The 57019-nt window shown below is 70.2% G+C and carries 56 protein-coding genes and 1 pseudogene (2 of these 57 running past the window's edge); 25 read left to right on the top strand and 32 right to left on the bottom strand.

The features are described from left to right. The 3 genes from arfB to AB0K11_RS18750 form a co-directional block, all read left to right on the top strand. Positions 1–227 carry the 3' portion of an alternative ribosome rescue aminoacyl-tRNA hydrolase ArfB gene (gene arfB, locus AB0K11_RS18760; RefSeq protein WP_364979816.1) on the top strand. It extends 205 nt beyond the left edge of the window, so the window shows 227 of its 432 coding nt (coding positions 206–432); its start codon lies beyond the left edge, outside the window; its stop codon occupies positions 225–227. Between the two features lie 52 nt (positions 228–279). After that, a complete protein-coding gene (locus tag AB0K11_RS18755) occupies positions 280–1209 on the top strand; it encodes a hypothetical protein (protein ID WP_364979813.1) in 930 nt (309 codons plus the stop codon). Between the two features lie 77 nt (positions 1210–1286). Continuing rightward, entirely contained in the window at positions 1287–1562 is a 276-nt protein-coding gene (locus tag AB0K11_RS18750; RefSeq protein ID WP_364980484.1) for a hypothetical protein, read from the top strand. Between the two features lie 3 nt (positions 1563–1565). On the opposite strand, the gene AB0K11_RS18745 is transcribed toward AB0K11_RS18750, so the two are convergent. Then, positions 1566–2510 (bottom strand): heme o synthase, encoded by a 945-nt coding sequence (locus AB0K11_RS18745; RefSeq protein WP_364979810.1) that lies wholly within the window; start codon positions 2508–2510, stop codon positions 1566–1568. A gap of 206 nt (positions 2511–2716) precedes the next feature. Between AB0K11_RS18745 and tkt the strand changes: the two genes are divergently transcribed. From tkt to AB0K11_RS18695, 10 genes are all read left to right on the top strand, one after another. Continuing rightward, positions 2717–4807 carry a transketolase gene (tkt, locus tag AB0K11_RS18740; protein ID WP_364979807.1) on the top strand — a complete coding sequence of 697 codons (2091 nt, stop codon included), beginning with the start codon at positions 2717–2719 and terminating at the stop codon, positions 4805–4807. 23 nt (positions 4808–4830) lie between these two features. Next, on the top strand, positions 4831–5949 hold the full coding sequence (tal, locus tag AB0K11_RS18735; protein ID WP_364979804.1) for a transaldolase: 1119 nt from the start codon (positions 4831–4833) through the stop codon (positions 5947–5949). An 11-nt stretch (positions 5950–5960) separates the two neighbouring features. After that, positions 5961–7508, top strand: coding sequence for a glucose-6-phosphate dehydrogenase (zwf, locus tag AB0K11_RS18730; RefSeq protein WP_364979801.1), 1548 nt, complete (start codon positions 5961–5963; stop codon positions 7506–7508). A 2-nt stretch (positions 7509–7510) separates the two neighbouring features. Then, the gene (gene opcA / locus AB0K11_RS18725) at positions 7511–8422 is read left to right on the top strand and encodes a glucose-6-phosphate dehydrogenase assembly protein OpcA (RefSeq protein WP_364979798.1); all 912 of its coding nucleotides are present in this window, start codon (positions 7511–7513) and stop codon (positions 8420–8422) included. Then, positions 8419–9150, top strand: a complete 732-nt coding sequence (pgl, locus tag AB0K11_RS18720) for a 6-phosphogluconolactonase (protein WP_364979795.1) — start codon at positions 8419–8421, stop codon at positions 9148–9150. Before opcA ends, pgl begins: the two co-directional genes overlap by 4 nt. 176 nt (positions 9151–9326) lie before the next feature. After that, positions 9327–9701 (top strand): ATPase, encoded by a 375-nt coding sequence (locus AB0K11_RS18715; protein WP_364979792.1) that lies wholly within the window; start codon positions 9327–9329, stop codon positions 9699–9701. Between the two features lie 13 nt (positions 9702–9714). Continuing rightward, positions 9715–11025, top strand: coding sequence for a cytochrome (locus AB0K11_RS18710; protein ID WP_364979789.1), 1311 nt, complete (start codon positions 9715–9717; stop codon positions 11023–11025). Beyond that, positions 11022–11639: a nitrile hydratase subunit alpha gene (gene nthA / locus AB0K11_RS18705; protein ID WP_364979786.1), complete on the top strand. Its 618-nt coding sequence runs from the start codon at positions 11022–11024 to the stop codon at positions 11637–11639. The genes AB0K11_RS18710 and nthA overlap by 4 nt, the downstream gene beginning before the upstream one ends. After that, positions 11639–12289: a nitrile hydratase subunit beta gene (gene nthB, locus AB0K11_RS18700; RefSeq protein WP_364979783.1), complete on the top strand. Its 651-nt coding sequence runs from the start codon at positions 11639–11641 to the stop codon at positions 12287–12289. Before nthA ends, nthB begins: the two co-directional genes overlap by 1 nt. Position 12290: 1 nt before the next feature. Then, positions 12291–12620, top strand: coding sequence for a nitrile hydratase accessory protein (locus AB0K11_RS18695; RefSeq protein WP_364979780.1), 330 nt, complete (start codon positions 12291–12293; stop codon positions 12618–12620). 27 nt (positions 12621–12647) lie between these two features. On the opposite strand, the gene ppc is transcribed toward AB0K11_RS18695, so the two are convergent. Beyond that, complete coding sequence (ppc, locus tag AB0K11_RS18690) at positions 12648–15452, bottom strand: phosphoenolpyruvate carboxylase (RefSeq protein WP_364979778.1); 2805 nt, start codon at positions 15450–15452, stop codon at positions 12648–12650. A gap of 225 nt (positions 15453–15677) precedes the next feature. Here ppc and AB0K11_RS18685 point away from each other — a divergent pair, with 225 nt between their 5' ends. Next, on the top strand, positions 15678–16010 hold the full coding sequence (locus tag AB0K11_RS18685) for a hypothetical protein (RefSeq protein WP_364979775.1): 333 nt from the start codon (positions 15678–15680) through the stop codon (positions 16008–16010). Here AB0K11_RS18685 and secG read toward each other — a convergent pair whose 3' ends face one another. The 5 genes from secG to AB0K11_RS18660 all read right to left on the bottom strand — a co-directional run bounded on the left by secG (position 16011) and on the right by AB0K11_RS18660 (position 20119). Further along, a complete protein-coding gene (secG, locus tag AB0K11_RS18680; RefSeq protein ID WP_264013812.1) occupies positions 16011–16244 on the bottom strand; it encodes a preprotein translocase subunit SecG in 234 nt (77 codons plus the stop codon). It abuts the gene before it with no gap. 45 nt (positions 16245–16289) lie between these two features. After that, positions 16290–17075, bottom strand: coding sequence for a triose-phosphate isomerase (gene tpiA, locus AB0K11_RS18675; protein ID WP_364979771.1), 786 nt, complete (start codon positions 17073–17075; stop codon positions 16290–16292). After that, the gene (locus AB0K11_RS18670; protein WP_364979768.1) at positions 17072–18292 is read right to left on the bottom strand and encodes a phosphoglycerate kinase; all 1221 of its coding nucleotides are present in this window, start codon (positions 18290–18292) and stop codon (positions 17072–17074) included. Before AB0K11_RS18670 ends, tpiA begins: the two co-directional genes overlap by 4 nt. 5 nt (positions 18293–18297) lie before the next feature. Further along, positions 18298–19317: a type I glyceraldehyde-3-phosphate dehydrogenase gene (gap, locus tag AB0K11_RS18665; protein ID WP_364979765.1), complete on the bottom strand. Its 1020-nt coding sequence runs from the start codon at positions 19315–19317 to the stop codon at positions 18298–18300. A 79-nt stretch (positions 19318–19396) separates the two neighbouring features. Further along, positions 19397–20119: an ABC transporter substrate-binding protein gene (locus AB0K11_RS18660; protein WP_364979762.1), complete on the bottom strand. Its 723-nt coding sequence runs from the start codon at positions 20117–20119 to the stop codon at positions 19397–19399. A 92-nt stretch (positions 20120–20211) separates the two neighbouring features. On the opposite strand from AB0K11_RS18660, the pseudogene AB0K11_RS18655 reads away from it, so the two are divergent. Beyond that, positions 20212–21850, top strand: a pseudogene (locus AB0K11_RS18655) (DUF222 domain-containing protein). Positions 21851–21873: 23 nt separating this feature from the next. On the opposite strand, the gene AB0K11_RS18650 reads toward AB0K11_RS18655, so the two are convergent. The 5 genes from AB0K11_RS18650 to uvrC all read right to left on the bottom strand — a co-directional run bounded on the left by AB0K11_RS18650 (position 21874) and on the right by uvrC (position 29524). After that, a complete protein-coding gene (locus tag AB0K11_RS18650; RefSeq protein ID WP_364979759.1) occupies positions 21874–24507 on the bottom strand; it encodes an adenylate/guanylate cyclase domain-containing protein in 2634 nt (877 codons plus the stop codon). Positions 24508–24568: 61 nt separating this feature from the next. Beyond that, the gene (gene whiA / locus AB0K11_RS18645) at positions 24569–25546 is read right to left on the bottom strand and encodes a DNA-binding protein WhiA (RefSeq protein ID WP_264013881.1); all 978 of its coding nucleotides are present in this window, start codon (positions 25544–25546) and stop codon (positions 24569–24571) included. Further along, positions 25543–26568, bottom strand: a complete 1026-nt coding sequence (gene yvcK, locus AB0K11_RS18640; RefSeq protein WP_364979756.1) for a uridine diphosphate-N-acetylglucosamine-binding protein YvcK — start codon at positions 26566–26568, stop codon at positions 25543–25545. Before yvcK ends, whiA begins: the two co-directional genes overlap by 4 nt. Further along, entirely contained in the window at positions 26565–27479 is a 915-nt protein-coding gene (gene rapZ / locus AB0K11_RS18635) for an RNase adapter RapZ (protein WP_364979753.1), read from the bottom strand. The genes yvcK and rapZ overlap by 4 nt, the downstream gene beginning before the upstream one ends. A gap of 11 nt (positions 27480–27490) precedes the next feature. After that, the gene (gene uvrC / locus AB0K11_RS18630) at positions 27491–29524 is read right to left on the bottom strand and encodes an excinuclease ABC subunit UvrC (protein ID WP_364979750.1); all 2034 of its coding nucleotides are present in this window, start codon (positions 29522–29524) and stop codon (positions 27491–27493) included. Between the two features lie 56 nt (positions 29525–29580). Here uvrC and AB0K11_RS18625 point away from each other — a divergent pair, with 56 nt between their 5' ends. Further along, entirely contained in the window at positions 29581–31539 is a 1959-nt protein-coding gene (locus tag AB0K11_RS18625) for a gamma-glutamyltransferase family protein (protein WP_364980481.1), read from the top strand. Between the two features lie 31 nt (positions 31540–31570). Further along, on the top strand, positions 31571–32041 hold the full coding sequence (locus AB0K11_RS18620; RefSeq protein WP_364979747.1) for a GNAT family N-acetyltransferase: 471 nt from the start codon (positions 31571–31573) through the stop codon (positions 32039–32041). On the opposite strand, the gene AB0K11_RS18615 is transcribed toward AB0K11_RS18620, so the two are convergent. The 4 genes from AB0K11_RS18615 to AB0K11_RS18600 all read right to left on the bottom strand — a co-directional run bounded on the left by AB0K11_RS18615 (position 32028) and on the right by AB0K11_RS18600 (position 35005). Continuing rightward, positions 32028–32495, bottom strand: coding sequence for a PH domain-containing protein (locus AB0K11_RS18615; RefSeq protein ID WP_364979744.1), 468 nt, complete (start codon positions 32493–32495; stop codon positions 32028–32030). The genes AB0K11_RS18620 and AB0K11_RS18615 overlap by 14 nt on opposite strands. Further along, the gene (gene ribH / locus AB0K11_RS18610; protein WP_364979741.1) at positions 32492–32974 is read right to left on the bottom strand and encodes a 6,7-dimethyl-8-ribityllumazine synthase; all 483 of its coding nucleotides are present in this window, start codon (positions 32972–32974) and stop codon (positions 32492–32494) included. The genes AB0K11_RS18615 and ribH overlap by 4 nt, the downstream gene beginning before the upstream one ends. Then, on the bottom strand, positions 32971–34305 hold the full coding sequence (locus AB0K11_RS18605) for a bifunctional 3,4-dihydroxy-2-butanone-4-phosphate synthase/GTP cyclohydrolase II (RefSeq protein ID WP_364979738.1): 1335 nt from the start codon (positions 34303–34305) through the stop codon (positions 32971–32973). The genes ribH and AB0K11_RS18605 overlap by 4 nt, the downstream gene beginning before the upstream one ends. 100 nt (positions 34306–34405) lie before the next feature. Continuing rightward, positions 34406–35005, bottom strand: coding sequence for a riboflavin synthase (locus AB0K11_RS18600; RefSeq protein WP_364979735.1), 600 nt, complete (start codon positions 35003–35005; stop codon positions 34406–34408). Between the two features lie 87 nt (positions 35006–35092). On the opposite strand from AB0K11_RS18600, the gene AB0K11_RS18595 reads away from it, so the two are divergent. Continuing rightward, the gene (locus tag AB0K11_RS18595) at positions 35093–35806 is read left to right on the top strand and encodes an LppX_LprAFG lipoprotein (protein WP_364979732.1); all 714 of its coding nucleotides are present in this window, start codon (positions 35093–35095) and stop codon (positions 35804–35806) included. Next, entirely contained in the window at positions 35806–37458 is a 1653-nt protein-coding gene (locus AB0K11_RS18590) for an MFS transporter (protein WP_364979729.1), read from the top strand. The genes AB0K11_RS18595 and AB0K11_RS18590 overlap by 1 nt, the downstream gene beginning before the upstream one ends. Before the next feature lies 1 nt (position 37459). Here the strand turns inward: AB0K11_RS18590 and AB0K11_RS18585 are convergent, their stop codons facing one another. The 9 genes from AB0K11_RS18585 to AB0K11_RS18545 form a co-directional block, all read right to left on the bottom strand. Continuing rightward, positions 37460–37612 carry a hypothetical protein gene (locus AB0K11_RS18585; protein WP_364979727.1) on the bottom strand — a complete coding sequence of 51 codons (153 nt, stop codon included), beginning with the start codon at positions 37610–37612 and terminating at the stop codon, positions 37460–37462. Between the two features lie 151 nt (positions 37613–37763). After that, positions 37764–38765, bottom strand: a complete 1002-nt coding sequence (gene ribD / locus AB0K11_RS18580) for a bifunctional diaminohydroxyphosphoribosylaminopyrimidine deaminase/5-amino-6-(5-phosphoribosylamino)uracil reductase RibD (RefSeq protein WP_364979724.1) — start codon at positions 38763–38765, stop codon at positions 37764–37766. Beyond that, positions 38762–39442, bottom strand: coding sequence for a ribulose-phosphate 3-epimerase (gene rpe, locus AB0K11_RS18575; protein ID WP_364979721.1), 681 nt, complete (start codon positions 39440–39442; stop codon positions 38762–38764). The genes ribD and rpe overlap by 4 nt, the downstream gene beginning before the upstream one ends. Positions 39443–39447: 5 nt before the next feature. Next, a complete protein-coding gene (locus AB0K11_RS18570) occupies positions 39448–40833 on the bottom strand; it encodes an rRNA small subunit methyltransferase B (RefSeq protein WP_364979718.1) in 1386 nt (461 codons plus the stop codon). After that, the gene (fmt, locus tag AB0K11_RS18565) at positions 40830–41762 is read right to left on the bottom strand and encodes a methionyl-tRNA formyltransferase (protein ID WP_364979715.1); all 933 of its coding nucleotides are present in this window, start codon (positions 41760–41762) and stop codon (positions 40830–40832) included. The genes AB0K11_RS18570 and fmt overlap by 4 nt, the downstream gene beginning before the upstream one ends. Before the next feature lie 25 nt (positions 41763–41787). Further along, positions 41788–42324 carry a LemA family protein gene (locus tag AB0K11_RS18560; protein WP_364979712.1) on the bottom strand — a complete coding sequence of 179 codons (537 nt, stop codon included), beginning with the start codon at positions 42322–42324 and terminating at the stop codon, positions 41788–41790. Next, entirely contained in the window at positions 42318–44129 is a 1812-nt protein-coding gene (locus AB0K11_RS18555; RefSeq protein WP_364979709.1) for a DUF2207 domain-containing protein, read from the bottom strand. Before AB0K11_RS18555 ends, AB0K11_RS18560 begins: the two co-directional genes overlap by 7 nt. Positions 44130–44166: 37 nt before the next feature. Continuing rightward, a complete protein-coding gene (locus AB0K11_RS18550; RefSeq protein ID WP_364980478.1) occupies positions 44167–46113 on the bottom strand; it encodes a primosomal protein N' in 1947 nt (648 codons plus the stop codon). Between the two features lie 54 nt (positions 46114–46167). Then, on the bottom strand, positions 46168–46890 hold the full coding sequence (locus AB0K11_RS18545; protein WP_364979706.1) for a lysoplasmalogenase: 723 nt from the start codon (positions 46888–46890) through the stop codon (positions 46168–46170). On the opposite strand from AB0K11_RS18545, the gene AB0K11_RS18540 reads away from it, so the two are divergent. Genes AB0K11_RS18540 through AB0K11_RS18525 form a run of 4 tightly spaced genes read left to right on the top strand, consistent with a single transcriptional unit; the run spans position 46889 to position 50684 of the window. Next, entirely contained in the window at positions 46889–47848 is a 960-nt protein-coding gene (locus AB0K11_RS18540) for an alpha/beta hydrolase (RefSeq protein ID WP_364980475.1), read from the top strand. The two genes, AB0K11_RS18545 and AB0K11_RS18540, sit on opposite strands and share 2 nt — an antisense overlap. Then, complete coding sequence (locus AB0K11_RS18535) at positions 47845–48801, top strand: alpha/beta hydrolase (protein ID WP_364979703.1); 957 nt, start codon at positions 47845–47847, stop codon at positions 48799–48801. The genes AB0K11_RS18540 and AB0K11_RS18535 overlap by 4 nt, the downstream gene beginning before the upstream one ends. Beyond that, entirely contained in the window at positions 48798–49166 is a 369-nt protein-coding gene (locus AB0K11_RS18530; RefSeq protein WP_364979700.1) for a hypothetical protein, read from the top strand. Before AB0K11_RS18535 ends, AB0K11_RS18530 begins: the two co-directional genes overlap by 4 nt. Positions 49167–49205: 39 nt before the next feature. Next, on the top strand, positions 49206–50684 hold the full coding sequence (locus tag AB0K11_RS18525; protein ID WP_364980472.1) for an NAD(P)/FAD-dependent oxidoreductase: 1479 nt from the start codon (positions 49206–49208) through the stop codon (positions 50682–50684). A 6-nt stretch (positions 50685–50690) separates the two neighbouring features. Here the strand turns inward: AB0K11_RS18525 and metK are convergent, their stop codons facing one another. The 5 genes from metK to mihF form a co-directional block, all read right to left on the bottom strand. Further along, on the bottom strand, positions 50691–51899 hold the full coding sequence (gene metK, locus AB0K11_RS18520) for a methionine adenosyltransferase (protein WP_364979697.1): 1209 nt from the start codon (positions 51897–51899) through the stop codon (positions 50691–50693). 132 nt (positions 51900–52031) lie between these two features. Then, complete coding sequence (coaBC, locus tag AB0K11_RS18515; protein ID WP_364979694.1) at positions 52032–53288, bottom strand: bifunctional phosphopantothenoylcysteine decarboxylase/phosphopantothenate--cysteine ligase CoaBC; 1257 nt, start codon at positions 53286–53288, stop codon at positions 52032–52034. A gap of 44 nt (positions 53289–53332) precedes the next feature. Then, on the bottom strand, positions 53333–53629 hold the full coding sequence (gene rpoZ / locus AB0K11_RS18510) for a DNA-directed RNA polymerase subunit omega (RefSeq protein ID WP_264016214.1): 297 nt from the start codon (positions 53627–53629) through the stop codon (positions 53333–53335). A 121-nt stretch (positions 53630–53750) separates the two neighbouring features. Then, the gene (gene gmk, locus AB0K11_RS18505) at positions 53751–54326 is read right to left on the bottom strand and encodes a guanylate kinase (RefSeq protein ID WP_364979691.1); all 576 of its coding nucleotides are present in this window, start codon (positions 54324–54326) and stop codon (positions 53751–53753) included. A gap of 8 nt (positions 54327–54334) precedes the next feature. Further along, complete coding sequence (gene mihF, locus AB0K11_RS18500) at positions 54335–54652, bottom strand: integration host factor, actinobacterial type (RefSeq protein ID WP_264016205.1); 318 nt, start codon at positions 54650–54652, stop codon at positions 54335–54337. A gap of 509 nt (positions 54653–55161) precedes the next feature. On the opposite strand from mihF, the gene AB0K11_RS18495 reads away from it, so the two are divergent. After that, the gene (locus tag AB0K11_RS18495) at positions 55162–55560 is read left to right on the top strand and encodes a hypothetical protein (protein WP_364979687.1); all 399 of its coding nucleotides are present in this window, start codon (positions 55162–55164) and stop codon (positions 55558–55560) included. A 151-nt stretch (positions 55561–55711) separates the two neighbouring features. After that, a complete protein-coding gene (locus AB0K11_RS18490; protein ID WP_364979684.1) occupies positions 55712–56035 on the top strand; it encodes a hypothetical protein in 324 nt (107 codons plus the stop codon). Between the two features lie 71 nt (positions 56036–56106). Here AB0K11_RS18490 and pyrF read toward each other — a convergent pair whose 3' ends face one another. Further along, entirely contained in the window at positions 56107–56919 is an 813-nt protein-coding gene (pyrF, locus tag AB0K11_RS18485; RefSeq protein ID WP_364979681.1) for an orotidine-5'-phosphate decarboxylase, read from the bottom strand. Between the two features lie 2 nt (positions 56920–56921). Next, positions 56922–57019, bottom strand: partial view of a carbamoyl-phosphate synthase large subunit gene (gene carB, locus AB0K11_RS18480; protein WP_364979678.1) — the 3' portion only. It continues 3247 nt past the right edge of the window; 98 of the gene's 3345 nt are visible here — the last part of the coding sequence; the start codon falls outside the window, past its right edge — the gene reads right to left on this strand; the stop codon is at positions 56922–56924.

Here is a 57019-nt window from a genome sequence, read left to right as displayed (position 1 = left end):
CCGCGGGCGTGCTCACGGTGACGGCCAGCGAGCATCGCGCGCAGCTGCAGAACCGCGCCGCGGCACGCGAACGGATGGCCCGCCTCCTGCGCGAAGCCTGCGCCGCTCCCCCGCCGGCACGCAGGCCGACCCGGCCCACCCGGGGGTCGAAGGAACGCCGCATCGCGGAGAAGAAACGGCGGGGGTCGATCAAGCAGGGCCGGCGCGGAGGCTGGGACCAGAACTAGTCGCCGGATTCTGGTGCGTCGCGGACCACTCGGGCGGCCATAGGCTTTCCGTGTGCGTTTTCGCCGGATCACCACCACCCTGATCGCCGGTGCGCTGGCGGTCGGCGTGGCGGGGTGCACCGGCGCCCCGGACCGCGAGGACGAGGCACGAGACATCCGCGACCGGGTGGCCGCGATGCCCGGCGTCACCGATGCCGACCTCACCTACGACAACGGCGTCCTCGCGGGCACCCGGTTCGAACTGCGTGTCGACATGGACTCGGCGACCGAGGAACAGATCGGCGCCGTCGCCGACGAGATCGACCGTGCACGCGGCGACGACTTCGCCGACTTCGACCAGCGCGCCGAGATCAACGTCGCCCGGTGGACGACGATCGCCGGCGGCAGCCGCCTGCCCGACGACGCCGGCCGGATCGCCGCACAGCTGCGCCGGCTCAGGGCGGACGTCCATGCCGAGAGCATCGACTACTTCGCCGCTGCCGAGGGACCGTCGGTGCAGGTCTTCGGCGCGACGGCGACCGGCCGGGTGGTCGACACCATTCTGCGGCTGTTCACCGACCCGCCGCCGGACACCATCGAGGTGGCCTCCGAGCCCGCATCCGGCGACCCGGCCTGGGCTGTCCGCAGCAGGCTGTCGATCGCCGACAAGCAGCGCATCGACGATCAACTCGCGGCGCTGGCACCGGCGCAGGCCGGGTACGTCACGGTGCGCGAGGGGCGCGTCGTGGCGCTGACGATGAGCGTGACCAGCCCGGCAGCCGCCCACCGGGAGATCGCCCATGCGGTCGGCGTGATCGGCGCGCGGCCCGGACAACCGGTCGACCTCAACTGGGCCGCGGCGGGGCCCACGGTCACCAAGGGGCCGAGATGGGCCGGTTCCGCGGAGATCGGCGGGTGTGATCACGGCAGTCAGATGGGCGAACTCCTCCCCGACGCCACGGCGCTGCAGCAGCGCATCCGCGACGAGTTCGGCAGCTGCTGAGGCCACCTGTGTTCACGCCGACGCCGCAAGCCCGAACCTCGATCGCGCTGCGCCTGACCGGCGGCACGCTCGCCGCGGTGACCGGCGGGGCGTGGCTGTGGTGCGTGGTGACGGCGCTGACGTCGCGGTTCGCCTCGGCGGGGGCGTCGATGGATCCCGACAGCGTCGCCTTCGACCCGCACGGATTCGGGCTGGTCTTCGGCACGCTGTTCGCCGTGCCGCTGGGCCTGGTGTGCGCGCTCACGCTCCCGCTGGCGTTCCCGCGCGTCCGCCGGGCCGGGGTGCTCCGCCGCGCGATGGCGACGTTCGGCGTGCTGACGGCCGCGCTGTTCGTGGCGGTGTTCTCCGGCTGAGGATCAGGCGGTGAACAGCGTGGGCAGCGCGAGCGCGGAGTCGACCGCCAGCGCGCAGAAGACCACCGCGAGGTAGTTGTTCGACTGCAGGAACAGCCGCAGCGGCTTGACCGGTTCGCCGCGCTTGACCCCGCTGTAGAGCTGGTGGGCCATCGTCAGGAACCACGCGCCTGCCAGCAGCGCGACCGTGGCGTACAGCCAGCCGGTCGCCAGCCCCAAGGCCAGCGTGGCCACCACGGTCAGCCAGGTGTACACCAGGATCTGCTTGGTGACGTGCCGCTCGGTGGCCACCGCGGGCAGCATCGGCACCCCGGCGGCCCGGTAGTCGTCCTTGTAGCGCATCGCCAGCGCCCAGGTGTGCGGCGGTGTCCAGAAGAAGATGATCGCGAACATCACCAGCGCGGGCCACTGGATGGTCCCGGTGACCGCGGACCACCCGATCATCACGGGCATGCAGCCCGCGGCGCCGCCCCACACCACGTTCTGCGACGTGCGCCGCTTGAGCAGCAGCGTGTAGACGAACACGTAGAAGGCGATGGTGGCGACGGCGAGCAGGCCGGACAGCAGGTTCGACGTCCACCACAGCCAGCCGAACGACGCGACCGACAGCACCAGCCCGAACACCAGCGCGTGCCGCGTCGGCACGGTGTCCCTGGCCAGTGGCCGCCGCGCGGTCCGCTTCATCACCTTGTCGATGTCGGCGTCGGCGACGCAGTTCAGGGTGTTGGCGCCCGCGGCGGCCAGCATCCCGCCGATCAGGGTGTTGAGGATCAGCAGCGGATCGACCGTGCCACGCTCCGCGAGGAGCATCGCCGGGATCGCGGTCACGAGCAACAGCTCGATGACCCGCGGCTTGGTCAGCGCGACGTAGGCCAGGATCCTGGCCAGAACCGAAGAGCGAATTCGGCTGGACGTCCCGCGACCGAGGTGGCGCTCGCGAATGCTCACGCAGATGACTCCTCAACAAAATCGCGGCAGCGCGCAGCTTCTACTACAGACGATGGTAGACGGCGTCCGCCCCGCGCCTGCACCGCAGGGTCGGTTCGGATGAACGTCCGCCCCATCATGCGTTGTGGTCCTGCAGAGGCCGACCACCGCGCACTAGGGTGGACAGGGATCAGCTTGCCAGCCGCATGACAGCCAGGAGCGCGTTCGTGACCACTACAGAGGAAATTTCTGCCCTCACCCGCCCGAGTCACCCCGATGACTGGACCGACCTCGACAGCACCGCCGTCGACACCGTCCGGGTGCTGGCGGCGGACGCGGTGCAGAAGGTCGGCAACGGCCACCCCGGCACGGCGATGAGCCTGGCGCCACTGGCCTACACGCTGTTCCAGCGCCAGATGCGGCACGACCCCAGTGACGTGCACTGGCTGGGCCGCGACCGGTTCGTGCTGTCCTGCGGGCATTCCAGCCTCACCCTCTACATCCAGCTGTACCTCGGCGGGTTCGGCCTGGAGCTCGAGGACATCGAGTCGCTGCGCACCTGGAAGTCGAAGACCCCCGGACACCCGGAGTTCCGCCACACCAAGGGCGTGGAGATCACCACCGGGCCGCTGGGCCAGGGCCTGGCCTCGGCCGTCGGCATGGCGATGGCGTCCCGGTACGAACGCGGGCTGTTCGACCCCGACGCGCCCGCCGGCACCAGCCCGTTCGACCACCACATCTTCGTGATCGCCTCCGACGGCGACATCGAGGAGGGCGTCACCAGCGAGGCGTCGTCGCTGGCGGGCACCCAGCAGCTGGGCAACCTGATCGTCTTCTACGACCAGAACCAGATCTCCATCGAGCACGACACCAACATCGCGCTGTCCGAGGACGTCCCGGCCCGTTACCGGGCCTACGGCTGGCACGTCCAGGAGGTCGAGGGCGGCGAGAACGTCACCGGCATCGAGCAGGCCATCGAGGCCGCCAAGGCCGTGACCGACAAGCCTTCGTTCATCGCGGTGCGCACCATCATCGGCTATCCCGCCCCCAACAAGATGAACACCGGCGGGGTGCACGGCTCGGCGCTGGGCGACGACGAGGTGGCCGCCACCAAGAAGGTGCTGGGCTTCGACCCGGACAAGACGTTCGAGGTGCGCCCCGAGGTCATCGAGCACACCCGCAAGCTCGTCGACCGCGGCCGCGAGGCGCACGAGAAGTGGCAGCCGGAGTTCGACGCGTGGGCCGAGCGCGAACCCGAGCGCAAGAAACTCCTCGATCGCCTGCTGGCACAGGAGCTGCCCGACGGCTGGGACGCCGACGTGACGTACTGGGAGCCGGGCTCCAAGGCGGTGGCCACCCGCGCCGCGTTCGGCCAGGTGCTCAACGACGTCGCGCCCAAGCTGCCCGAACTGTGGGGCGGCTCGGCCGACCTGGCAGGCAGCAACAACACCACGATCAAGGACGTCAAGTCGTTCGGCCCGCCGTCGATCTCCACCAGCGACTTCTCCGCCGACTGGTACGGCCGCGTGCTGCACTTCGGCATCCGCGAGCACGCGATGGGTTCGATCCTGTCGGGCATCGTGCTGCACGGTCCGACCCGCGCGTTCGGCGGCACCTTCCTGCAGTTCTCCGACTACATGCGCCCGGCCGTGCGGTTGGCGTCGCTGATGGACATCGACACCATCTACATCTGGACCCACGACTCCGTCGGTCTCGGCGAAGACGGCCCGACGCACCAGCCGATCGAACACCTCGCGGCGCTGCGCGCCATCCCGAACCTGTCGGTGGTCCGCCCGGGCGACCCCAACGAGACCGCGTACGCCTGGCGCAGCATCCTGGCGCGCGGAAACGGCAGCGGACCGGTCGGTTTCATTCTGACCCGGCAGGGCATCCCGGTCCTGGAGGGCACCGACGCCGAGGGTGTGAGCAAGGGCGGTTACGTGCTCGGTGGCGGCGACGCGTCGGCGGCCGACGTCATCCTCATCGGCACCGGCTCGGAGTTGCAGCTGGCCGTGGAGGCCAAGAAGCTGTTGGCGGACAAGGACATCACCGCGGCGGTGGTGTCGATGCCGTGTGTCGAGTGGTTCGAGAGCCAGCCCAGGGAGTACCGCGACTCGGTGCTCCCGCCGACGGTCTCCGCCCGGGTCGCCGTCGAGGCCGCCGTGGCGCAGAGCTGGTACAAGCTGGTCGGTGACACCGGTGAGATCGTCTCGATCGAGCACTACGGCGAGTCCGCCGACGACAAGACGTTGTTCCGCGAGTTCGGCTTCACGCCGGAGGCCGTGGCGGCCGCCGCGGAACGATCGATAGACAACTAGATCCTTCGAGGAAGGCAACACCCATGGCGCAGAATCCCAACCTCGCGGCTCTGGCGGCCGCGGGTGTGTCCGTTTGGCTCGACGACCTGTCCCGCGAGCGCCTGCAGTCCGGCAACCTGCAGGAGCTGATCGACACCAAGAGTGTCGTCGGGGTGACCACGAACCCGTCGATCTTCCAGGCCGCCCTGTCCAAGGGCGACGCCTACGACTCGCAGATCGCCGAACTCGCCGAGCGCGGCGCCGATGTGGATGCCACGATCCGCACCGTCACCACGGACGACGTGCGCAACGCCTGCGACGTGCTGGCCAAGCAGTACGAGCTGTCCGACGGCGTGGACGGCCGGGTGTCGATCGAGGTCGACCCGCGACTGGCCCGCGATGCGGACAAGACCATCGCCCAGGCGGTCGAGCTGTGGAAGATCGTCGACCGGCCTAACCTGTTGATCAAGATCCCGGCGATGGAAGAGGGCATCCCGGCGATCACCGCGGTGATCGCCGAGGGCATCTCGGTCAACGTCACGCTGATCTTCTCGGTCGAGCGTCACCGCGCGGTGATGGACGCCTACCTCGCAGGCCTGGAGAAGGCCAAGGAGGCCGGCCACGACCTCTCCAAGATCCATTCCGTCGCATCGTTCTTCGTGTCCCGGGTGGACTCGGAGATCGACAAGCGGCTGGAGAAGATCGGTTCGGAGGAGGCGCTGGCGCTGCGCGGCCAGGCCGGTGTCGCCAACGCCCGGCTGGCCTACGCGGCGTACGAGGAGGTGTTCGTCGGCGGTGAGCGCTTCGAGGCGCTCAAGGCGGCTGGCGCCCGGGTGCAGCGGCCGTTGTGGGCGTCGACGGGAGTGAAGAACCCCGACTACGCCGACACGCTCTACATCACCGAACTGGTGGCGCCGAACACGGTGAACACCATGCCCGAGAAGACGATGGACGCGGTGGCCGACCACGGCGTCATCACCGGTGACACGGTGACCGGCAGGGCCGACGAGGCCCAGCAGGTGTTCGACAAGCTCGAGGCCGTCGGCGTCGACCTGACCGACGTGTTCCTCGTCCTCGAGAACGAGGGCGTGGAGAAGTTCGAGAAGTCCTGGCACGAACTGCTCGAGGCGACGCAGGGTCAGCTCGACGAGAAGAAGTCCTAGGGCCGCCGGCCATGAGCGCTGCCGACACCGCCGCCTCCGGGTGGCGTAATCCGCTCAGGGACAAGCGCGACAAACGGATGCCGCGCATCGCGGGGCCGTGCAGTGTGGTGATCTTCGGCGTGACCGGCGATCTGGCGCGCAAGAAGCTGATGCCCGCCATCTACGACCTCGCCAACCGCGGGCTGCTGCCGCCGACGTTCTCGCTGGTCGGTTTCGCCCGCAGAGACTGGGCCGACGAGGATTTCAGCAACGTCGTCTACGACGCGGTCAAGCAGCACGCCCGCACCCCCTTCCGGCAGGAGGTATGGGACAGGCTGGCGGAGGGAATCCGGTTCGTACAGGGCACCTTCGACGACGAGAAGGCCTTCGAGCAGCTCGCGGAGACGCTGAACAAGCTCGACGCCGAGCGTGGGACCGGCGGGAATCACGCGTTCTACCTGTCCATCCCGCCGAAGGCGTTCCCGCAGGTGCTCGAACAGCTGTCGCGGACGGGGCTGGCGAAGAAGACGGACGGCTCCTGGAGCCGGGTGGTGATCGAGAAGCCGTTCGGCCACGACCTGCGCAGCGCCGAGGACCTCAACGCGATCGTCAACAACGTCTTCCCGGAGTCGTCGGTGTTCCGCATCGACCACTACCTGGGCAAGGAGACCGTTCAGAACATCCTCGCGCTGCGCTTCGCCAACGAGCTGTTCGAACCGGTCTGGAACGCGCACTACGTGGACAGCGTGCAGATCACCATGGCCGAGGACATCGGGCTCGGCGGCCGCGGCGGCTACTACGACGGAGTCGGCGCCGCACGTGACGTCATCCAGAACCACCTGCTGCAGCTGCTGGCGCTGACGGCGATGGAGGAGCCGGTGAGCTTCAACCCGGCCGAGCTGCAGGCCGAGAAGATCAAGGTGCTGTCCGCGACCCGGCTGGCCGAGCCGCTGGACGAGACCACCTCGCGGGGGCAGTACACCGCGGGCTGGCAGGGCGGGCAGAAGGTGGTCGGGCTGCTCGACGAGGAGGGCTTCTCGAAGACCTCCACCACCGAGACGTTCGCCGCGATCACCGTGGACGTCGACACGCGGCGCTGGGCCGGTGTGCCGTTCTACCTGCGCACCGGAAAACGGCTGGGACGCAGGGTCACCGAGATCGCACTGGTCTTCAAACGGGCACCGCACCTGCCGTTCGACGCCACCATGACCGAGGAACTCGGCCAGAACGCACTGGTGATCCGCGTCCAGCCGGACGAGGGCATCACCCTGCGGTTCGGCTCGAAGGTGCCCGGCAACCAGATGGAAGTCCGCGACGTGAGCATGGACTTCTCCTACGGGTCGGCGTTCGCCGAGGAGTCGCCGGAGGCCTACGAACGGCTGATCCTCGACGTGCTGCTCGGCGAGCCGTCGCTGTTCCCGGTCAACCACGAGGTCGAACTGGCCTGGAAGATCCTGGATCCCGCGTTGGAGTACTGGGCCTCGCACGGCAAGCCGGACCCGTACGAGTCCGGTGGCTGGGGGCCGGATTCGGCGTTCGAGATGCTGCGCCGCACCGGCCGCGAATGGAGAAGGCCTTAACCATGATCGTCGACCTGCCGGACAGCACCACCGATGTCATCAACAAGAAGATCGTCGCGCTGCGCGAAGAGGGCGGTGCGATCACCCTGGGCCGCGTCCTCACGCTGGTCATCGCCCCGGCGACGGACGCGCTGCTCGAGGAGTCGATCGAGGCGGCCAACGCGGCCAGTCGCGAACATCCCTGCCGGGTGATCGTCGTCGCGCCAGGTGATCGGCTGGCCGAGAACGCCCGGCTGGACGCCCAGCTTCGCGTCGGCCGCGACGCGGGCGCCAACGAAGTCGTGGTGCTGAAGCTGTCCGGCCCGCTGGCCAATCACGCCAGCAGCGTGGTGATGCCGTTCCTGCTGCCCGACACTCCGGTCGTCACCTGGTGGCCGGACGTGGCACCCGAGTTCCCCGCGCAGGATCCGCTGGGCAAGCTGGCGCTGCGCCGCATCACCGACGCCACCAACGGCACCGATCCGCTGGCCTCGATCAAGGGCCGGCTGAAGGGCTACACCCCGGGCGACACCGACCTGGCGTGGAGCCGGATCACCTACTGGCGTGCGCTGCTGACCTCGGCGGTGGACCAGGCGCCGCACGAGAAGATCAACTCGGCGCTGGTGTCCGGCCTGGAGACCGAGCCCGCGCTCGACGTGCTGGCCGGCTGGCTGGCCAGCCGCATCGACGGGCCGGTGCAGCGCGCCGTCGGCGAGCTCAAGGTGGAACTGGTCCGTGACAGCGAGACCATCACGCTGAGCCGCCCGCAGGAGGGTGTCACCGCGAAGATCACCCGCACCGCCAAGCCGGAGGCCCTGGTTCCGTTGGCGCGCAGGGAGACCCGTGAATGTCTGGCCGAGGACATGCGTCGCCTCGATGCCGACGAGATCTACTTCGAGGCGCTGCAGGGTATCGAGAAGGTGCAATACGTATGAGCTCCATCGTCGAGAGGTACTCGGACAAGGACGAACTGGTCGCCGCGGCCGGTGACCGGCTCGCCGAGGCGATCAACGCCGCGGTCGCGGCACGCGGCGTCGCGTCGGTCGTGCTGACCGGTGGCGGTACCGGTGTGGCGATGCTCAAGAGGGTCGGTGAGCACGACATCGATTGGGCGAAGGTGCATCTCTACTGGGGTGACGAACGCTACGTCGCCGCCGACGACGACGAGCGCAACGACAAGCAGGCGCGTGAGGCACTGCTCGACCACGTCGACATCCCGGCCGCCAACGTGCACGCGATGGCCGCCCTCGACGGCGAATACGGCGACGACCTCGACGCCGCCGCGCTGGCCTATGAACAGGTGCTGGCCGCCAACGCCAAATCCGGCGAGCCGACACCGGCTTTCGACGTGCATCTGCTCGGGATGGGGCCGGAGGGACACATCAACTCGCTGTTCCCCGACACCCCGGCGGTACGCGAGGCCACCCGCCTGGTGGTCGGGGTGACCGACTCCCCCAAGCCGCCGCCCCGGCGCATCACGCTGACGCTGCCCGCGATCACCCGTTCGCGCGAGGTGTGGCTGGTGGTGTCCGGCGCGGAGAAGGCCGAGGCCGTCGCGGCCGCGGTGAACGGCGCCAGCCCGACCGCAGTGCCCGCTGCGGGCGCTGTGGGACGCGACGCCACCGTGTGGCTGCTCGACGAGGACGCGGCGAGCAAGCTCTAGTCGTCCCTGCCGGTGTCGGCCTGCGCGTCGGCGTATCCGGACAGGTAGTCCGCGCTGTGCCCGGCGCCGTCGGGGCCTCTCGGCGATCTCGGTAGGTTCTCGCACGGACTGCGTTGCATGCATGTCAGACGCCGGGTTCGCCGCCCCGGTTCCGCGTGGGGGTCATAATGACCGTCATGGTGGACAAGAGCGGTAGGGTTCCGGCACGCAAGGGCACCGAGCGAATCCGCAAGCTCGCCCAGGCCGCACTGAACGCCGATGTGACCGTCGATCAGGTGGACACCATCCTGGACGGCTTGAGCGAGACGCTGATCGACCTGAACAAGTCCACGGCCAATCTCGACGACACCCTGGAACGCTTCAACGAGACGATCAGCCGGATCAACGAGTTGGCGCCGCGCCTGATCGCGGTCGTCGACCGGTTGGAGGGCATCGTCGATCGGGTCGAACGCATCGTCGGTCTCGGCGAGGCGGTGTTCTCCCCGCTCGCGAGGACCGAGGACGTGGTCCGCGGCGCCGTCAACGCCGTCCGGCGCAGCACCGGCCTGTAGCGCGAGTCCGCTGATGACAGCCGGTCCCGAACCGGCGCCGCCGACGGCGGTGGGAACGGGACTGCCCTGGGATGTCCCTGTCGAGGACGCGGTCGCGGCGATCGCCGCCGCCCGGCAGCGCCACGGCGACGAATTCGTGGTCGAGAGCGGCACCGACCGCTACCTGTTCACCTTCTCCCCCGCCGGTGTCGACGCCTTCTACCGGCTGCCTGAGGAGCGCGCCAGCAAGGGCGTGGCCGACTTCCTGATGCTGCGGCGCAAACTGCCCGCGGAGATCTTCGAGGGCCGCCGGACGCTCCCCGGCGCACTGTTCCGCCGCGACGACGTGGCCTCGTACCTGGAGAATCTGGGAGAAGCGCTGGACCTCACCGTCGCCGAACTCGGCACCGCCGGATCGGTCGATTTGTTCGGCCTCGCCAGGCGACTCGCACACCGGATGGGTCTGGCGTCGTGGGCCGGGCCGGGTGCGGCCGACGGGCCGACATTCGAACGACTGGTGCGGGCGTTCGACACGCTGGACGGCGCCGAGGCCTTCGTGCACCCGGACCGGATGGCCGCGGTGGCCGCGTCGGGCGGCGCGGCGGAGCGGGCCGCGCTGGCCGACATCGTCGACGTCGTCGCGGCGCGGGTTCGGGTCGAGGAGCACGGGCTGTTCGGCCGGATCGCCGCCGAATGGGCCGGCGAGGAACCCGGGATCGCCTCGCGCGGAATCGCCTACGACGTCGCGCTGATCCACATCGCATCGATGTCGAATCTGGCCGCGGCGCTGGGCTGGACACTGGTGGACCTGCTCGCCCATCCGGCCGAGGCGGCCCGGGTGCGGGCCGGCGATCAGGATCTGGCGCGGCGGGCCGCGCTGGAGAGCACCCGGATGGCGCAGCGGTCGATCATGTCGCGCACGGTGCTGGCGCCCGTCGATCTGGCCACTGGTGAGGTCACCTACCGGGTGCCGCCCGGCTGGACCATCGCCACACTGCTGCCGCTGCTCAACACGTCTGCGGCGCCGGGTCTGCAGCGCTGGGACCCCGATCGCTGGACCGGCCACCGGCTGGCGGCGCACGCCGGCCTCGCCGCCCCGGTCCTCGTCACGGCCTTCGGGCACGGTAGGCACACCTGCCCGGCACAGTCGTTCTCACTGGCGGCGATGACGACGGCCGCGACCCGGTTGCTCACCGAGTTCGATCTGACCCCGCGGTGGAGTGGGCATCCGCGGCCGGTCCCGGCGCAGATCGGCGGTGTCGCCCGGGCCGCCGAACCGTGCCCGGCAAACTACGTGCGGATCGAACCCGCCGGGCGGGCTACCGAGGTTACTGTTGCGCCATGAGCGGAGACGGCCCGGACCACCACGGGTCACTACCGGAGATCGAGGTGCGCGTGCGCGCACTCGAATCGATCCTCGTCGAGAAGGGTTACGTCGAGGAAGCGGCGCTCGACCGAATCGTCGAAGCCCATGAAACGGCCATCGGCCCGCACATCGGCGCGCGGGCGGTCGCCCGGGCGTGGGTCGATCCCGACTACCGGCAGGCACTCCTCGACGACGCCTCCGCGGCGATCGCCCCCTACGCCCACGGCGGCAGGGTCGGCGGTCAGCTGATCGCGGTCGAGAACTCCGCACAGGTGCACAACATGGTGGTGTGCACGCTGTGCTCCTGCTATCCCTGGGACGTGCTGGGCCTACCGCCCACCTGGTACAAGTCGAGCGCGTACCGGTCCCGCGCGGTCAAGGAGCCGCGGGCGGTGCTGGCCGACTTCGGCGTGACGCTGCCGCCGGAAACCGTTGTGCGGGTGTGGGATTCGACGGCCGAGACCCGCTACATCGTGCTGCCGATGCGGCCCGGCGGCACCGACGGCTGGCCCGAGGAGAAGCTGGCCGCACTCGTCGGCCGGGACGCCATGATCGGCACGGGTCTGCCTGCCGCTCCCGGCGAGGCGCCCTGATGGACGGCGTGCACGACATGGGCGGCATGGACGGCTTCGGGGCCGTGCGGCCCGAACCGCCGGGCCCGGTGTTCACCCACGAGTGGCAGGGCCGGGTCTTCGCGATGAGCATGGCCATGGGAGCCCGCGGCGTGTGGAACATCGACGTCGGGCGATTCGGCATCGAGACGCTGCCGCCGCGGGTCTATCACGACAGCTCCTACTACGAGCGCTGGTTTCTGCGGCTCGTGGACGTCGCGATGGCCTACGGCCTGGTGGACCCCGACGAGGTCGACGGCCGGCGCGCCGCCGCGGCGACCGATGCCACGACATTCACCGTCGACGACGTCGCCCGCGTGCTGAAGCGGGGGAACTACGTGCGGCCGGCGACGCGGGACCCGCGCTTCGCGCCGGGCGATCGGGTCCGTGCCCGCAACATCCATCCCCGGTCGCACACGCGGTTGCCCCGCTACGTCAGAGGGCACGTCGGGGTCGTCGAACGCATTCACCAGCCGAATGTGTTCCCCGACAGCGTGGTTCGCGGCGACGGCGAGGACCCGCAGTGGCTGTACACCGTCCGGTTCGAGGGCCGGGACCTGTGGGGTGACGACGCCGAACCGGGTACCGCGGTGTCGGTCGACGCGTTCGAACCGTATCTGGAGGAGGTCTGACGTGGCCGACGATCCGCACCCGTCGCCGCAGGCCTTCTCGGACCCCTGGGAGGCACGCGCCTTCGCCATGGTCAAGGCACTGCAGGAGGGCGGCGTGCTGACGCGCGAGGAATGGGCGCAGGCCCTGGGTCGGGAGATCCGCCGCGGCGGGGACGCCGACGAAACGGCGGCGTCCTACCGCAGGCACTGGCTCGCGGCCCTCGAACGCGTCGTCGTCGACAAGCGGTTGGCGTCGGGCGAGGCGCTGGTCACCCGCCGCGCGGCGTGGCAGCGGGCGGCTCAGCGCACCCCGCACGGCGAGCCGATCAGGCTCGCCGCCGGCGACCACTGACGCGGCGGCGCGGAAGATCGGCCGCCGTCAACCGCTGTTGCGCAGCGCGGTGGCCAGACCGCTCATCGTCAGCAGGATGCCGCGCTGCACGAGTTCGTCGTCGTCTCCGGACCGGTACCGCCGCAACAGCTCCACCTGCAGGTGATTCAGCGGCTCCAGGTACGGGAACCGGTTGAACACCGAGCGGGCCAGCGCCGGGTTGTCGGCGAGCAGATCGTCGTGTCCGGTGATCAGCCCGAGCATCCGAATGGTGCGATCGTGCTCGGCGACGATCTTGTCGAACACCCGGGCCCGCAGCTCGGTGTCCTCCACCAGCTCCGAATACCGTGCTGCGAGGCCGAGATCCGCCTTGGCCAGCACCTGCGCCATGTTCGACAGCACCGTGGAAAAGAACGGCCATCGCCGGTAGAGGTCCTGCAGCACGCCGAGCCGGTCCTGTTCGTGCTCCGGGTCCTCGGTGATGAACTGCTCGAATGCCGATCCGGTGCCGTACCAGCCGGGCAGCATGACCCGGGACTGGCTCCACGCCAGCACCCACGGGATGGCGCGCAGGTCGGAGATGGAGGTGGTCGGCTTGCGGGATGCGGGTCTGCTGCCGATGTTGAGCGCCCCGATCTCGCTCACCGGGGTGGACGCCTTGAAGTAGTCGACGAATCCCGGTGTCTCGTGCACCAGTTCGGAGTAGGCCCGTTGTGCGCGGGCGGCCAGGTCGTCGAGCACGTCGTAGGCGGGCTCGGCGGCGTCGCCGAGCCCCTCGACGTCGAGCAGTGTGGACTCCAGAGTAGCGGCGACCAGGGTCTCGAGATTGCGGTGCGCGATCCGGGGTTCGGCGTACTTGGCCGCGATCACCTCGCCCTGTTCGGTGATGCGCAGGGACCCGTTGACCGCCCCCGGTGGCTGCGCCAGGATCGCGTCGTAGCTGGGGCCGCCGCCCCGGCCGACGGTGCCGCCGCGACCGTGGAAGAGCCGCAACCGGATTCCGGTCTTGCGTGCCGACTCCACCAGGTCGAGTTCCGCGCGGTACAACGCCCAGTTGGCCGCCAGGTATCCGCCGTCCTTGTTGGAGTCGGAGTAGCCGAGCATCACCTCCTGGTGCTCGTCACGCGCGGTCACCACGGCGCGGTACAGCGGCAGCTCGAGGACCGCCTCCAGGATCGACGCGCCGCGCTGCAGGTCGTCGATCGTCTCGAAGAGCGGCACGATGCCCACGGGCGCGTACGGTTGCGGCCCCGAGACGTCCAGCAGGCCCACCTCTTTGAGCAGCAGCGCGGCCTCCAGCATGTCCGACACCGACTGGCACATCGAGATGATGTAGTTCGGCACCGCCTGCGGGCCGTACACGTGCACCGCTCGCGCGGCCGCCGCCACGATGTCGAGCTCCTTGCGGGCGAGCTCTGAGAGGTCGGCTCCGTCGCGGGTCAGCGGCCTGCGGGTGGCGAGCTCTTCGGCGAGCAGCTCGACGCGCTCCGGCTCCGAGAGCGACGCGTAGTCCTGATGCACTCCCGCCCAGGCCAGCAGCTCGGCCACCACCTCCTCGTGCACGTCGGAGTTCTGCCGCATGTCCAGGCCGGACAGGTGAAACCCGAAGACGCGCACCGCTTCTCGCAACCGGGCCAGCCGGTCGTCGGCGAGCACCGCCGAGCCGTTCGACCGCAGCGAGCTGTCGATGACGTCGAGGTCGGCGGAGAACTCGGCGGGCGTGCCGTAGCGCTGCAGGCCGAGATCGAGCTCGTGTTCGGGTTGGCGGTCCAGGATGTCGGCCGCGGTGGCGGTCAGCCGGCCGTGGACGACGCGCAGCGCACGACGGTACGGCTCGTCGGCGCGGGCGGCCTCGTGGCACGCGTCGGCCAGCGCGGCGAGCTCGTCGCTGAGCCCGACCAGCCGGGCCGACATCGACAGCTCCTGCTGGAGCGCGGTGAGTTCGGTGAAGTAGTGCGCCAGCGCGGTGTACGCGGCCCTCGACGTCGCCAACCGGACCACCTCGGCGGTGACGTTGGGATTGCCGTCACGGTCACCACCGATCCACGAACCTGGCCGCAGGATCGGTTCGGTGAGCAGCTCCGCGTCCGGCCAGCGGGCCTGCAGCGCGGTCCGCACCTCGGCGTTGACCTGCGGGATGACGTCGAAGAACGCCGACGCGTAGTACCGCAGCCCGGTCTCGATCTCGTCCTGGATCTTCAGCCGCGACAACCGGATGAGCGCGGTCTGCCACAGCGTGAGGATGTGGCGGCGCAGTTCCTGCTCGACGTCCCTGCCGGTGTCGGTGACGGTATGGCCGTGCAGGCGAAGCCGCATCAGCTCGGTGATGCGGTGCTGGGTGTCGAACACCGTGCGCCGCCGGGTCTCCGTCGGATGCGCGGTGATCACCGGGGCGACGAGGGCGCCGCTCAGCGCGTCGGCAACGGTGGCGGAGTCCAGTTCGGCCGCATCGAGTTTGAGGTAGGTGGCGGCCAGGCTGCTGTTCTGTGGCGGTTCGCCGGCCGCGACGTGGACCGCGCGCCTGCGCTCGCGGTGGATGTCCTCGGCCACGTTGGCGAGCAGGGCGAAGTGGGTGAAGGCGCGGATGACGGGGATCGCCCGGCGCACGTCGATGCCGTCGAACAGGCCGGCCAGCTCCGCTCGGTCGATCTCGGAGCGGCGGACCCGGAACGAGCCGACACGGGCGCGCTCGACGAGGTCGAAGACGTCCTCGCCGTTCTGCTCACGCACCGTGTCGCCCAGCAGCGTGCCGAGCAGCCGGATGTCCTCGCGCATCGGTTCGGTGGCTTCGCGGCCACCCTGGGTGCGCCGCACGGACCCGATCGGGGCGAGCGCGGTGTCGGACTCACTCATCGGTCCAGTATCGGTGCAGGCGTGATCGGGCGCAGGGCGACCATCGCGGGCATTGACGGCACCCGGTACTCGGCGCATGCTGGCGGGACCATTCAAGCAAGTTGGGCGACCTTCCGTCGGATGCCGGGTCGGCGCCGAGGCCACCTCCTAAATGAGGACGGCGCCATGAAATCTGTCTTTGCCGCACGTGTTCGGCGATTGCTCTTCGTCTCAGCAGCAGCGATCTTGGCCGTCGCACTCGGCTGTCCGGTGAGCGTCGCCAAACCCAACGACGGGCGAAAACCCGGCGAGTGGGATATCGGCGTCTACGACTCCTGCATGGCGAGTTCGGGCATGGGCATCCGCTACTGCTGCAGTCAGTCCGGCGGTGTGTACATCCCCACCGACTACAGGGATCCGCCGGCACCCCCCAAGTGCGTTGCCCCGGCCGCCAATGCGCCGGGTCAGCAACCGCAGGGGCCGGGCCAGGTGCCACCGATGGAGCCGGCCCCGCGCCCGCTGCCGCCGATCGTCATGAATCCGGCGGCTCCGCCGGCTCAGGCGCCTGCCGTGGGCTAGCTAGGCGTACTTGATCTGCAGGCCGACGCCGATGATGGACACCAGCCAGATGCCGACGACGAAGAGCGTCAGCCGGTCGAGGTTCTTCTCGACGACGGTGGAGCCGGACAGGCTGGACTGCACGCCGCCACCGAACAGGGTGGACAGTCCGCCGCCCTTGGCGCGATGCAGCAGCACCAGGAGCACGACCAGCAGGCTGGTCACGATCAGGATGATCTGCAGGGCCATTTCCATGGCGGCAAGACTACAGGTCGCCGCCGGTCAGTCGCGAATTGCCCGTCAGGGCAGCGGTCCGCCCGCGGCGATCGCCGACAGCGTGGCGAACTGCTCGCCGTCCAGCGATGCCCCGCCGACCAGCGCGCCGTCCACGTCGGCCTGCCCGACGATCTCGCCGACGTTCTTGGCGTTCACCGAGCCGCCGTACAGCACCCGGACGCCCGCAGCCACCTGCGGCGACGACAGACTGCCCAGTTCGTCGCGGATGGCCTTGCAGACCTCCTGCGCATCGCCGGCACTGGCCACCCTGCCGGTGCCGATCGCCCACACCGGTTCGTAGGCGATCACCGCCTGTCCGATCTGCTCGGACGTCAGCCCGGCGAGCGAACCGCGCAGCTGTTCGACGTTGTGCGCGACGTGGTTGCCCGCCTCACGGACGTCCAGGTGCTCGCCGATGCAGATGATCGGGGTGATGCCGTGCCGAAACGCCGCCGACGCCTTCGCCGCGACCAGCGCGTCGTCCTCGTGGTGGTAGGTGCGCCGCTCGGAATGCCCGACCACCGCGAAGCTGCAGCCCAGCTTGGCCAGGAAGGCGCCGCTGATCTCGCCGGTGTAGGCCCCGGAGTCGTGCTGAGAGACGTCCTGCGCGCCGTAGGTGAGGCGCAGCTTGTCACCGTCGACCAGGGTCTGCACGCTGCGCAGGTCGGTGAACGGCGGTATGACGGTGACGTCGACCTTGTCGAAGTACTTGTCGGGCAACGAGAACGCGATCTTCTGCACCAGGGCGATGGCCTCGAAGTGATTGAGGTTCATCTTCCAGTTGCCCGCGATGAGCGGCTTACGGCTCACTGACCACCCTCCAGAACTTCGATGCCCGGCAACGTCTTGCCCTCCAGATACTCCAGCGACGCGCCGCCGCCCGTGGAGATATGGGAGAACCCGTCCTCGGCCAGGCCAAGCTGCCGTACGGCCGCCGCGCTGTCACCGCCGCCGACGACGCTGAACGCGCCCTTGCCGGTGGCCCCGATGATCGCTTCGGCGACGCCCTTTGTGCCCGCCGAGAACGCCGGGAACTCGAAGACGCCCATCGGCCCGTTCCAGAAGATGGTCCTGGCGTTCGACAGCAGCGCGGTGAACCGCTTCACCGACTCGGGGCCGATGTCCAGGCCCATCTTGCCGTCCGGGATCTTGTCGGCGGCAACGGTTTCCGCCGGCGAGTCGGCAGCGAACTTCTCCGCGACGACGATGTCGACCGGCAGGTGGATGACGTCGGCGTAGGTGTCGAGCAGCTTGCGGCAGGTGTCGATCATGCTCTCCTCGAGCAGCGAGTCGCCCACGTTGACGCCCTGGGAGGCGAGGAACGTGAAGCACATGCCGCCGCCGATCACCAGGCTGTCGGCCTTGGTGGCCAGCGACTCGATCACCGCGAGCTTGTCCGAAACCTTCGACCCGCCGAGCACCACCGCGTAGGGACGGTCGGTGGAACTGGTGAGCTGCTCGAGCACCTTCACCTCGGTGGCCACCAGGTTGCCCGCGTAGTGCGGCAGCAGCGTCGCGACGTCGTACACCGAGGCCTGCTTGCGGTGCACCACGCCGAAGCCGTCGGACACGAACGCGCCGTCATCGCCGACCAGTTCGACGAGTGCCTTGGCGAGCTTGGCCCGCTCCGCGTCGTCCTTGCTGGTCTCCCGCTTGTCGAAGCGGATGTTCTCCAGCAGCAGCACGTCGCCGTCGGTGAGTCCCTCGGACCGTGCGAGCGCGTCCGAGCCGACCACGTCGCCGGCCAGCTGGACGTGCCTGCCCAGCTGCTCGCTGAGCGCCTTGGCCACCGGCGCAAGCGAGTACTTGGGATCCGGCCCGTCCTTCGGCCGGCCGAGGTGGGCGGTGACGACGACCTTGGCGCCCGCTTCGGACAGCGCCTTGAGCGTGGACACCGACGCGGTGATGCGGCCCGGGTCGGTGATGTTGCCGTCATCGTCGAGCGGGACGTTGAGGTCGGAGCGCACCAGGACGCCCCGACCCTCGACGCCGTCGTTCAGCAGATCGTCGAGCGTTCTGACGGCCATCGCGACTAGAGCGACTTGCCGACGAGCGCGACCAGATCGACGAGGCGGTTGGAGTAGCCCCACTCGTTGTCGTACCAGGACACGACCTTCGCCTGGTTGTCGATGACCTTGGTCAGGCCCGAGTCGAACAGCGAGCTGTGCGGGTCGGTGACGATGTCGCTGGAGACGATCGGCGCGTCGTAGTACTTCAGGATGCCCTTGAGCGGTCCGTCGGCGGCGGCCTTGAACGCGGCGTTGATCTCGTCGACGGTGCCCGGCTTGCTCAGCTCCGCGGTGAGGTCGGTGACCGAGCCGGTGGGGATCGGCACGCGCAGGGCGTAGCCGTCGAGCTTGCCCTTGAGCTCGGGCAGCACCAGACCGATCGCCTTCGCGGCGCCGGTCGAGGTGGGCACGATGTTGATGGCGGCGGCGCGGGCCCGGCGCAGGTCCTTGTGCGGGCCGTCCTGCAGATTCTGGTCCTGGGTGTAGGCGTGGATCGTCGTCATCAGGCCCTTGACGATGCCGAACTCGTCGTTGAGGACCTTGGCCAGCGGGCCGAGGCAGTTCGTGGTGCACGACGCGTTGGAGATGATGTTCTGGCTGCCGTCGTACTTGTCGTCGTTGACGCCGAGAACGATGGTGATGTCCTCGTCGCTGGCCGGCGCCGAGATGATGACCTTCTTGGCGCCCGCATCGAGGTGGCCCTGGGCCTTGTCACGCTTGGTGAAGATGCCGGTGGACTCGACGACGACGTCGACACCGAGGTCGCCCCACGGCAGCGCCGACGGGCCCTCCTTGATGGACAGACCCTTGAGCTTGTGTCCGCCGACGATGATCTCTTCGCCGTCGACCTCGACGTCGTAGGGCAGCCGGCCGAGGATCGAATCGAACTTCAGCAGGTGCGCGAGCGTGGCGTTGTCAGTGAGGTCGTTGACGGCCACGATCTCGATGTCGGTGTTCTTGCCCTCGTGCTTCTGGGCGTCCAGCGCGCGGAAGAAGTTTCGCCCGATGCGGCCGAAGCCGTTGACGCCTACCCGGATGGTCACGTGGTTCTCCTCTTGATCGCCTCTGGTGTGGTACTCGAAGGCCAGCCTAATGGGGCGGCCGATGGGCCGCGCGGGCTGGTCAGTGCAGCGCCAGGCGCTGGTCGGCGTAGGGATTGCCGAGCCATTTGCGGCGGATTCCCTGCAGGGTGCCGTCGGCCTCGAGTTCGGCCTGCGCGACGGTGATCCTGCCGAGGAGCCGCTGGTCACCGGCGGCGACGGCGATCGCTATGTCCTCGGTGGACAGCCCCTTCTGGACGATCTCGACGCCGCGGACGTCCTTGACCAGTTCGGTGAGCACGGGGGCGAGCTTCATGAAGGCGTCGCAGCCGCCGGTCGTCAGGTCTTCCAGTGCTGCCTTGATGTCGCCGTATTCATAGCGCTTCACTGCGGCGGCGTGACCCTCGTCGACGAGGCGCTGGGCGATCGGCTCGCTGGTGTTGCCGTGCTGGACGCCGATGGTCAGGCCGGCGAGGTCGTCGACGGAACGCACCCGGGGCAGCCGTGAGGTGTCGACCGCGAGGGCCTGCCCACTGATCAGGTAGGGCGGCGCGAAGGCGGCCCTGGCCTCGCGAGCCGGTGTGACCGTCGTGCCCGCGGCGACGCAGTCGTACTCTCCGCCGAGCCCGTCGAAGATGCCGTCGAAGTCGGCGCCGTCGTAGCCGACGAACTCGACCGTGTCGCCGAGGCGCTCGGCGACCGCGGTCATCAGATCGATGTCGAGGCCCGCCGGATGACCGCCGTCACCGGGCATGCCGTTGAACGGAGGATCGGGAAAGGCCACGCCGACCCGCAAGATGCCCATGCCGCCACGGTAACGAACTGCCGCAACGCGGTCTGTCCACAGATTCGTCGGCAGGGGTGTCGATGTCAGTGGCCACGAATATACTCGAACACATGTTCGAGTCGGTGTCGACGGGTGAGGTGGTCGCAGCGATCACCGACACCTATCGGGAGGAGTCGAGGCTGGTCGGGCGGCGGTTGGCGGCGATCGCCGAACTGCTGGGCCGGCGCACCTGGGAGGCCAAGGCAGAAGACCCCGACTGTGGCTACATGATCGTCACCGGGTTGCAACGCACCAGCGCGGAGGTGGCGGCGGCGATGAACCTCACAGCGGCCGCGGCCAGCGTGCTGGTCGCCCAAGCCGATGCGTTGGACAGCCGGTTGCCGAAGGTGGCCGCGGTCCTCGCCCGTGGTGACATCGACTGGCGGACGGTGCAGATCATCCTGTCGCGCAGCGAGTTGGTCAGTGACCGCACCATCATCGCCGCCCTCGACTCCCAGTTGGCCGAACGGATTCCGCGGTGGCAGTCCTGGTCGCGTAAACGGGTGATCGATGCGGTGGACGCCGCGGTGCGCACCCTGGATCGCGACGCGGTCAAGGAACGTGAACGCGCCGAAGACCACCGGCACATGGATGTCATTCCCGTCGGTGACGGGACGGCCAAGGTCGACGGGGTGGTGGACGCCGAGACTGCGGTGATCTTCGACCGCACGTTGGGCGCGCTCGCGACCGGGGTGTGCCCGTCAGATCCGCGGACCCTCGCTCAGCGCCGCGCCGACGCAGTGGCCGCGATGGCACAGGGACAACCACTGGCCTGCCGATGCGAGGCGTGCGCCGCCCGGCCGGAGACACCCACCGCCGACAACACGGGTGAGGTCGGTGATGTCGAGCCGCCCGCGGCACCCCCCGGCGCCTGCGCCGGCGCCGTCGGGCACCAAGTTCGTGATCAATGTGATCGCCGATCAGTCCACGGTGCTGGGTACCGGCAATCGGCCCGGTTATCTGGAGGGTTTCGGGGTGATCGACGCCGACCTGGTGCGCGAGCTGGCTCAGGGAGCGACGCTGCGGGCGCTGTACTCGCCGGTCGTCACCGCTGAGCAGGGGTTGCGGTATCAGCCGACGGCGGCGGTGGAACGGTTCGTGCGGATGCGGGATCTGACGTGTCGCTTCCCCGGGTGTGATCGGCCCGCCCGAGGCTGCGACCTCGACCACACCGTCGCGTTCAACCACGTCGACCCGCGGGCCGGCGGTAAGACGGTGCCCGAGAACCTGAAATGCCTGTGTCGCCAACACCATCGGGCTAAGACGTTCGTGCAGGGCTGGCGTGACCTGCAACTTGCCGATGGCACGGTGGTGTGGACGACGCCCGACGGGCGACAGGTGTGCACCGTGCCCGGCGGTGTCGAACTCTTCCCGGCACTGGCGGGTCGTCCGTGTGCGCCGCCGCGGCCGACGCGCTGCAACCCCACCCGCCGACGCGCGAGTCGTGTCGAGCGGCGCCGCGCCAAGAACCGCGCCCTGCGCCCGCTCAACGAGGCTCACCGCACCCTGGAACGCGCCCGCCGCCGCGAGATCGAGGCCCGCAAAGACCGCAACCGCCACCGCACCATGCTCATGCTGTTCAAAGGCGGCCGACCCACCAAGAGCCCGTTCATGCGCTGGGTCAACGAACCCTACGAATCCGAAGTGCTGCCACCGGACTGGCAACCCCCGCCCGACCCACCACCACAACCCGACGACCCACCGTTCTGAAACGGAGCTTGCTAGCCGCGGGTTCAGCGGGTCTGCGCGAGTTGTGCACGGGCGTGGTCGATCTGCTCGTACGCGAATGCCGTGATGGTGGCCATCGTCATCGCCTCGCCGTCACGGGACAACGCTTCATACGTCGCATCGCCCAGAACACCGCGAAGGTGGGTGATCGTGTCGTCCAGGCCGGGAATCGTGACGACCGCCATCGGCGTGTAGGCGTAGCCGAGGATCGTCGCCGCCGGTTCGTGGCGCCCCAGACGGTCGAGCAGGTAGGCGAGATTCGCCAACGGGACACCGACCACGCTGAGGTTGCCCGAATCGTGGTAGTTGCGAATCGCGATGTGCGCGCTGTCGAGGGCCGCGACGGGATCGCCGCTGTCGGCCTCATACTTGCACATGCTCATGGCCAGAACGGATTCGACGGCCCTGATCCGGTTGTCCTGAGCTACCTGCAATCCGCGCCGCACCGCAGTGAGCGAGATCGCGGGCTCGGCGTCGCGAAGCGCGGTGCCATAAGCAAGCAACGCGAAGGACAGCGCGGCCGGGTTGTCCGCAGCATCCGCGGCCTCGATCAGACCGTCGGCCATCGCAATCGCTTCGGCATGCTCCTCCATTGCCATCAGCGCCATCACCAGGTTGGCTCTGACGAAGGTCAGGGTGTCACGGCTGGACGCGAGCCTGGCACGACATCGCTCGGCCCACAGGTCGGGCCGTCCGATGGCCAGGTATATCGAATCCAGCAGAGGCATGAGGCTCAGCGCCATCCGGTCGCCGTCCTCGGGCATCGCGGAATGGCTGGCTTCGATGTAGCGGATACCGTCCTCGACGCGTCCGGCGAACTGACACATCGTCGCGACCAGATACAGCTCCGCGAGCCGCGGATGGTGCACACTCTCCGCCGCGCCGATGATCTCCTCGGCCCAGGCGGCAGGCTCGTAGATCTCCACCCAGAGCCCGAGAAAGCCCGCCAGCGCGATGATCGCCGCGGTGGTGTCGAGGTCGTCGTTGTCGGCCGCCGTCCGGAACGCCGTCCGCAGGTTCGGCAACTCGTCGAGCATCCACGCGTAGGCCTCACGTTGCCGCGGGCTGTCCCACAGGTCGAGCAGCTCGGTCTCGCGGCTCGCGAAGTAGCGGCCATGCGCCTGGCGCACTTCGTCCGCCGATCCCCGCGCCACCAATTCGTCCTCGGCGTACTGGCGAATCGTCTCCAGCATCGAGTACCGGGTGCGGGCCGTCGACGACTTCGCGACGACCAGCAGCGACTTCCTCACCAACGCGTCGAGCAGATCGAGCGTCGCATACTCGTCCCCACCGAGACCGCCTACCGCGCAGGCACTCTGGAGATCAAACCCACCCGCGAACACCGAGCACCGCTCGAGCAGCAGTTTCTCCGGTTCGTCGAGGAGTCCGAACGACCAGGCGACCGCGTGCCTCAGCGTCTGATGACGCTCCACCCCCCTCCTGGAGCCGACCAGCAGCTTGAAGCGGTGATCGAGCCGGTCCCGCACCTCGCTCACCGACATGGACGTCATCCGGGAGGCCGCCAACTCGATCGCCAACGGGATGCCGTCGAGCCGCAGGCAGACGTCCCGCACCGCCGGGAGCTCGTTGGCGCAGATGCTCTCCGCGCGCTCCGTGAACAGCCTCACCGCGGCGTCGACATCCAACGACTGGACGCGCCTGAGTCGTTCGTCGGCCAGACCCAGCCCCTCGCGGCTGGTGGCGAGGATGCCCACGGTCGCCGACCGCGCGAGAATCGCCGCGACGAGCTCGGCCGCGGCGTCCACGACGTGCTCGCAGTTGTCGAACACCAGCAGCCGTTTCCTGCCGTCCAGAGCGGTGGCCACCGATTCGCTCACCGTCTTCCCCGGCTGCTGGGTGATGCCCAGCACCGCGGCGACCGCGTCCGGCACCGACGCGGGGTCCGTCACCGCCGCCAACTCGAGAAGCCATATCCCGTCCGCATATTCGTCGGCGAGGGCTGTCGCGACCTCGATCGCCAGCCGGGTCTTCCCGATGCCGCCGACACCTGTCAGCGTCAACAACCGGTGCGTGCGCACCGCGGACACGATGTCGCTCACTTCGCCTGCACGCCCGATCAGACTCGTGGCCGCCACCCGCAGATTCCCCGATCTGATCTCGAGTGTCCGCAGCGGCGGGAAGTCCGTCCGCAGGCCGGGCGCAGACAGCTGATACAGCGTGATCGGTTGCGCCACATCGCGCAATCGGTGCGGGCCGAGATCCACCGACTCCACACCCGAGAGCAACGCCGCGGTCGAGTCGGCCAGTAGTACCTGTCCCCCGTGACCGGCGGCCATCACCCGGGACGCCCGGTTGAGTGCGATGCCGAAGTAATCGCCGTCCCGCTCCTCGGCCTCACCCGTTGCCAGCCCCATCCGCACCGGCAGCATCAGCAGGCGCTGCGCGTCGATCGCAGCATCCACCGCGGATTGCGGCGAGGCGAACGCGGCGCACACACCGTCGCCGGTGTGCTTGAAGAGGAAGCCACCGTGTGACTCGATGGCCGCCCGCAACACCGCGTCGTGAGCAGCCAGATCCGCACGCATCGCGTCCGCGTCGAACTCCCACCGACGGGTCGAACCCTCGATATCGGTGAAAAGGAACGTCACGACCCCTGGCGGCGGGGTCCCCCCGGACACCTCCGCAGGATGCCACACCGGTGGCGAGCGCACGCTTGTTTGGCTGCCTACTCGACGAAGCTCAGGCGTCCTCGAGCAGGTCCGGCGTCACCGCGGACTCGGTGTCCGGAATGCCGTCCTGCTTGGCCTTCCGGTCGGCCATCGACAACAAGCGTCGGATACGTCCTGCCACAGCGTCTTTCGTCATCGGCGGATCGGCCAACCGGCCGAGCTCCTCGAGTGACGCCTGCCGGTGCTCCACCCGCAACCGGCCCGCCGCCGACAGGTGGTCCGGCACCGTGTCGCCCAAGATGTGCAGCGCCCGCTCCACCCGGGCGGCCGCCGCGACCGCCGCGCGTGCCGAGCGCCGCAGATTCGCGTCGTCGAAGTTGGCCAGCCGGTTCGCCGTGGCGCGCACCTCGCGCCGCATCCGGCGCTCCTCCCACGTCAACCGGGTGTCCTGAGCGCCCATCCGGGTGAGCAGCGCACCGATGGCCTCGCCGTCGCGCACCACCACCCGGTCACTGCCCCGGACCTCGCGGGCCTTTGCGCTCACCCCCAGCCGGCGCGCCGCACCGACGAGTGCCAGCGCGGCCTCGGGGCCCGGGCAACTCACCTCCAGCGCCGACGAGCGACCCGGCTCGGTCAGCGACCCGTGCGCGAGAAACGCACCGCGCCAAGCGGCTTCGGCGTCGCCGACGCTGCCGCCGACCACCTGGGCGGGCAGGCCGCGCACCGGGCGTCCACGCAGGTCCAGCAGACCTGTCTGCCTGGCCAGCGCTTCTCCGTCCTTGGCCACCCGCACGACGTACCGGGTGCCCTTGCGGATCCCGCTGGCGGACAGCACGTGCACCACCGCGTTGTAGCCGTACAGGTCGTGGATGTCCTTGCGCAGCCGCCGCGCGATGATGCCCAGATCCACCTCGGCCTCGACGACCACCCGCCCCGACACGATGTGCAGCCCACCGGCGAAGCGCAGCAGCGCGGCCACCTCGGCGCGGCGAGCACTCACCGAATTGACCACCAATCGGCTCAGCTCGTCTTTGACCTCGGCTGTCATCGCCACGGGTCGTCACCTCTCGGTCTGTTCACGGTCGGTGTGGGCACCGTCGGCATCTGCACATTGGGGGCCGGCGCCACCCCTCGCAAGCGGACCCCCTCCAATGCCGCGGCCAGTTTCGCCGGGTCATGTAAAGGTGTACCAGGTCTACACACGTCAGCAAACTCCACGCGGGCCTCGAGGATGGTGGCGGTGCGGCTGAGTTGCTCACGCTCGCGGTCGCTCGGCACCCGGGTGGCGTCGACGATGATGTCGTGCGCGGTGAAGTCGGGCGCGTGCTGGGCGAGCACGTGGATGTGACGTTCGACCGAGAACCCGGCGGTCTCCCCCGGCTCGGCCGCGAGGTTGAGCACCAGTGCCCGCCTGGCCGACGTGGCGCGCAGCGCAGCCGCCAGTTCCGGCACCAGCACGTGCGGGATGACGCTGGTGAACCACGAGCCCGGACCGAGCACCACCAGGTCGGCGCTCATGATGGCGTCCACCGCCTGCCGGGTCGCAGGCGGGTCGCCGGGCAGCAGCCGGACCCTGCGCACCTTGCCGACCGTCGTCGCGATCGCCACCTGACCGCGGATCACCCGGCTCATCCGCGGATCGGACTCCAGGCCCGCGACGTCGGCCTCGATCTGCAGCGCGATCGGGCACATCGGCAGCACGCGGCCCTTCAGCCCGAGCACCCGGCCCAGCTCGTCGAGGGCGGCGACCGGATCGGCGAGCACCTCACTCAGCCCCGCCAGCATCAGGTTGCCGATCGGGTGGCCGGCCAGCGCGCCGCTGCCGCCGAACCGGTGCTGGATGATCGTCGCCCAAAGCCGTCCCTGCGGGGTGTCGGATGCCAACGCCGCCAATGCCATTCGCAGGTCGCCCGGCGGCACCACGTCCAGTTCGCTGCGCAGCCGTCCGGACGAGCCGCCGTCGTCGGCGACCGTGACCACCGCGGTGACGTGATGGCTGAGGCGGCGGGCCGCGGACAGCGTCGCGTACAGGCCGTGCCCGCCTCCGAGCGCGACGATCCGCGGGCTCATTCGCGCCCCAGATCCCGGTGCAGCACCCGCACCGTCAAGCCGTCACCGCCTTGCAGCCGCCCGGCCAGCGCCTCGGCCATCGCGACGCTGCGATGCTTGCCGCCCGTACACCCGATGGCGACCGTCATGTAACGCTTTCCCTCCCGGCGGTATCCCTCGATCACGACGTCCAGCAATCGATGGTAGGTGTCGAGGAACTCGGCGGCGCCGGGCTGCCCGAGCACGTAGTCGCGCACCGCCTCGTGCTGACCGGTGTGCGGGCGCAGGTCGTCGACCCAGTGCGGGTTCGGCAGGAACCGCACGTCCATCACCGTGTCGGCGTCCATCGGCAGTCCGTACTTGTACCCGAACGACTCGACCGTGACGCTGGTGTGGGCGACGGTCTCGCCGCCGAACGCCCGCTCGATGCTCTCCCGCAGCGCGGGCACCGACAACTTCGAGGTGTCGATCACCAGGTCGGCCGTCGCGCGCACCGCGGCCAGCAGTGCCCGTTCGGCCGCGATGCCCTCGGCCAGGGTCTGGTTGCCCTGCAGCGGATGACTCCGGCGGTTCTGCTCGTAGCGCCGCACCAGGATGTCGTCGGACGCCTCGAGGAACAGCACCCGCGGGCGGATGTTGCGGGTCGCCAGGTCGCTGCGCACCCAGTCCAGGTCGCCGGTGAAGCCCCTTGACCGCACGTCCATCACTACGGCCAGTTGCGTGATCCGGGAGCCGGCGGCCAGACCCAGCTCGACCATCCGCGCGATCAACTCCGGCGGCAGGTTGTCGGCGACGTACCAGCCGAGGTCCTCGAGCACCTTGGCCGCCGTTCCGCGCCCCGCCCCGGACAGTCCTGTCACCAACACGACGTCGATGCCCGATTCCCCGCCCGACCCGTGAACCACCCCGTCGTCCTGCAGTTGTCCGCTCATCCCTGACTCTGTCATCCCGATGCCCTGGCCTGATCATCCTCGACAACGGCTGTGGGCACAGCGGAATCGGCCGCTGCGCCGCCGAGAGCCTCCAGCACCGCCTTCGCCGTCGTCGCGCCGATCCCCGGCACCGCGGTGATCTCCTCGACCGTGGCCTCCTTCAACTTGGCGACCGAACCGAAGTGCGTCACCAGCGCCTTGCGCCGGTGTTCACCCAGACCGCGCACCGAGTCGAGAGCCGAGGCCGTCATCCGCTTGGACCGCTTGCTGCGGTGATAGGCGATGGCGAATCGGTGCGCCTCGTCGCGGACGCGCTGCAGCAGATAGAGCCCCTCGCTGTTGCGCGGGAAGATCACCGGGTCGGGTTCGGCGGGCACCCACACCTCCTCCAACCGCTTGGCCAGCCCGACGACGGCGACGTCACTGACGCCGAGGTCGTCGAGCACCGCCTGCGCGGCGTTCACCTGAGGTGCGCCGCCGTCGACGACGAAGAGGTTCGGCGGGTAGGCGAAGCGCCGCGGCCTGCCCGTGCCCGCGGTGTCGGTCGGCTCCGGCGCTGTCGCCGGTTCGGGTGAGTCCGTCGGGGGCCGGGTGTCCTGCAGATGACGGTAGAACCGCCGCCGGGTGACCTCGGCGATGGACGCCACGTCGTCGGAGCGGCCCTCCCCGGCCGCCTCCCGGATCGCGTAGTGGCGGTAGTCGGACTTGCGCGGCAGCCCGTCCTCGAACACCACCAGTGAGGCCACGACGTCGGTGCCCTGGACGTGGCTGATGTCGACGCATTCGATGCGCAGCGGTGCGTCCGCGAGCCCGAGGGTGTCCTGGATACTCTGCAGCGCAGCACTTCTCGCGGTGAAGTCGCCGGCACGCTTCAGCTTGTGCTGCGCCAGGGCGTCCATGGCGTTGCGCCTGACGGTCTCGGCCAACGCACGCTTGTCGCCGCGCTGGGGCACCCGCAGCGACACCCGCGACCCGCGCAGCCCCGAGAGCCATTCCGCCAGTTCGTCGGCGTTGTCGGGCAGGCACGGCACCAGCACCTGGCGTGGCACCGGGTTGGTCGCCTCGTCCCTGCCGCCGTCGCCGGCCACGCCCAGCTCCGCCTGATCGCCGTAGAACTGAGTGAGGAACTGTTCGACCAACCGCTCCTCGCCGGATTCGCCTGGGTCGCCGGACTTCTCGACGATCCAGCCGCGCTGGCCGCGCACCCGCCCGCCACGGACGTGGAACACCTGTACGGCCGCTTCGAGCTCGTCGTCGGCGAACGCCACCAGGTCGGCGTCGGTGCCGTCGCCGAACACCACGGTCTGCTTCTCCAGCGCCCGCTTGAGCGCGCCGATGTTGTCCCGCAACCGCGCTGCGCGTTCGAAGTCCAGCTGCTCGGCGGCCTCGGCCATCTGGTGTTCCATGTCACGCGCCAGCCGGTCGGTCTTGCCCGCCAGGAAGTCGCAGAAGTCCAGCACGATCCGGCGGTGCTCCTCGGCGCTGACCCTGCCGACGCACGGAGCCGAGCACTTGTCGATGTAACCGAGCAGGCAGGGCCGGTCGATCTGCTTGTGCCGCTTGAACACTCCGGCCGAGCAGGTGCGGGACGGGAACACCCGGGTGAGTAGGTCGAGAGTCTCCCGGATCGCCCACGCGTGAGAGTACGGCCCGAAGTACCGCACCCCCTTGCGGCGCGGCCCGCGGTAGACCATCAGCCGCGGGTACTCCTCGTTCAGGGTCACCGCCAGCACCGGGTAGGACTTGTCGTCGCGGTAGCGGATGTTGAACCGCGGATCGAACTCCTTGATCCAGAGGTACTCCAGCTGCAACGCCTCGACCTCGGTGGTGACCACCGTCCACTCGACCTTGGCCGCGGTGGTCACCATCTGCCGGGTGCGCGGCGCGAGGCCGGCGATGTCGGCGAAGTAAGAGTTCAGCCGGCTGCGCAGGCTCTTGGCCTTGCCGACGTAGATCACCCGGCCGTGCGGGTCTCGGAAGCGGTAGACACCCGGTTCGACGGGGATCGACCCGGGCGCGGGCCGGTACGTCGCTGGATCGGGCACGGTTTCCAGGTTACTGCCGCAGACCTGTGTGACTCCGCTAACGTCGAGGGGTGCGCATCCCGGTATGCCCGCAGAAGCTCGCGGCCCTGTTGGCGGGTGTCGGACTGGTCGTGGCCGGCTGCGGCAGCGACGACGAGTCCCCTCCCACCCCCGCGGCGAGCCCGTGCGAGATCGTGTCCAACGGCACACCGGCGCCCAAGACGCCGACCGCCGCGCCCGACGCTCCCACCTCGCGGAATCTCGGCACCAATCCCGAGGTCGCCACCGGTTACCGCAAGGACATGACGGCGGTGCACACCGCGCGCTACGCGGTTGCGACGGCCAATCCGCTGGCCACCCAGGAGGCCTGCCGGGTGCTGCGGGACGGCGGCACCGCGGCTGACGCGCTGGTCACCGCGCAGTCGGTGCTCGGCCTGGTCGAACCCCAGGCCTCAGGCATCGGCGGCGGCGGCTTCCTGCTCTACTTCGACGCCGCGTCGGGCAAGGTGCAGGCCTACGACGGGCGGGAGGTGGCCCCGGCCGCCGCGACCGAGAACTACCTGCGCTGGATCTCCGACACCGACCGCACCGAGCCGAAGCCGGACGCCAGGGCGTCGGGCCGGTCCATCGGCGTGCCCGGCATCGTGCGGATGCTCGAGGACGCCCATCGGGAGCACGGCAAGTCCACCTGGCGTGACCTGTTCCAGCCCGCCGTGGGGCTGGCCGACCGCGGTTTCGACATCAGCCCCCGGCTGGCCGCGGCCATCGCCGACGTCGCCAAGGAACTGCGGGTCGACCCCGAGGCCGCCGCCTACTTCCTCAACGCCGACGGCAGCCCCAAGACCGCGGGCACCAGGCTGACGAACCCGGCATACGCCAAGACTTTGGGCGCCCTGGCCACCGACGGGGCGCAGGCGTTCTACAGCGGACCGATCGCCCAGGCGATCGTGGAAGCCGCCGCGGACACCGCGGGCGGCCGCACCCCCAGCCTGATGACCGCGCAGGACCTCTCCGGCTACACGGTGAAAATGCGTGAGCCGCTGTGCAAGTCGTACCGCGGCCGGGAGGTGTGCGGGATGCCGCCACCGTCCTCGGGCGGCATCGCGGTGCTGGCCACCCTCGGCATGCTGGAGCGCTTCTCGATGGGCGACCACAAGCCCACCGACCTCGACCTCAACGGCGGCCGGCCGACGGTGATGGGTGTCCACCTGATCTCCGAGGCCGAGCGGCTGGCCTACGCCGATCGCGACAAGTACGTCGCCGACACCGAATTCGTCCCGCTGCCGGGCGGCACGCCGAACACCCTGCTCAACAGCGACTACCTCGCCGGACGCGCGGCCCTGATCTCCGAGCAGCGGACGATGGGCACCGCCAAGCCCGGCGAGTTCGGCCCGAAGACCTCGCCGGTGCCGCCCACACCGGAGCACGGCACCAGCCAGATCAGCGTGGTCGACTCGTTCGGCAACGCCGCATCGCTGACCACCACGGTGGAGTCGGCGTTCGGCTCGTTCCACATGGTCGACGGCTTCATCCTCAACAACCAGCTCACCGACTTCTCGGCGGAGCCCGCCGGTCCCGACGGCGCGCCGGTCGCCAACCGTATCCAGCCCGGTAAGCGGCCGCGCAGCACGATGGCCCCGACGCTGGTGTTCGACGAAGGCGGTGGTGCGCCGGGGGCACGGGGCCCGTTGTACGCCGTGCTCGGCTCCCCCGGCGGCTCCGTGATCATCCAGTTCGTCGTGAAGACCGTCGTCGGCATGACCGACTGGGGCCTCGATCCGCAGCAGGCGGTCGGAATGGTCGACTTCGGGGCGGCGAACACGCCGAAAACCAATGTCGGCGGCGAGCATCCGAACATCAACACGGCCAACGACGGCGACGACGACCCGCTGGTGCAGGGCCTGCGCAAGCTCGGCCACGACGTCGACCTGGCCGACCAGTCGAGTGGGCTGTCCGCGATCGTGCGGGACCAGTCGGGCCTGACCGGCGGCGCCGATCCGCGTCGCGAAGGGCTGGTGATGGGCGACGCCCGGTGAGCAGGAGCGCAGCGACTCGAGGTGTGCTCCGGTGAGTGGATCACGGGTGGCCAGGCTCGCCGAATCCGACTGGCGCACGTTCGCCGTGATCCGGTTGCGGGCGCTCACCGATTCGTTGGGTTCCGACGACCCGCAGTTCGTCAACGAGTCGGCGTTCACCGCGGCGCAGTGGCGGCGCCGGCTGCGTGACCACGCGCAGTTCGCCGCATTCGTCGACGACCGTCCGGTCGGCCTGATCGGCGCGCAGAAGGAGAGCGTCGACACCGTGTACCTGTACTCGTTGTGGCTCGACCCGGAGGCACGCGGATACGGCCTGGCCCGCCCCCTGGTCGAGGCCGCGGTCGACTGGGCGAGCAGTCAGGGCGCCCGCACGGTGACACTGCGGGTGGCCGCCGACAACTCGGTGGCACGCAGCGTCTACGAGAGCGTGGGATTCACGGTGAAGTCGGTGACGGCGGAGAAGTCACGCCCCGAGTTCGCGATGGCGCTCAGCGTGACGTGATGTCGGGCCGGTGGCGCGACAGTGCGGCACGCACCCGGTCCATCGCGTCGACAGCGCGCCCCTTGTCGATCGCCTGGATGGCCATGACGGGGATGTACTCGTCGTCCGGGAGGTCGATCCGGGCCCACCGGGCACCCACCGGGAACGACACACCCACCACGTCGGACCACGGGATGAGCTTGTAGGCCAACAGGTTACGCACCGCGATGCCGGAAGCACCGACGCGCAGCCGAGGTCTGGCGAAGAGCAGCACCACCCCGCCGATCACGACGCCGAGCAGGGCGATCGCCACCTGGTCGGCGGTCTGGAAGATGACCCCGGTCGAGCTCACCTTCAGCAGCAGGCCGACGGTGACGTGCGCGGCGACGATGATCGCCGCGGCCGCATAGGCGAAATACGGCGTCAGATGGGGCCGCACCTCGACCTCGACCTCGTCACCGGTCGCGTCGCTCATGACCGCCCGCGCAGCTCACGCAAGGTCAGCGCGGTCGACAGCGCCGCCGCGGCGGCCTGCGCACCCTTGTCCTCGGTCGAGGACGGCAGGCCCGCCCGGTCGAGCGCCTGGTCCTCGGTGTTCACGGTCAGCACCCCGTTGGCGACCGGGGTCGACGCATCGAGTGACACCCGGGTCAGTCCCTGGGTCACCGCATCGCACACGTAGTCGAAATGCGGTGTCTGGCCGCGGATCACCACGCCGAGCGCCACCACCGCGTCATGACTCTCGGCCAAAGCCTGTGTCACCACCGGTATCTCGATCGCGCCGAGCACGCGCACCACCGTGGGGTCGTCGATCCCGGCTTCGGCGGCGACCTTGCGGGCGCCGTCGAGCAGCGCGTCGCAGATCTGCTGGTGCCAGGTACTCGCGACGATCGCCAGCGTGATGTCCGACGCGTCGAGCTTCGGCAGGTCTGGGACCCCGGCCGCCGGGCTCACAGGGCGCCGCCGGAATCGCGTGGGTCGGCAGCGGGCGGGCGGCGGTCGCCGAGCAGGTACACCGCCTCGTCGTAGCCGTCCATCGTGTGCGCCTCTTCGAAGTCGTCCAGGCCGATCAGGTCGTGGCCCATGCGGTCGCGTTTGGTCATCAGATACCGGATGTTCTCGGAGTTGGCCCGCACCGGCAGCGGCACCCGCTCGATGATGTGCAACCCGTAGCCGTCCAGGCCGACGCGCTTGGCGGGGTTGTTGGTCAGCAGCCGCATCGACCGCACGCCCAGGTCGACGAGGATCTGCGCCCCGATGCCGTAGTCCCTCGCGTCGGCGGGCAGGCCGAGCTTGAGGTTCGCGTCGACGGTGTCGTCGCCGGCGTCCTGCAACTGATAGGCCTGCAGCTTGTGCATCAGCCCGATGCCGCGGCCCTCGTGGCCACGCATGTACAGCACGATGCCGCGGCCCTCGCGGGCCACCATCGCCATGGCGGCGTCCAGTTGCGGCCCGCAGTCGCAGCGCCGGGAGCCGAACACGTCACCGGTCAGGCATTCGGAGTGCACCCGGACCAACACGTCGTGACCGTCGCCGTGCGGGCCTGCCACATCGCCGCGGACCAGCGCCACGTGTTCGACGTCCTCGTAGATGCTGGTGTAGCCGACGGCACGGAACTCACCGTGCCGGGTCGGGATGCGGGCCTCGGCGATGCGGACGATGTGCTTCTCGTGCTTGCGCCGCCACTCGATCAGATCGGCGATCGAGATCAGCGCGAGCTCGTGCTCGTCGGCGAAGACCCTCAGCTCGTCGGTCTGCGCCATCGCGCCCTCGTCTTTCTGGCTGACGATCTCGCAGATCGCCCCCGCGGGCTGCAGCCCCGCCAGCCGCGCCAGATCGACCGCGGCCTCCGTGTGCCCCGGCCGGCGCAGCACGCCACCGTCCTTGGCGCGCAGCGGAACCACATGGCCCGGCTTGGTGAAATCTTCGGAGACGGCGGCCGGGTCGGCGAGCGCACGCATCGTCGTCGCCCGGTCGGAGGCCGAGATACCGGTTCCGACACCGACTTTCGCGTCCACCGTGACGGTGTACGCGGTGCCGTGCTTGTCCTGGTTGACCGCGTACATCGGCAGCAGGCCGAGCCGGTCGCAGACCTCGCCGCTCAGCGGCACGCACAGGTAGCCCGAGGTGTAGCGGACCATGAACGCGACGAGTTCGGGAGTGGCCTTCTCGGCGGCGAAGATGAGGTCGCCTTCGTTCTCGCGGTCCTCGTCGTCGATCACGACCACGGCCTTACCCGCGGCGATATCGGCGATCGCCCGTTCGACAGAGTCGAGCCTGGTCATCTGCTGCCACCTTCACCGGATCCAGGACCTCGGTCTATCAGTTCGGAGACCGGGTCCACATCATCAGTATGAACCACTCGCAGGCGGCGATTATTGCCAGCTAGCCCGCCGTGGGACCCATCAGTCGTTCGACGTACTTGGCGATGATGTCGACCTCCAGGTTGACCGGGTCACCGATGCCCGCGGTGCCGAGTGTCGTCAATTCCCGGGTGGTCGGGATCAGCGACACCTCGAACCAGTCGTCTCCCAGGCCGGACACGGTCAGCGACACCCCGTTGACGGTGATCGACCCCTTCTCGACGACGTAGCGGGACAGCGACTCGGGCAGGCCGACCCGCATCACCTCCCAGTGCTCGAACGGTGTGCGCGCAATCACATGCCCGGTGCCGTCGACGTGGCCCTGCACGATGTGTCCGCCGAGCCGGCTGTTGACCGCCGCGGCGCGCTCCAGGTTGACCCGGCTGCCCTTGGCGATGTCGCGCAGGCTGGACCGGTTGAGGGTCTCGCCCATCACATCGGTGGAGAACGCTCCGTCGGCCAGCACGTCGACCACTGTCAGGCACACCCCGTTGACGGCGATCGAGTCGCCGTGGCCGGCGTCCGACGTGACGACCGGACCGCGGATGACCAGCCGGGCGGCGTCACCGAGGTCCTGTTTGTCGACGACCTCGCCCACCTCTTCGACGATTCCTGTGAACACGTCGACCAGCCTATTCCGGTGCGCCGGCGGATCGCCGCTGCGGGCGGCAAACTCGTCGCCGCGACGCGAACCTCTACGATGCAAGTCATGCGTCTGCGCCCACGCCATGCCCTGCATGCCTTCATCGCAATCCTTTTCGCCACCGCACTGGTGGTGACCGGCTGTTCGTCGTCGCCGGAACAGTCGAGCGAACCGCTGCCCGATGCGACGACGCTGCTGCAGGACTCCGCGAAGACCACCCGGGAAAACCAGAGTGCGCACCTGCAGCTCTCGACCACGGGCGAGATCCCGGAGCTGCCGATCGAGACGCTCGAAGGCGATCTGACCAACACCCCGGCGGTGGCCGCGCAGGGCACCACGAACCTCGCCCTGATGGGTCAGCGCCTCGAAGGTGTGCAGTTCGCCGTCGTCGACGGCACCCTCTACGCCGCGCTCACGCCGGGCAGCGGTCTGCAGGACTTCGGTCCGGCCGCCGACATCTTCGACGTCTCGGCGATCCTCGACCCGAACCGCGGTCTGGCCAACCTGCTCGCCAACTTCACCGACGCCAAGGCCGACGGCCGCGAGAACATCGCAGGCACCGACACCGTGCGGGTGACCGGCACGGTCAGCGCCGAGGCCGTGAACTCGATCGCCCCGCAGCTCGGCGCCACCGGCCAGGTGCCCGCCACCGCGTGGATCGCGGAGAACGACAAGAAGGAACTGGTGCAGGCCCGGCTGGAACCCAAGGACGGCGTGAGCATCACGATGACGTTCACCGACTGGGGTAAGCCGGTCACCGTCACCAAGCCCGCGGTGTGATGACTTCTCCTTCGGTGGAAGCCACGCCCAGAACGACGGTGCGCAGCCGCGGGATCGCGCTGAGCGCAGGCAGCCTCGCGGTGCTGCTGGGCGCGCTCGACACCTACGTCGTGATCACCATCATCCGCGACATCATGATGGACGTCGGGATCGCGATCAATCAGATCCAGCGGGTGACGCCCATCATCACCTGGTACCTGCTGGGCTACATCGCCGCGATGCCGCTGCTCGGCCGGGCCTCCGACCGGTTCGGCCGCAAGCTGATGCTGCAGGTGAGCCTCGCCGGCTTCGCGGTCGGGTCGGTGATCACCGCGATGTCGACCGACCTCGTGGTGATGGTCGTCGGCCGCACCATCCAGGGCGCCGCCAGCGGCGCACTGCTGCCGGTGACCCTCGCGCTGGCCGCCGACCTGTGGGCCAGCCGCCAACGCGCGGCCGTGCTCGGCGGAGTGGGCGCCGCCCAGGAACTCGGCGCCGTGCTGGGCCCGGTGTACGGCATCGCCATGGTCTGGGCGTTCCACCACTGGCAGGCGGTCTTCTGGGTCAACGTGCCGCTGGCGGTCATCGCGATGGTGATGATCCACTTCAGCCTGCCCGGGCGCGCACAGACCGACGAGCCGCAGAAGGTCGACGTGTTCGGCGGTGTGCTGCTCGCCGTCACGCTCGGCCTGGTGGTCATCGGGCTCTACAACCCCGCGCCGGACGGCAAGAAGATCCTGCCCGACTACGGAGCGCCGCTTTTGATCGCCGCCGCGGTGGTCGCCGTCGGCTTCTTCGTCTGGGAGCGGTTCGCCCGCACCAGGCTGATCGAACCGGCCGGGGTGCGGTTCCGGCCGTTCCTGGCCGCACTCGGGGCGTCCCTGACGGCGGGCGCAGCGCTGATGGTGACGCTGGTCAACGTCGAGTTGTTCGGGCAGGGCGTGCTCGGCCAGTCCCAGAACGAGGCCGCGTTCCTGCTGCTCCGATTCCTGATCGCGCTTCCCGTCGGCGCCCTGCTGGGCGGGTGGATCGCCAGCCGGGTCGGTGACCGGATCGTGGCGTTCGCCGGCCTGGTGATCGCCGCAGGCGGCTTCTTCCTGATCTCGAAGTGGCCGGTGGACCTGTTCTCGGCGCGCCACGACCTCGGCTTCGTGTCACTGCCGGTGCTCGACACCGACCTCGCGATCGCCGGTGTCGGACTGGGCCTGGTGATCGGGCCGCTGACCTCTGCGACGCTGCGGGTGGTGCCGGCCGCCCAGCACGGCATCGCGTCGGCCGCGGTGGTGGTGGCACGCATGATCGGCATGCTCGTCGGCATCGCCGCGCTGTCGGCGTGGGGCCTCTACCGGTTCAACCAGGCGCTGGCCCAGCGCCTGGCCGAGCTGCCGCAGCCCGTCGTGAGCTCGCCCAGAGAGCAGGCGCTCGCCCAGGCCACCCGTTACACCAAGGCGACGCTCGAGGCGTACGTGATGCAGTTCCACGACATCTTCCTGGCGACGGCCGTCGTCTGCATCATCGGCGCCCTGCTCGGTCTGCTGATCGCGGGCCGCCACCAGCACGCCGACGAGACGGGCGAAGCGGAGCCGGCGCCGCCCCCTGCCGACGAGCCGGCGTTCAGCGACCCGGCCACCGCGGGTGCGGAGCCGCAACTGGGCCGGCACCGGGCCGACTGACTCAGCAGCGTTCGAGGCCGGGGCGCAACAGCGTCGGCTCGGTGCGGTCTTCCTTTTTGCCGGGCAGGACGCCGCGGAGGGGCGCGAAGACGAAGGTCCGCACAGAATGCGGTGTCACGGTCGGAATGCTGAGCCAGTCCTGCAGTGCAGTCACGCTCAAGTCCTTTGCTCGGGGTCACCAGCGCGTGGGTCGTCGGTGACAGCGCTCTGGTACGAGTGTACCGAGAGTCGCACCTCATTTAGTTGCCGTGGCCGCGCGTCGAGGGCGATATGGCCCACAGTCCGGCGGGATAGACGGCGGAGAATCAGGCCGGGATCAAGCTCACCAGCAGGTCAGGCCCGACGGCGTCCGTGCCGTCGAATCGCCACCTGCGGGCCGCCGTGATGGTCGGCACACCGACGTCGTCGACGGCGGTGATCGGCCCGCCCAGCAGGATCGGAGCCATGTAGGCCAGGATCCTGTCGACGACGCCGGCCCGTAGGAAGGCGCCGGCCAGGGTCGGCCCGCCCTCCAGGATGACGTCGGTGCGGTCAGAGAGGGCGCGGATCACCTCGTGCGGGTCACGGGTGCGAATCACCATCGTTCTCGAGTCGTCGTCGAGCACCCGCGCCTCGGAGGAGATCTCCCGCACCCCGACGACGACGCGCAGCGGTTGCCGGTCGGCCAGGCTGCCGTCGGGCCTGCGGGCGGTCAGCGCGGGATCGTCGGCGAACACCGTGCCGGTGCCCACCACGATGGCGTCCGCGCGAGCCCGCCTGCGGTGCACGTCCGCGCGGGCCGCCTCACCGGTGATCCACTGGCTGCTGCCGTCGGCCGCGGCGCTGCGGCCGTCGATGCTGGCGGCGAACTTCCACGTGACGTGCGGGCGGCCGGTCCGCTGTTTGTGCAGCCACTCCCGCAGCGGTCCACCGGCGACGACGTCGGCGAGCACCCCGGTCGCTACGTCGACACCGGCCGCGGCGAGCCGTTCCGCTCCCCCGGCCGCCACCGGGTTCGGGTCCGCGACCGCGAACGCGACCGCGGCCACCCCGGCCGCCAGCAACGCGTCCACGCAGGGCGGCGTGCGGCCCTGATGGTTGCAGGGTTCCAGCGTGACGACCGCGGTACCGCCCGCCGCCCGGGCACCGGCCCGCCGCAGCGCGACCACCTCGGCGTGCGGCCCACCCGGCGGCTCGGTGGCGCCCACGCCGGCGACCTCGCCGTCCGCGTCGAGGATCACCGCACCGACCGGCGGGTTCGGGTAGGTGGTGCCCTTGACGCGGTCGGCATGTTCGACGGCGAGCCGCATCGCGGCCTCGGGGGTCACAGCACCAGGTGTCGGGATGCCCCTGCGGCCCGGTGGCGCAGCGACGCCACGGCGGCCGCGGGATCGTCGGCGCTGTAGACCGCGGACCCGGCGACGAAGCAGTCCACCCCGGCCTCGGCGGCCGCCTCGATCGTGTCGGCGTTGATGCCGCCGTCGATCTCGACCAGGATCGTCAACTCGCCCGCGTCGACGAGCCGGCGCGCGGTGGCGACCTTCACGAGCACCTCGGGGATGAACTTCTGGCCGCCGAAACCGGGCTCGACGGACATCACCAGCAGGGTGTCGAAGTCGCGCAGGATCTCCAGGTACGGCTCCAGCGGTGTGCCCGGCTTGACGGAGAGTCCGGCCTTCGCGCCCGCGGCGCGGATGTCGCGGGCCACGCCCACCGGGTTGTCCGTCGCCTCGGCGTGGAACGTCACGTTGTACGCGCCGGCCTCCGCGTACGGCGGCGCCCAGCGGTCCGGGTCCTCGATCATCAGATGGCAGTCCATCGGGATGTCGGTGACCTTGAGCAGCGACTCCACCACCGGCAGGCCGAGCGTCAGGTTCGGCACGAAGTGGTTGTCCATCACATCGACGTGCAGCCAGTCGGCACCCGTCACGACGGCGGTCTCATCGGCCAGTCGGGCGAAGTCGGCGGCCAGGATCGACGGCGCGATCATCGGTTGCTCCGGCATGGATTTCACCCTACTTCCAGCACCGCGGCGAACATCGCGTCGGTGCCGTGCCGGTGCGGCCACAGCTGGACGTACGGGCCGTCGCCGAGGTCGGGCAGCGGCTCGCGGCCCGTTGCGAACAGCGGCCGGGTGTCCAGCGCGGTGACCGGGTGGCGCCGCAGCGCGTCGGCCACCACGCCCACCGTCTCGGCCAGGTGCGGCGAGCAGGTGGCGTAGAGCACCACACCGCCCGGGCGGGTGAGCGCGATCGCCGCGGCGAGGAGTTCACGCTGCAGTTTCGCCAGCGGGGGCACGTCGCCGGGCTGCCTGCGCCAGCGTGCCTCGGGCCTGCGGCGCAGCGCGCCGAGGCCGGTGCACGGCGCGTCGACCAGCACCCGGTCGAACCCGGGCGTCAGCCCGCTGTCGCGGCCGTCGGCGCGCACCACGTCGACCCCCAGGCCGAGGGTGTTCTGCTGCACCATGTCGGCGCGGGCGGGTGCGGGTTCGACGGCCGTCACCCGGGCGCCCGATTCGGCGCCGATGGCCGCCAGCATCGCGGTCTTCCCGCCCGGTCCCGAGCACAGGTCGAGCCAGCGGCCGGTGTCGCCGTCGACCGGAGCCCGTGTCAGGGCCAGCGCCACCAGTTGACTGCCCTCGTCCTGCACCAGGGCGGTGCCGTTGCGCAGAGGTTGCAGGGCGCCGGGGTCGCCGCCGGGCAGGTGCACGGCGTACGGCGAGTAGCGGCCGACGGTGCCGCCGACGGCTTCGGCCAGCGCGTCGGCGCCGAGCACACCCGGGCGGGCCGCCAGGTGCACCACCGGTCGATCGTTGTCCGCCCCGAGTACCGCGTCGAGCTGTCCGGCGTCCGCACCGAGCGCATCGCTGAACGCCTGCGCGATCCAGCGCGGGTGGGCGTGCACGAACGCCGTGTGGCCGACGGGGTCGGCGTCCGCGGACGGCGCGAGTTCGGCGAGCCAGGACTGTTCGTCGCGCCTACCGATGGTGCGCAGCACACCGTTGACGAAACCGGCTCGCGCCGTGTCGAATTCGATGCCCGCCTGTTCGACGGTGGTGGACACCGCGGCATGCGGTTCCACCCGGGTGCGCAGCAGCTGGTAGGCGCCCAGCCGCAGCAGGTCGAGCAGCATCGGGTCGATGCGGTCGACCGGCCGGCCGGCCGCGTGCTCGATCACGGCGTCGAGCAGGCCGCGGGTGCGACAGGCGCCGTAGGTCAGTTCGGTCGCGAAAGCGGCGTCGCGGCCGGTGATCCCGCGTTCCCGCAGCATGGCGGGCAACGCCAGGTTGGCGTACGCGTCGCGCTCCGACACCGCCCGCAGGACGTCGAGGGCGGCCCGGCGAGCCGGATCGAGCGGAGTCCGGCGGGGCCGCTTGGTGTTCTTCGGGCGGGTCATTGCGCGCGGACCGACCCGTCGAGGCGGGCGCCCCTGGCCCAGTCGCCGGCGCTCATCATCTTCTTGCCCGGGGGCTGGATCCGGTCCAGCCGGACGGCCGCCGACCCGGTGCCCACCAGCACGCCGTCCCGCGATACTCGGATCTCGCCGGGCGCGAGCGCCTCCACCTCCGCCTCCGCGATCGAGACGGGCCCCACCTTGACCCGGAGGTCACCGATCATGGTCCAAGCGCCGGGATTCGGCGTGACCGCGCGGATCCTGCGGTCGACGGCGTGGGCGGGCAGATCCCAGCGCACCCGCGCCTCGTCCACGGTGATCTTCGGCGCCACCGTCACCCCGTCGGAGGGCTGCGGCACCGCGGTCAAAGTGGCGTCGGCGATGCCGTCGAGAGTGGTCTCCAGCAGGGCGGCGCCCGACACCGCGAGGCGTTCGAGGAGCGCACCGGCGGTGTCGGTGGGCCGAATGGTCTCGGTGACCACCCCGTAGACCGGTCCGGAATCCAGCGCAGGCTCGATCAGGAAGGTGGTTGCGCCGGTCACCGTGTCGCCCGCGGCGATCGCGGCCTGCACGGGCGCGGCGCCCCGCCACGCGGGCAGCAGGGAGAAGTGCAGATTGATCCAGCCGTGCGCGGGCACGGCCAGCAGCGGCTCGCGCAGCAGTGCGCCATAGGCGACCACCGCGCAGCAGTCCGGCTGCAGGGCGCTCAGTTCGGCGACGAACTCCTCGGAGTTGGGCCGCTGTGGGCGCAGCACCGGTACGCCGTGTTCCAGCGCCACCTCGGCGACCGGCGACGGCGAGGGCTTCCCGCGCCGGCCCGAGGCGGCGTCCGGGCGGGTGAGCACGGCGATCACCTCGTGACGCGGGGAGGCGAGCAACCGTCGCAACGACGGCACGGCTGGATCCGGGGTGCCGGCGAAGACGATGCGCACCGCGACAGTCTAGGGAAGTGCCGGCTCATCTCGGCGTCTGGTAGTACTCGCGCGCGGTGGTGCCCGCGAGCGGCGCGACGAACATCCACGGGATGGTGGTGGCCAGCCGGTTCAGTGTGGCCACCGCATCGTTGTAGTACTGGCGCGCGAACGCCAGCTTGTTCTCGGTGTCGGCGAGGTTCTCCTGCAGTTGCAGGAAATTGCCCGACGACGAGAGCTGCGGATAGTTCTGTCCCAGTGCGACCACTTCGCGCACCGCGGTGTCGAGATCGCGTTCGGCCGTGCTGCGCTGGGTCACCGACGTGCTGCCGGTGGCCGCCGTCAGTGCCGCGCGCGCCGCGGTGACGTGGTCGAGGATCGCCTTCTCGTGCGCCGCGAACGTCGTGACGGTGTGCACCAGGCCGGGGATCAGCGAGGCCCGCCGGGTCAGCTCCACGTCGATGCCGGCGAGAGCCTCGGCGACGCGGACGTCGGCGGCCCGAAGCCGGTTGTAGCCCATCACGAATCCCACCAGCACCGCGACGGCCAGCACCAGGATCAGGACGAGCAGGAATCTCACCACGAGCCGCCTCCTCCTCCGCCCCCGCCGCCGCCACCGCCGCCGCCTCCACCGCCGGAGCTGCTGCTGCCGCTACTCGACGACGACGACGCCTGCGAGGCAGTGTAGGCCCCGATCGACGACGACAGCGCCGACTCGAAGCTGTCGAAGCCGCCGCCGGCGGAGCCGGTGAACGCAGAACCCGTCGACGACGACGAGTTGTACCAGTCCGGTTGCGGCGCAGGCATTCCCATGGTGGTCTGATACTTCGCCGCCCACAGCGCCGCGGCGCCCGCGGCGACCGCGAACGGCATGTAGGCGGTGTAGAGGTCCTTTCGTGCGGCGAAGTCGAACCGGGTCTCGGCCGAGTCGGTGGCCAGCATCCGGTGGAATCCGCCCGCCTGTGACCACAGTTCGCGACCGGCGGCGGTACGCCGGGTGCCCACCCCTTTCCTCCACGACTGCAGTGACAACAGGAAGAACGCGGCGAACGGCAGCCCCCACATGGTGGCCGGGAAGCCCCAGCGGAAGAACCCGCACACGGCGAGGACGAATGCGAAACCGCTGGCGGCCGTGGCCCACAGCTCTTTCTTCTGCTTCACCAGCAGCCCGCCGTCGAACGCCCACTTCTCGACCGCGTCGGCCATCTCCTTCTTGGCCTTCTCGAGCTTCTTGCCCGCGGAGACGGCCTTCTTGGCCTCGAACTCCGATCCGGGCGACGTCACCTTGAGCGCCGATCCGACCGCGACACTCACCGGGTCGACGTCGGCCCAGGCGCCGCGTTCGGCAACCCCCCGCACGTTCCACTGGTCGGCGTTGACCTGCCGCAGGTCGACCAGACCGCGGTCGGCCAGGTGGAACAGCGTCGCCGTCAACCCGTGTTTGGGGACGCCCTCGGTGCGGATGTACTCCACCTGCACCGGCCCGAGACCCGGCGGCGGCGCGTACTGCAGGGGGAACCCCGGCGGCGTCTCGCGTGTCCTGCGTGACCAGAACCAGCCGGCTGCGGCACCCAGTCCGGTCAGCGCGGCGACCCAGGCAGCAGTGCTGAGCGAGCGTCCGAAGATGCGGTCCCAGTGGTAGTTCCACGGGAGTTCGGCACGGGCGGGCGGCGCGACGTCGACGCCCGCGCGCAGCGTCACCGGCGTGCCCGGCTCGAGGTTCAGCGCCCGAAGGGTCACGGTGTCACCGACGACCGCCAGGTCGCGGCAGGCCTGACCGACGCCCACCCCGACACTGCACTGCGCCCCGGTGACCGGCCCGGGCAGTCGCACCGAGATCTCGGCCCGCTCGATGGTGTTGTTCCACGCCGGCGCGATGACGTTCCAGTAGAACGCCGAACGTGAGTTGGGCTCACCGGTGGTCGCGGCGAACGTCCGGTCCGCGCCCGTCGATCCGGGGTCGAGCACACCGGGGATCGCGTAGCGGATCTCGAAGACGTGCGCGCCTGCGTCGAGCGTGATGTCGGCGTCGCCGATCTTGGCCACCCGGAACCGGTCGCCGCTCTCCCAGAGCATCCGGTAGCTCGCGGGGGCGCCGTCGAGGATGATCGACGTGACCTCCGGTATCTGCCGCACGTGCGGGCTGTTCCGGTTGCCGACGTCCCAGTACCGGAACAGGCCGTGCCGCCCGCCGGGGAAGTCGGCGGTGATGATCTCGGTGGCATACAGGGTGCCGTCGGCGGCGACGGTGTACTCGGCGCGGTAGTCGCTGAACACCACCGGATCGTCGACCTGGCCGCCACCGCCGCCGGCCTCCAGCAGGAGTGGCCAGAGCAACCCGATCGCGATGACTCCCAGGGTGATCAGCCATGCGATCGGCCGCCGCATGAGAACCTCCCGTCCGGCGTGACACGCCGCGTGCGACTCACCCTATGTGCAACGGGTCCATCTGCACCCGAACCGGCTCGTGTTCGCGCCGCGCGCTCTGCACGCCGATCGCCCGGCGCAGCGCGGCGGCCAGTTCGTGGCCACGGCCACGATCGACGCGCACCAGCATCCGGATCACCTCCACGCCCGCGGGCAGGCCCGCCGGCCGGCGCACACCGGGCGGCAGCTCGACCGGCCCGAGCACGTCGGTCCCCGCCGGGAAGTCGGCCTCCTCCAGCAGCGCAGTCACCGCAGGCGGCATGCCGTCGAGCGCGGCCATGTGCGAGCTCGGCGGCAGACCCACCTCGGCGCGGGAATCGAGTTCCAGTTCGGCGTGACCGACCGGATCCCAGCGGATGAGCGCCTGCACGGTCGGCAGCGACGTCTCGGCGACCACGACGACCACGCCGCCGTCGCCGCGCGGGCGGACCAGCGTGGCCACCGACAGCCACCGCCGCAGCGTGTCCTCCGCGGCGCGCAAGTCCTGGCGGCCCAGCAGCGCCCAGCTGTCCAGCAGCAGCGCGGCGCCGTAACCCTGGGGGGCGGCGGGTTCTGCCCCGGGGGTGGCGACCACGAGTGCCGGGCCGTCGCCGACCGTCGCGACGACCGACTCCCCCGACGACGTGATCACCGACTGCCCGGGGAACGCCCGGCCGAGTTCCTCGGCGGTGCGGCGGGCGCCGACGACCACCGCCCGCACCGCACCCGAGCCGCAGCGCGTGCAGCGCAACATCGGATCATGCCTGCCGCACCAGCGGCACACCGCGCCCTCGCCGCCCCGCTCCGGCAGTGACAGCGGTCCCGCACAATGCCTGCACCGCGCGACGGTCCGGCACTTCGCACATGCCAGCGAGGGCACGTAGCCGCGGCGTGGCACCTGCACCAGCACCGGCCGTGCCGCCTCGAGCGCCGTGCGCGCGGCCCGCAACGCGACCGACGGCAGGCGCGCGGAGCGGGCCGCGGGATCGCGTTCCTCGGCGTAACCGCCGTCCTCGAGTCCGACCACCCGCGGCGAGCACGACCGCACCACAGGCCTAGCGGCCACCAGATCGTGGGCCCAGCCGGACCGCACCAGTGCCTGCGCCTCGGCGGTGCGCGTCCAGCCGCCGATGACCGCCGCGCAGCGCAACTGGTGCGCCCGCAGCATCGCCACCTCCCTGGCGTGCGGATAGGGCGCTCGCGGTTCGGACAGCGAGTCGTCACCGTCGTCCCACACCAGCACCAGCCCGAGATCGTGCACCGGCGCGAACACCGCACTGCGCGTGCCGATCACCACGCGGGCACGGCCGCGCAGCACCGCCAGCCACCGCCGGTACCGTGCGGCAGGCCCGAGACCCGCGGCCAGCGCCACCGTGTCGTCGGCACCGCAGCGGGCGACCACGGCCTCCTCCAGCACGTCGACGTCCTTCTGGTCGGGCACCACGGCCAGCACGCTGCGCCCGCCGCACAGCGCCGCGGCCGCGGCCTCGGCGAACCGGTCGGCCCACCGCTCACCCGGCAGCGCCTGCCACACCGCGCGTGCGGCGCGGTTCTCCCCCAGCGCGGCAAGAAACCGTTCGCCGCGCTGATACCGCGCCCACCCCGCCGGATCGGGCGGCTGGTGCGCGGAAACCGTTGCGGGCGGTGGTGGCTCGCGTTCCACCCGGGCGTGCCGGGGCGGGATCGCCAGCCGCAGCACGTCGGGCCGGGTGCCGGCGTAGCGCGCCGCGACGGCGTCGACGAGGCGCCGGATGTCCGGTGTCAGCACGGGTTCGGGCGACAACACGCGGTCCAAGCGGCCGAGCTTGCCCACGTGGTCGGTGTCCGAGCGGCGCTCCAGCACGAAGGCGTCGACGAGTCGGCCGTGGAACCGGACCCGCACCCGGACCCCCGGCTGGGCGTCGTCGGACTGCTCGGCGGTCACCAGGTAGTCGAAGTCACGGTCCAGGTGCGGCACCGTGAGCATCGGCACCACCCGGGCGATGGGCTCGTGCTCGGCGGGCTGCCTCAGATCGGTCACTTAAGCCGGTGTAGCAGACGGCGCCGACGTCCGGCCGAAGAAGAACCCGGCGGTGATCAACAGCAGCGACGCCGCATACGCCCACCAGATCGGCACGGCGAGCGCCTCGGAGCGCAGCACGAACCGGCCGATGCCGATCATGGCGTCGGACACCGCGAAGCACACTGCGCCCACCGCGGTCCACGGTGTCGGCAGCCGGGCGAGCAGCGCCGCGCACATCATCGCGCCGAGCACCGAGATGTAGAGCGTCACCGGCAGCGCCATCCCGTCCGCGGTCAGCGACGGCCAGAACCAGACCAGCAGCGCCGCGCACGCCACGACGGTGACCGCAGCGGCCACCAGCCTCGGCGTCGACGGGGAGACGAGCGGCACCAGCGCAAGCAGGAAGCACAGATGCGCCACGAGGAACGCCGCGAGGCCGAGCACGAAGGACGGCTCCCACCACGGCATGGCGAGCAGGAGGTCACCGGCCGCGGAGAACACCAGCGCAGGCACCAGCCACCGCCGCTCCCGGCCGATGCGGTGGCTCGCGGCGGCCACCGCGAGCAGGACCGCCGGCAGCGCCTTGAGCGCCGGTTGCAGCGCGAACTGTCCGGTCAGCTCCGACCCGGCGGGCAACCGCAGCGCGGTGACGAGGAGGAACACCCCGTACAGGGCACCGATGAGGGCCGCGGCCAGCCACAGTGTCCTGATCCGGCGGGCGTACGGTGTCGTCGTGTCCATGGGTAGTGAAGAGCCAGAGAAGCCGGCCGTCGACGCCATTCTGATGAAGGTACTGGAGGCGGTGCCGTTCCAGTTGACAACCGACGGCGGACCGGAGGACGCCCGCCGCCGGTTCCGCGACCTGCCCCGCACGCCCGTGCTGCCGGAGCTGCGTGTCGAGGACCGCACGGTCGACGGGCCGGCCGGGCCGATCCCGGTCCGGGTGTACTGGCCGCCCGAAGTGAGTTCGGCACGGCCACCGGTGCTGGTCTGGCTGCACGGCGGCGGCTGGGTGGTCGGCGACCTCGACACCTACGACAACACCGCCCGGCAGCACGCCGCGGGTGCGGGCGCCGTGGTGGTGTCGGTGGATTACCGGCTGGCTCCGGAGCACCCCTACCCCGCCGCCGTCGACGATGTCTGGGCCGCAACGCAATGGGCGGCCGAACACGCCGGCGAGCTCGGCGCCGACGGTGACCGGCTGGCCGTCGCCGGCGACTCGGCGGGCGGCAATCTCGCCGCGGTGGTCGCACAGCTGGCCCGCGACGCGGGCGGACCGGCGCTGTGCCATCAGCTGCTGTGGTATCCGGCCACCACATGGGACACGTCGTTGCCGTCGTTCCGTGAGAACGCCGACGCCCCCATCCTGAACACCACGGCGACGAAGGCATTCTCGCGCTGGTACGCCGGAGACGTGGATCTGACGGACCCGCCTGCCACGCTGGTGCCCGCTCGGGCGGCCGATCTGAGTGGGCTGCCGCCGGCCTACATCGCCGTCGCGGGCCACGACCCGCTGCGCGACGACGGCATCCGCTACAGCGAATTGCTCTCCGCCGCAGGGGTACCGGTCGAGTTGGACAACGCCGAGACCCTGGTACACGGCTATCTCGGCTATGCCGGCATAGTGCCCGCGGCGACGGAGGCGATGGACCGGGGACTGGCGGCGCTGCGTGCGGCCTTCGCCGCCGTGCGGCCATGACCGACCGCACGGGCATCGACCCGACGATGCGCGCGCTGCTCGATCTGGTGCCGTTGAAGTTCGACGCCGCGGAGGGCGTCGAAATCGCCCGGGAGAAGATGCGTCAGGTGAGGCCGCCGCCGGATACGTTGCCGCCCATGCGGATCGAGGAACGCACCGTCGGGTACGGCGACGTCACCGACGTCCCGGTACGGATCTACTGGCCACCCGTCGAGGACTCCGGCCCGCTGCCGGTGGTGGTGTACTTCCACGGCGGCGGCTGGTGCCTCGGCGACCTGGACACCCACGACGGGGTGGCCCGCGCCCATGCCCTCGGCGCGACGGCGATCGTGGTGTCGGTCGACTACCGGCTTGCGCCGGAACATCCGTGGCCGGCAGGCATCGACGACTCCTGGGCGGCGCTGCGCTGGGTCGGCCGCCACGCCGCCGAGCTCGGCGGCGATCCGGCGCGGATCGCGGTCGCCGGCGATTCGGCGGGTGCCAACATCTCCGCCGTGGTGGCGCAGCTGGCCCGCGACCAGGGCGGGCCGCCGCTGGTGTTCCAGCTGCTGTGGTACCCGCCCACCACCGGGGACATGACGCTGCCGTCGTTCGTGCAGAACGCCGACGCGCCGGTCCTCGACCGCGACATGGCCGAGGCGTTCCTGCGGTGGTATCTGCCCGAGACCGTGATGAGCGAGCCGGCCGGGCTGCCGCCGACCTTGGCGCCGGCCAACTTCGGCGACCTGACCGACCTGCCGCCTGCATTCATCGGCACCGCCGAACACGACCCGCTGCGCGACGACGGCGCCCGTTACGCCGACCATCTGCGCACAGCGGGGGTGGCGGTGGAATTGCGCAACGAGCCTGCGCTGGTGCACGGGTACGTGAGTTTCGCCGCCGTGGTGCCCGCGGCCGCAGAGGCCACCGACCGCGGACTGTCGGCGCTGCGCGCCGCCCTGCACGGCCGGTGAGCGACCCCGAGATCCTCGACGCCCGCACCACCGGCGAATGGGAGGACTGGCTGACCCGCCACCATGATTCGGCGACCGAGATCTGGCTGCGGCTCTACAACAAGAACGCCCCGGAACCCGGGATGAGTTACGGCGAGGCGGTGGAGGCGGCGCTGTGCTTCGGCTGGATCGACAGCCTCGCCCGCAGGTACGACGACGTGTCGCGCGTCCAGCGGTTCAGTCCGCGCAAGCCGCGCAGCCCGTGGTCGGCGTCGAATGTGCAACGAGTTCAACGCCTCATCGACTCCGGCAGGATGCGCGAGGCCGGGCTGCGCCAGGTGCAGGCGGCGAAAGCGGACGGGCGGTGGCCGACGGGCCACGGGTAGCGTGGGCGCATGCGCGTCGACGGTGACGACAGGAGGGCCATGACCGCACCCGACTACCGGACCGTGATTGTCGGCGCCGGCTTCTCCGGCATCGGCACGGCGATCGAACTCGACCGCGCCGGGTTGGGTGACTACCTGATCGTCGAAGCCGGGTCCGAGGCCGGTGGCACTTGGTACTGGAACACCTACCCCGGCATCGGCGTCGACATCCCGTCGTTCTCCTACCAGTTCTCGTTCGAGCAGAGCCCGCGCTGGTCGCGCACCTACGCCCCGGGCCACGAATTGAAGGCCTACGCCGAGCACTGCGTCGAGAAATACGGCATCCGCGACAAGATCCGGTTCGACACCGAGGTCACCGGCGCCGCTTTCGACGAGCAGGACAACGTGTGGCGGCTGTCCACCGACGCGGGCGACACCGTCACCGCCCGGTTCCTGATCAATGCGGCCGGCGTGCTGAACGTCCCGAAGCCGCCCGACATCGCCGGAGTGGGCAGCTTCGCCGGTGTCACGCTGCACACCGCGCGGTGGGACCACGGTCAGGACCTCACCGGCAAGCGGGTGGCGATCATCGGCACCGGCGCCTCGGCGGTGCAGGTGATCCCCGAGATCGCCCCGATCGTCGAGCAGCTCACCGTCTTTCAGCGCACGCCGATCTGGTGTTTCCCGAAGTTCGACGTGCCGCTGCCGTCGCCGGTGCGCGGACTGATGCGGCTGCCCGGCGGCAGTGCGGTGCAGCGGCTGCTCAGTCAGGCCTTCGTCGAGGTGACGTTCCCGATCTCGGCGCAGTACCACGGCGTCGTCCCGCTCGCGGGCCGGGCGGAGAAGGTCGGCCGGGCGTACCTGCGCAAAGAGGTCAAGGATCCCGTGCTGCGGGAGAAGCTGACGCCGCAGTACGCCGTCGGGTGCAAGCGGCCCGGTTTCCACAACAGCTACCTGTCCACCTACAACCGGGACAACGTGCGGCTGGTGACGGATCCGATCGCGAAGGTGACGCCCTCCGGCGTGGACACCGCCGACGGCGAGCACCACGACGCCGACGTGCTGATCCTCGCCACCGGATTCCGGGTGATGGACGTGGACTCGGGCACGTTCGCCGTCACCGGGATCGGTGGCCGCTCGCTCGCCGACTTCTGGAACGAGCACCGGATGCAGGCCTACGAGGGCGTCAGCGTCCCCGGATTCCCCAACCTCTTCAACATCTGCGGGCCCTACGGCTACGTCGGCTCGTCGTTCTTCGCGCTGATCGAGACGCAGACCCGCCACATCGTGCGGTGCCTGCGGCGGGCCCGCGACGAGCAGGCCAGCCGCGTCGAGGTGACGCAGGAGGCCAACGACCGCTACTTCGCGGAGATGATGCGCAAGCGGCACCGCCAGATCTTCTGGCAGGACAGCTGCCAGAAGGCCAACAGCTACTACTTCGACAAGAACGGCGACGTGCCGCTGCGGCCGGCGACCACGCTCGAGGCGTCCTGGCGTAGCCGCAGGTTCCCGCTGGACGACTACGCGTTCAGCGGGTAGCGCGACCTAGACGGCGTTCTTCAGGGCGTCGACCTTGTCGAGCCGCTCCCACGGCAGATCGATGTCGGTGCGGCCGAAGTGACCGTACGCGGCGGTGTTCGCATAGATCGGGCGCAGCAGGTTCAGGTCGCGCACGATCGCGCCAGGACGCAGGTCGAACACCTCGGTGATCGCCTTCTCGATGATGTCCGGATCGACGGTCGCGGTGCCGAAGGTCTCGACGAACAGCCCGACCGGGGCGGCCTTGCCGATCGCGTACGCCACCTGCACCTCGACCCGCTCCGCCAGACCGGCGGCGACGACGTTCTTGGCCACCCAGCGCATCGCGTAGGCCGCCGAACGGTCGACCTTGGACGGATCCTTGCCCGAGAAGGCGCCGCCACCGTGGCGGGCCCAGCCGCCGTAGGTGTCGACGATGATCTTGCGGCCGGTCAGACCGGCGTCGCCCATCGGGCCGCCGAGCACGAACTTGCCGGTCGGGTTGACCAGCAGCCGGAAGTCGGAGGTGTCCATGGTGTCGTGGCCGAGGTCGGCCAGCACGGTGTTGACCACCTTCTCGCGGATGTCCGGGGTCAAGGTGCCGTCGAGGTCGATGCCCGCCGCGTGCTGCGTGGACAGCACCACCGTGTCCAGCCGGACCGGCGTGGTGCCGTCGTACTGCACGGTCACCTGGGTCTTGCCGTCGGGCCGCAGGTAGTCCAGCACGCCGCTCTTGCGGACCTCGGTCAGCCGCCGGGCCAGCCGGTGGGCCAGCGCGATAGGCAGCGGCATCAGCTCGGGGGTGTCCTTGATGGCATATCCGAACATCAGGCCCTGGTCACCGGCGCCCTGCAGGTCCAGCGGATCGCCCGCGCCTTCGACGCGTGTCTCGTGGGCGGTGTCCACGCCCTGGGCGATGTCGGGCGACTGTGCGCCGATGCCGATGTTGACGCCGCAGGTCTCGCCGTCGAAGCCCTTGTCCGACGAGTCGTAGCCGATGTCGAGGATGCGGGCCCGCACGGTGTTGGTGATGTCGGCGAACGCTTCCTTTGCCGTCGTGGTCACCTCACCGACGACGTGCACCTGACCCGTGGTCACGAGTGTCTCCACCGCGACGCGCGAACGCGGATCGGCGGCGAGCAGTGCATCGAGCACCGAGTCGCTGATCGCGTCGCAGATCTTGTCGGGGTGGCCCTCGGTCACCGACTCACTGGTGAACAGCCGACCTTTGCTCACGGTGGTGCATCCTTCCGTTCGAGCTCTCTCGAGATAGTTAGTCAATCAAATTATGTTCGTGTCCTGTTGCACCCAAGCGTGTCCCTCGCCCGTGCGCAACCCTTTGGCGCAATGTGGTGCGTGCGCTGAAGATCACTCGTCGTTGCTGTGCAGGAACCCCACGATCGCGTCCACGATACGACTGGCCATCAACGTCTTCGAACCGTGCTCCAGGGCGGACTCGGTGCCGTCGGACGCCAGCAGCCAGCCGGCGTTGTCCTCCACCTCGAACGCCCGGTTGTCACCGACGGCGTTCACCACCAGCAGGTCGCAGCCCTTGCGCGCGAGCTTGGCTCTGGCGTGGAACAGGACGTCGCCGTTGGCATCGCCGGTCTCGGCGGCGAATCCCACGATCGCCCGCATGTTGGGCAACTGACCGTCGGCACGTCCGCGCACGGCGCCTGCCAGCACGTCGTCGGTGCGGGTGAGCTCGATCCCCGGCGCCGCGGCGTCGGGGTCGCCTGACTTCTTGATCTTGCTGGTCTGCACCTGCGTCGGCCGGAAGTCGGCGACGGCGGCCGCCATCACCAGCACATGCGCGTCGGGCACGTGCTTGGACACGGCGTCCTTGAGTTGTGCCGCCGAGCCGATGCGCTCCACGTCGACGCCCGCGGGATCGACGAGGCCTGCGGTGTTGCCGGCGATCAGGGTCACGTCCGCCCCGCGCTGGGCCAGTACGCGGGCCATCGCATAGCCCTGCTTGCCCGAGCTGCGGTTGCCGATGAAGCGCACCGGGTCGATGGGTTCGCGGGTCCCACCGGCGGTCACCAAGACCTTCACGCCGGCCAGGTCGTAGGGCAGCGCGTCGCCGCGGGCCAGCAGCAACTGGGCCAGGGTGGCGATCTCCTCGGCCTCCGGCAGCCGTCCGGCACCGCTGTCGGCGCCCGTGAGCCGCCCCGACGCGGGCTCGAGGACGACGGCCCCGCGGCGGCGCAGCGTGGCGACGTTGTCCACGGTGGCCGGGTGCAACCACATCTCGGTGTGCATGGCCGGCGCGAACAGCACCGGACATCGGGCGGTCAGCAGCGTGGCGGTGAGCAGATCGTCGGCGCGGCCCGCGACGGCCCTGGCCAGCAGGTCGGCGGTCGCCGGAGCGACGACCACCAGGTCGGCCTCCTGACCGAAACGCACGTGCGGGACCTCGTGGACGTCGTCCCAGACCCCGGTGTGCACGGGATTGCCCGACAGCGCCTCGAACGTCGCGGCACCGACGAATCGCAGCGCGGACTCGGTGGGCACCACGCGCACGGAGTGCCCGGCCTCGGTGAGCTGGCGGATCAGGGTGCACGCCTTGTAGGCGGCGATGCCTCCGGCGACGCCGACGATGATCCGCTTGCGGTCTGTCGTCACGTCGTCTTCTCGCCCACCAGGCTCATCACGGGCCTACCCGGCGCTTACTCGCCCTCGGTGTGCTCGAGCAGGTCTTCGTGGATCTCGCGCATCGCGATCGAGAGCGGCTTCTCCTGCAGACCCGGCTCGACGAGCGGGCCGACGTACTCGAGGATGCCGTCGCCGAGCTGGTTGTAGTAGTCGTTGATCTGGCGAGCGCGCTTGGCTGCGTAGATCACCAGGGCGTACTTGCTGGACGCGCGACTCAGCAGCTCGTCGATGGGCGGATTGGTGATGCCCAACGGCGTGTCGTAGGAGCCGGCGGCGATCGAATCGACGGACCGGTCGTCCACAGCGGTCAGCTGCGCGTCGGCGTGGGGGGTGCTCAAAGAATTCTCCTGGCGGTGTGCATCAAGTTCGATGGCTGTTCGGCGACCTGGGGGCGGCTCGCACCGGCCCAGCAGGACCGGTCGGCGCGTGGTGTCAATCGGTGCCCACCAGCAAGGATACCAATTCCGAGCAGGCCGACTCCAATCGGCTGTTGACGACGACCTCGTCGAAGTCATGCTGAGCGGCCAGTTCGGTGCGCGCGGTGGCCAGCCGGCGGGCCATCACCTCGGCGGTTTCGGTGCCGCGCCCGACGAGTCGCTGCTCGAGCGCCTCCCAGCTGGGCGGGGCGAGGAACACGCTGACCGCCTCGGGCATCGCGGCTTTGACGGCGCGCGCGCCGGCGAGATCCACCTCGATCAGCACCGGGTGACCGGCCGCGGTCGCATCGACAACGGGTTGCCTCGGCGTGCCGGAGCGGTGCAGGCCACCATGGATCTCGGCCCATTCGAGCAGCGCACCGGTATCGATGAGCTGCTGGAACCGCTCCGCCGTCACGAAGGTGTAGTCGACGCCGTCGACCTCACCCGGACGCGGGGCCCTGGTGGTCACCGAGACGCTGAAATGCAGATCGGGGATCCGTTCACGCAGACAGCGGACCACGGTGGATTTCCCGACGGCTGAGGGGCCGGACAGCACGATCACGCGTCCGGCCCCTCGGCCGGGACTCACCGAGGCGCCTAGTTCTGGTCGAACTTTTCGAGCAGGGCCTTGCGCTGACGATCGCCGAGTCCGCGCAGGCGGCGGGTCGGGGCGATCTCGAGTTCGGTCATGATCTCCTGCGCCTTCACCTTGCCGACCTTCGGCAGTGCTTCCAGCAGCGCGGAAACCTTCATCTTGCCCAAGACCTCGTCGGTCTCGGCATCCTTGAGCACCTGCTTGAGGTTGGTGCCGCCACGCTTGAGCCGGTCTTTGAGCTCGGCACGCGCTCGACGAGCGGCAGCAGCCTTCTCCAACGCTGCCGCGCGCTGTTCGTCGGTCAACTGGGGAAGGGCCACGGGTGTTCCTCCGTCTCTGGCAATTACTTGGGGCCATCATTTACTTGTCTCGGCTGGTCAAACCAGCCAGCGTCGACGACCGTACCCACGCAGTCTGACGAACGCTAACCCCACCCCCGCGTTGTCGCGTCAAAACCGCAGGTTGTAGTACGCCCGCCGGAGCGTGGCCACATGCGCGAGGACCGCGTCCCACCGAAGCCCCCGCACCCGCGGCCACCCTGTTTTGCCTGGACAAGTGGCCTTTTTGCCGCCGCTGCCCGGCCGATCCGGTGGTCGGGATGTTTGCAGGCACTCGACCGCCGACCCGTCACCTCGCAGTTTGGGGAAATTTTCCCAGGTCGTGGCGTGTCGGGCGTGTTGCTGCACTGACGGGCACGTCAGTTTCCGCCCGGTCAGGTGCGCCCAGCTCGCTCCCACGGTCAGGACAGCCGACACCTAGCTTCGCTAACTAGCTTGGCCTGGTCGGGGTCCCACATCAGAGGTGGCGTTCACCTCGGAGAGAAGCTCACATGGACATCAGACGTCTGACCTGTGCGACCGCCACAGCCGTGGCCATCGGCGCCGCGGCGCTGGCCGGCACCCCGGCGGTGGCCGTCGCGCAGCCCGGGCAGCCCTGCCGTTCCGGGGAGTGCCGCGGCCCGGGCGGTGCTCCGCAGAACGGACACGGCGAGCAGGGACGACCCGGCGGACCGGGTGGGCCCGGTGGCCCTGGCCGACCCGACGGCCCCGGTGGGCCGAGATGGGACGCTCCCCCGCCACCGCCGCGCGATCAGGCCTGGCGCGGCATCGACCAGGGGCGTTACGACCATCAGCCGTTCAACTACCGCGGGAGCTGGGTGACGCCGATCTTCAACCCCGAATACCGCAACTGGGGCTTCTGGTTCTTCGGACTGTGGATCCCGCTGTGAGGCGACGACGTCTGCGGCGCAAGCGTATTCATCTCGTGATCAGACGCACAGCGCACGCCTCGACCGGACACAGGGCGCACCCATGCGCGGTTCGTAGCGTCGCCCCGTGCGGCGAACCAGCGCCGCACCGAGCAGAAGTGGAGAGGCAGAGATGACCTTCAAGCGAGCCCTTTACGCGTCGACCCTGGCCGCCGGAGTCGGACTCGCCGGCGCGTTCGGTGTCGGCGTCGGTACGGCGTCCGCCCAGCCGCCGCAGCCGTGCGGCGCGCAGCACGGACAGGCGTGCGGTCCCGGTCAGCAGCGCGACAACCGTGCACCCGCGCCCGCCGCGAACGATTGGCAGGGACGCGGAGTCGACCAGGCACGCAACGACCACCGCCCGTTCAACTGGCGTGGCCAGCAGGTCACCCCGATGCCCGCGGGCAACGGTCACGGGTGGGGCTTCTGGTTCCTCGGCACCTGGATCCCGCTGTAGCGGCAGCGGTCAGGCGCTCATTGCGAACGCGGTGGCGGCGGCGAAGCCCGCCGTCACCGCGCGTCGCGGCGTCATGCCAGGTACGCCACCGCGTCGCGCATCCGTTCGGCGGCCGCCCGCAGCGCCCCCACGTCGGGCCCGGCGCGCAGCACCTCCCGCGACACCGCGGGAAGCAGTTGGCCCGGCAGTGCACCCCCGAGGCCACCGAGCGCCTCGGGCCGCCCGCCCTGCGCGCCGACACCCGGCACCAGCACGGGGCCCGCGAGGGCGCTCACGTCCGGCGGTTCTGCCAGCGTGGCGCCGACCACGACGCCGACCGATCCTGGCTCGGTGGCCCGGTTGACGGCCGCGGCGGCGTCGACGACGGACTGCGCGACCGTGCGCCCGTCGACCAGTGCACGTTGCACCGACGCACCTTCCGGGTTCGACGTCGCGGCCAGCACGAAGACTCCCCTGCCGTGGGCGGCGGCGGTGTCCAGCAGCGGTTGCAGCGCGCCGAAACCGAGGTACGGCGACGCGGTGACGGCGTCCGCGGCCAGCGGCGAGTCACCGGCCCACGCCTCGGCATACGCCGCCATGGTGGAGCCGATGTCGCCCCGTTTGGCGTCGGCGAGCACCAGCACGCCGGCCGCCCGCAGCTCGCCGATGGTCTCCTCGAGCACCGCGAAGCCCGCGGCGCCGTACGCCTCGAAGAACGCCACCTGCGGCTTGACGATCGCGAAGTCGCCGAACGCCGCCACACACGTCTGGCAGAACGCCCGCAGCCCGTCCACCCCCGCGGGCAGCCCCCAGTCCCGCAGCAGCGCGGGATGCGGATCGATGCCCGGGCACAGCGGCCCGCTGCGCGCCACCGCCTCGGCGAGCCGACGACCGAATCCCGGCACGGTCAGCCCGATTCCAGCTCGCTGTGCAGTTCCTGCAGACTCATCACCCCGATGTCGCCGCGGATGCCGGCCTCGATGCCCTGCACCGCCGCCGAGGCAC

Origin of the sequence: Mycobacterium sp. NPDC050551 (assembly GCF_040674075.1) — a bacterium.
In the GTDB taxonomy this organism is placed as follows: domain Bacteria; phylum Actinomycetota; class Actinomycetes; order Mycobacteriales; family Mycobacteriaceae; genus Mycobacterium.
The sequence above is the reverse complement of the archived record's forward strand: the minus strand, read 5'-3'. Positions and strand labels throughout refer to the sequence as shown.

What these genes read in the sequence shown, in the direction of transcription:
- tal (WP_364979804.1), top strand. Translation starts at nt 4,831, where the DNA reads ATGGCGCAGAATCCCAACCTCGCGGCTCTGGCGGCCGCGGGTGTGTCC.
- zwf (WP_364979801.1), top strand. Translation starts at nt 5,961, where the DNA reads ATGAGCGCTGCCGACACCGCCGCCTCCGGGTGGCGTAATCCGCTCAGG.
- opcA (WP_364979798.1), top strand. Translation starts at nt 7,511, where the DNA reads ATGATCGTCGACCTGCCGGACAGCACCACCGATGTCATCAACAAGAAG.
- pgl (WP_364979795.1), top strand. Translation starts at nt 8,419, where the DNA reads ATGAGCTCCATCGTCGAGAGGTACTCGGACAAGGACGAACTGGTCGCC.
- AB0K11_RS18715 (WP_364979792.1), top strand. Translation starts at nt 9,327, where the DNA reads ATGGTGGACAAGAGCGGTAGGGTTCCGGCACGCAAGGGCACCGAGCGA.
- AB0K11_RS18710 (WP_364979789.1), top strand. Translation starts at nt 9,715, where the DNA reads ATGACAGCCGGTCCCGAACCGGCGCCGCCGACGGCGGTGGGAACGGGA.
- nthA (WP_364979786.1), top strand. Translation starts at nt 11,022, where the DNA reads ATGAGCGGAGACGGCCCGGACCACCACGGGTCACTACCGGAGATCGAG.
- nthB (WP_364979783.1), top strand. Translation starts at nt 11,639, where the DNA reads ATGGACGGCGTGCACGACATGGGCGGCATGGACGGCTTCGGGGCCGTG.
- ppc (WP_364979778.1), bottom strand. Translation starts at nt 15,452, where the DNA reads ATGAGTGAGTCCGACACCGCGCTCGCCCCGATCGGGTCCGTGCGGCGC.
- secG (WP_264013812.1), bottom strand. Translation starts at nt 16,244, where the DNA reads ATGGAAATGGCCCTGCAGATCATCCTGATCGTGACCAGCCTGCTGGTC.
- AB0K11_RS18670 (WP_364979768.1), bottom strand. Translation starts at nt 18,292, where the DNA reads ATGGCCGTCAGAACGCTCGACGATCTGCTGAACGACGGCGTCGAGGGT.
- AB0K11_RS18660 (WP_364979762.1), bottom strand. Translation starts at nt 20,119, where the DNA reads ATGGGCATCTTGCGGGTCGGCGTGGCCTTTCCCGATCCTCCGTTCAAC.
- whiA (WP_264013881.1), bottom strand. Translation starts at nt 25,546, where the DNA reads ATGACAGCCGAGGTCAAAGACGAGCTGAGCCGATTGGTGGTCAATTCG.
- yvcK (WP_364979756.1), bottom strand. Translation starts at nt 26,568, where the DNA reads ATGAGCCCGCGGATCGTCGCGCTCGGAGGCGGGCACGGCCTGTACGCG.
- rapZ (WP_364979753.1), bottom strand. Translation starts at nt 27,479, where the DNA reads ATGAGCGGACAACTGCAGGACGACGGGGTGGTTCACGGGTCGGGCGGG.
- AB0K11_RS18615 (WP_364979744.1), bottom strand. Translation starts at nt 32,495, where the DNA reads ATGAGCGACGCGACCGGTGACGAGGTCGAGGTCGAGGTGCGGCCCCAT.
- AB0K11_RS18605 (WP_364979738.1), bottom strand. Translation starts at nt 34,305, where the DNA reads ATGACCAGGCTCGACTCTGTCGAACGGGCGATCGCCGATATCGCCGCG.
- AB0K11_RS18595 (WP_364979732.1), top strand. Translation starts at nt 35,093, where the DNA reads ATGCGTCTGCGCCCACGCCATGCCCTGCATGCCTTCATCGCAATCCTT.
- AB0K11_RS18590 (WP_364979729.1), top strand. Translation starts at nt 35,806, where the DNA reads ATGACTTCTCCTTCGGTGGAAGCCACGCCCAGAACGACGGTGCGCAGC.
- rpe (WP_364979721.1), bottom strand. Translation starts at nt 39,442, where the DNA reads ATGCCGGAGCAACCGATGATCGCGCCGTCGATCCTGGCCGCCGACTTC.
- AB0K11_RS18570 (WP_364979718.1), bottom strand. Translation starts at nt 40,833, where the DNA reads ATGACCCGCCCGAAGAACACCAAGCGGCCCCGCCGGACTCCGCTCGAT.
- AB0K11_RS18555 (WP_364979709.1), bottom strand. Translation starts at nt 44,129, where the DNA reads ATGCGGCGGCCGATCGCATGGCTGATCACCCTGGGAGTCATCGCGATC.
- AB0K11_RS18550 (WP_364980478.1), bottom strand. Translation starts at nt 46,113, where the DNA reads ATGCTCACGGTGCCGCACCTGGACCGTGACTTCGACTACCTGGTGACC.
- AB0K11_RS18540 (WP_364980475.1), top strand. Translation starts at nt 46,889, where the DNA reads ATGGGTAGTGAAGAGCCAGAGAAGCCGGCCGTCGACGCCATTCTGATG.
- AB0K11_RS18545 (WP_364979706.1), bottom strand. Translation starts at nt 46,890, where the DNA reads ATGGACACGACGACACCGTACGCCCGCCGGATCAGGACACTGTGGCTG.
- AB0K11_RS18535 (WP_364979703.1), top strand. Translation starts at nt 47,845, where the DNA reads ATGACCGACCGCACGGGCATCGACCCGACGATGCGCGCGCTGCTCGAT.
- AB0K11_RS18525 (WP_364980472.1), top strand. Translation starts at nt 49,206, where the DNA reads ATGACCGCACCCGACTACCGGACCGTGATTGTCGGCGCCGGCTTCTCC.
- AB0K11_RS18495 (WP_364979687.1), top strand. Translation starts at nt 55,162, where the DNA reads ATGGACATCAGACGTCTGACCTGTGCGACCGCCACAGCCGTGGCCATC.
- AB0K11_RS18490 (WP_364979684.1), top strand. Translation starts at nt 55,712, where the DNA reads ATGACCTTCAAGCGAGCCCTTTACGCGTCGACCCTGGCCGCCGGAGTC.